General features: G+C 37.9%; 60 protein-coding genes (1 of these 60 running past the window's edge). All 60 read left to right on the top strand.

Going from position 1 to position 57,671, the window contains the following annotated elements; translation table 11 throughout:
• Positions 1 to 33 carry the 3' portion of a flagellar basal-body MS-ring/collar protein FliF gene (gene fliF, locus V7122_RS13610; RefSeq protein WP_335353191.1) on the top strand. The gene continues 1,563 nt to the left of window position 1, outside the view, so 33 of the gene's 1,596 nt are visible here — the last part of the coding sequence; its start codon lies off the left edge, out of view; it ends in the stop codon at positions 31 to 33.
• A 12-nt stretch (positions 34 to 45) separates the two neighbouring features.
• A complete protein-coding gene (fliG, locus tag V7122_RS13605) occupies positions 46 to 1,062 on the top strand; it encodes a flagellar motor switch protein FliG (RefSeq protein ID WP_335347254.1) in 1,017 nt (338 codons plus the stop codon).
• The gene (gene fliH / locus V7122_RS13600; protein WP_335347253.1) at positions 1,046 to 1,831 is read left to right on the top strand and encodes a flagellar assembly protein FliH; all 786 of its coding nucleotides are present in this window, start codon (positions 1,046 to 1,048) and stop codon (positions 1,829 to 1,831) included. The genes fliG and fliH overlap by 17 nt, the downstream gene beginning before the upstream one ends.
• Entirely contained in the window at positions 1,828 to 3,147 is a 1,320-nt protein-coding gene (gene fliI / locus V7122_RS13595; RefSeq protein ID WP_335347252.1) for a flagellar protein export ATPase FliI, read from the top strand. Before fliH ends, fliI begins: the two co-directional genes overlap by 4 nt.
• Positions 3,148 to 3,152: 5 nt before the next feature.
• On the top strand, positions 3,153 to 3,596 hold the full coding sequence (fliJ, locus tag V7122_RS13590) for a flagellar export protein FliJ (protein ID WP_335347251.1): 444 nt from the start codon (positions 3,153 to 3,155) through the stop codon (positions 3,594 to 3,596).
• 8 nt (positions 3,597 to 3,604) lie between these two features.
• Positions 3,605 to 4,210 carry a MotE family protein gene (locus V7122_RS13585; protein WP_335353190.1) on the top strand — a complete coding sequence of 202 codons (606 nt, stop codon included), beginning with the start codon at positions 3,605 to 3,607 and terminating at the stop codon, positions 4,208 to 4,210.
• A gap of 32 nt (positions 4,211 to 4,242) precedes the next feature.
• Positions 4,243 to 5,481: a flagellar hook-length control protein FliK gene (locus V7122_RS13580; protein ID WP_335353189.1), complete on the top strand. Its 1,239-nt coding sequence runs from the start codon at positions 4,243 to 4,245 to the stop codon at positions 5,479 to 5,481.
• An 11-nt stretch (positions 5,482 to 5,492) separates the two neighbouring features.
• On the top strand, positions 5,493 to 6,128 hold the full coding sequence (gene flgD / locus V7122_RS13575) for a flagellar hook assembly protein FlgD (RefSeq protein ID WP_335347248.1): 636 nt from the start codon (positions 5,493 to 5,495) through the stop codon (positions 6,126 to 6,128).
• 15 nt (positions 6,129 to 6,143) lie between these two features.
• Positions 6,144 to 6,533, top strand: coding sequence for a TIGR02530 family flagellar biosynthesis protein (locus V7122_RS13570; protein WP_335347247.1), 390 nt, complete (start codon positions 6,144 to 6,146; stop codon positions 6,531 to 6,533).
• 78 nt (positions 6,534 to 6,611) lie between these two features.
• On the top strand, positions 6,612 to 7,835 hold the full coding sequence (locus V7122_RS13565) for a flagellar hook protein FlgE (RefSeq protein WP_335347246.1): 1,224 nt from the start codon (positions 6,612 to 6,614) through the stop codon (positions 7,833 to 7,835).
• Positions 7,836 to 7,889: 54 nt separating this feature from the next.
• Entirely contained in the window at positions 7,890 to 8,111 is a 222-nt protein-coding gene (locus V7122_RS13560) for a flagellar FlbD family protein (RefSeq protein ID WP_335347259.1), read from the top strand.
• Positions 8,101 to 8,529 (top strand): flagellar basal body-associated protein FliL, encoded by a 429-nt coding sequence (gene fliL / locus V7122_RS13555; protein ID WP_335347245.1) that lies wholly within the window; start codon positions 8,101 to 8,103, stop codon positions 8,527 to 8,529. Before V7122_RS13560 ends, fliL begins: the two co-directional genes overlap by 11 nt.
• A gap of 46 nt (positions 8,530 to 8,575) precedes the next feature.
• Positions 8,576 to 9,574 (top strand): flagellar motor switch protein FliM, encoded by a 999-nt coding sequence (gene fliM / locus V7122_RS13550; RefSeq protein WP_335353187.1) that lies wholly within the window; start codon positions 8,576 to 8,578, stop codon positions 9,572 to 9,574.
• Positions 9,564 to 10,889, top strand: coding sequence for a flagellar motor switch phosphatase FliY (fliY, locus tag V7122_RS13545; protein WP_335353186.1), 1,326 nt, complete (start codon positions 9,564 to 9,566; stop codon positions 10,887 to 10,889). Before fliM ends, fliY begins: the two co-directional genes overlap by 11 nt.
• Before the next feature lie 18 nt (positions 10,890 to 10,907).
• Entirely contained in the window at positions 10,908 to 11,270 is a 363-nt protein-coding gene (locus tag V7122_RS13540; RefSeq protein ID WP_315668554.1) for a response regulator, read from the top strand.
• A gap of 29 nt (positions 11,271 to 11,299) precedes the next feature.
• A complete protein-coding gene (locus V7122_RS13535; RefSeq protein ID WP_335353185.1) occupies positions 11,300 to 11,959 on the top strand; it encodes a flagellar biosynthetic protein FliO in 660 nt (219 codons plus the stop codon).
• A complete protein-coding gene (fliP, locus tag V7122_RS13530; protein WP_335353184.1) occupies positions 11,956 to 12,621 on the top strand; it encodes a flagellar type III secretion system pore protein FliP in 666 nt (221 codons plus the stop codon). The genes V7122_RS13535 and fliP overlap by 4 nt, the downstream gene beginning before the upstream one ends.
• A 17-nt stretch (positions 12,622 to 12,638) precedes the next feature.
• Entirely contained in the window at positions 12,639 to 12,908 is a 270-nt protein-coding gene (gene fliQ, locus V7122_RS13525; RefSeq protein WP_335347241.1) for a flagellar biosynthesis protein FliQ, read from the top strand.
• A gap of 4 nt (positions 12,909 to 12,912) precedes the next feature.
• Positions 12,913 to 13,689 carry a flagellar biosynthetic protein FliR gene (gene fliR / locus V7122_RS13520; RefSeq protein WP_335353183.1) on the top strand — a complete coding sequence of 259 codons (777 nt, stop codon included), beginning with the start codon at positions 12,913 to 12,915 and terminating at the stop codon, positions 13,687 to 13,689.
• A gap of 3 nt (positions 13,690 to 13,692) precedes the next feature.
• The gene (flhB, locus tag V7122_RS13515; protein WP_335347239.1) at positions 13,693 to 14,778 is read left to right on the top strand and encodes a flagellar biosynthesis protein FlhB; all 1,086 of its coding nucleotides are present in this window, start codon (positions 13,693 to 13,695) and stop codon (positions 14,776 to 14,778) included.
• A gap of 95 nt (positions 14,779 to 14,873) precedes the next feature.
• Positions 14,874 to 16,910: a flagellar biosynthesis protein FlhA gene (gene flhA / locus V7122_RS13510; protein ID WP_335527181.1), complete on the top strand. Its 2,037-nt coding sequence runs from the start codon at positions 14,874 to 14,876 to the stop codon at positions 16,908 to 16,910.
• The gene (flhF, locus tag V7122_RS13505; RefSeq protein WP_335353180.1) at positions 16,907 to 18,070 is read left to right on the top strand and encodes a flagellar biosynthesis protein FlhF; all 1,164 of its coding nucleotides are present in this window, start codon (positions 16,907 to 16,909) and stop codon (positions 18,068 to 18,070) included. Before flhA ends, flhF begins: the two co-directional genes overlap by 4 nt.
• 1 nt (position 18,071) lies before the next feature.
• Positions 18,072 to 18,938, top strand: coding sequence for a MinD/ParA family protein (locus V7122_RS13500; protein WP_335347237.1), 867 nt, complete (start codon positions 18,072 to 18,074; stop codon positions 18,936 to 18,938).
• A gap of 9 nt (positions 18,939 to 18,947) precedes the next feature.
• A complete protein-coding gene (locus V7122_RS13495; RefSeq protein WP_335527179.1) occupies positions 18,948 to 20,030 on the top strand; it encodes a protein-glutamate methylesterase/protein-glutamine glutaminase in 1,083 nt (360 codons plus the stop codon).
• A gap of 19 nt (positions 20,031 to 20,049) precedes the next feature.
• Positions 20,050 to 22,107 carry a chemotaxis protein CheA gene (locus V7122_RS13490; RefSeq protein WP_335527177.1) on the top strand — a complete coding sequence of 686 codons (2,058 nt, stop codon included), beginning with the start codon at positions 20,050 to 20,052 and terminating at the stop codon, positions 22,105 to 22,107.
• Positions 22,108 to 22,160: 53 nt separating this feature from the next.
• A complete protein-coding gene (locus V7122_RS13485; protein WP_335346243.1) occupies positions 22,161 to 22,631 on the top strand; it encodes a chemotaxis protein CheW in 471 nt (156 codons plus the stop codon).
• 4 nt (positions 22,632 to 22,635) lie between these two features.
• Complete coding sequence (locus V7122_RS13480) at positions 22,636 to 23,262, top strand: chemotaxis protein CheC (RefSeq protein ID WP_335527174.1); 627 nt, start codon at positions 22,636 to 22,638, stop codon at positions 23,260 to 23,262.
• 4 nt (positions 23,263 to 23,266) lie between these two features.
• Positions 23,267 to 23,764, top strand: coding sequence for a chemotaxis protein CheD (locus V7122_RS13475; protein WP_335346241.1), 498 nt, complete (start codon positions 23,267 to 23,269; stop codon positions 23,762 to 23,764).
• A gap of 119 nt (positions 23,765 to 23,883) precedes the next feature.
• Positions 23,884 to 24,645: a FliA/WhiG family RNA polymerase sigma factor gene (locus V7122_RS13470; RefSeq protein ID WP_335346240.1), complete on the top strand. Its 762-nt coding sequence runs from the start codon at positions 23,884 to 23,886 to the stop codon at positions 24,643 to 24,645.
• 29 nt (positions 24,646 to 24,674) lie between these two features.
• Positions 24,675 to 26,024, top strand: coding sequence for a DUF342 domain-containing protein (locus V7122_RS13465; protein WP_335527172.1), 1,350 nt, complete (start codon positions 24,675 to 24,677; stop codon positions 26,022 to 26,024).
• Positions 26,025 to 26,061: 37 nt separating this feature from the next.
• On the top strand, positions 26,062 to 26,373 hold the full coding sequence (locus V7122_RS13460) for a hypothetical protein (protein WP_335353177.1): 312 nt from the start codon (positions 26,062 to 26,064) through the stop codon (positions 26,371 to 26,373).
• A 9-nt stretch (positions 26,374 to 26,382) separates the two neighbouring features.
• Complete coding sequence (locus V7122_RS13455) at positions 26,383 to 26,991, top strand: hypothetical protein (RefSeq protein WP_335353176.1); 609 nt, start codon at positions 26,383 to 26,385, stop codon at positions 26,989 to 26,991.
• A gap of 153 nt (positions 26,992 to 27,144) precedes the next feature.
• Complete coding sequence (gene rpsB, locus V7122_RS13450; protein WP_335353175.1) at positions 27,145 to 27,846, top strand: 30S ribosomal protein S2; 702 nt, start codon at positions 27,145 to 27,147, stop codon at positions 27,844 to 27,846.
• A gap of 188 nt (positions 27,847 to 28,034) precedes the next feature.
• Positions 28,035 to 28,916, top strand: a complete 882-nt coding sequence (gene tsf, locus V7122_RS13445) for a translation elongation factor Ts (RefSeq protein WP_335353174.1) — start codon at positions 28,035 to 28,037, stop codon at positions 28,914 to 28,916.
• Positions 28,917 to 29,023: 107 nt separating this feature from the next.
• A complete protein-coding gene (gene pyrH, locus V7122_RS13440; protein ID WP_335346555.1) occupies positions 29,024 to 29,749 on the top strand; it encodes a UMP kinase in 726 nt (241 codons plus the stop codon).
• Positions 29,749 to 30,306: a ribosome recycling factor gene (gene frr / locus V7122_RS13435; protein ID WP_335346556.1), complete on the top strand. Its 558-nt coding sequence runs from the start codon at positions 29,749 to 29,751 to the stop codon at positions 30,304 to 30,306. The genes pyrH and frr overlap by 1 nt, the downstream gene beginning before the upstream one ends.
• A gap of 254 nt (positions 30,307 to 30,560) precedes the next feature.
• Positions 30,561 to 31,337 (top strand): isoprenyl transferase, encoded by a 777-nt coding sequence (locus V7122_RS13430; protein ID WP_335346557.1) that lies wholly within the window; start codon positions 30,561 to 30,563, stop codon positions 31,335 to 31,337.
• A gap of 19 nt (positions 31,338 to 31,356) precedes the next feature.
• Positions 31,357 to 32,145, top strand: a complete 789-nt coding sequence (locus V7122_RS13425) for a phosphatidate cytidylyltransferase (RefSeq protein ID WP_335527168.1) — start codon at positions 31,357 to 31,359, stop codon at positions 32,143 to 32,145.
• 31 nt (positions 32,146 to 32,176) lie between these two features.
• A complete protein-coding gene (locus V7122_RS13420; RefSeq protein WP_335353173.1) occupies positions 32,177 to 33,322 on the top strand; it encodes a 1-deoxy-D-xylulose-5-phosphate reductoisomerase in 1,146 nt (381 codons plus the stop codon).
• Between the two features lie 60 nt (positions 33,323 to 33,382).
• Complete coding sequence (gene rseP / locus V7122_RS13415; protein WP_335353172.1) at positions 33,383 to 34,645, top strand: RIP metalloprotease RseP; 1,263 nt, start codon at positions 33,383 to 33,385, stop codon at positions 34,643 to 34,645.
• Positions 34,646 to 34,856: 211 nt separating this feature from the next.
• Complete coding sequence (locus tag V7122_RS13410; RefSeq protein WP_335527165.1) at positions 34,857 to 39,176, top strand: PolC-type DNA polymerase III; 4,320 nt, start codon at positions 34,857 to 34,859, stop codon at positions 39,174 to 39,176.
• Positions 39,177 to 39,413: 237 nt separating this feature from the next.
• Complete coding sequence (rimP, locus tag V7122_RS13405; RefSeq protein WP_335353198.1) at positions 39,414 to 39,887, top strand: ribosome maturation factor RimP; 474 nt, start codon at positions 39,414 to 39,416, stop codon at positions 39,885 to 39,887.
• 46 nt (positions 39,888 to 39,933) lie between these two features.
• Positions 39,934 to 41,064: a transcription termination factor NusA gene (gene nusA, locus V7122_RS13400; protein WP_335353170.1), complete on the top strand. Its 1,131-nt coding sequence runs from the start codon at positions 39,934 to 39,936 to the stop codon at positions 41,062 to 41,064.
• A 15-nt stretch (positions 41,065 to 41,079) separates the two neighbouring features.
• Positions 41,080 to 41,364 carry an RNase P modulator RnpM gene (gene rnpM / locus V7122_RS13395; RefSeq protein ID WP_335348356.1) on the top strand — a complete coding sequence of 95 codons (285 nt, stop codon included), beginning with the start codon at positions 41,080 to 41,082 and terminating at the stop codon, positions 41,362 to 41,364.
• Positions 41,361 to 41,663: a YlxQ family RNA-binding protein gene (locus tag V7122_RS13390; RefSeq protein WP_315668583.1), complete on the top strand. Its 303-nt coding sequence runs from the start codon at positions 41,361 to 41,363 to the stop codon at positions 41,661 to 41,663. The genes rnpM and V7122_RS13390 overlap by 4 nt, the downstream gene beginning before the upstream one ends.
• Before the next feature lie 19 nt (positions 41,664 to 41,682).
• Positions 41,683 to 43,899, top strand: coding sequence for a translation initiation factor IF-2 (gene infB, locus V7122_RS13385; RefSeq protein WP_335527162.1), 2,217 nt, complete (start codon positions 41,683 to 41,685; stop codon positions 43,897 to 43,899).
• A complete protein-coding gene (locus tag V7122_RS13380; RefSeq protein WP_335348355.1) occupies positions 43,896 to 44,177 on the top strand; it encodes a DUF503 domain-containing protein in 282 nt (93 codons plus the stop codon). Before infB ends, V7122_RS13380 begins: the two co-directional genes overlap by 4 nt.
• Positions 44,178 to 44,381: 204 nt before the next feature.
• On the top strand, positions 44,382 to 44,747 hold the full coding sequence (rbfA, locus tag V7122_RS13375) for a 30S ribosome-binding factor RbfA (protein WP_150932364.1): 366 nt from the start codon (positions 44,382 to 44,384) through the stop codon (positions 44,745 to 44,747).
• A gap of 68 nt (positions 44,748 to 44,815) precedes the next feature.
• Entirely contained in the window at positions 44,816 to 45,736 is a 921-nt protein-coding gene (truB, locus tag V7122_RS13370; RefSeq protein WP_335527160.1) for a tRNA pseudouridine(55) synthase TruB, read from the top strand.
• Positions 45,737 to 45,773: 37 nt separating this feature from the next.
• Positions 45,774 to 46,721 carry a bifunctional riboflavin kinase/FAD synthetase gene (gene ribF / locus V7122_RS13365; RefSeq protein ID WP_335527158.1) on the top strand — a complete coding sequence of 316 codons (948 nt, stop codon included), beginning with the start codon at positions 45,774 to 45,776 and terminating at the stop codon, positions 46,719 to 46,721.
• 122 nt (positions 46,722 to 46,843) lie between these two features.
• Positions 46,844 to 47,113 (top strand): 30S ribosomal protein S15, encoded by a 270-nt coding sequence (gene rpsO, locus V7122_RS13360; RefSeq protein ID WP_066288899.1) that lies wholly within the window; start codon positions 46,844 to 46,846, stop codon positions 47,111 to 47,113.
• Positions 47,114 to 47,331: 218 nt separating this feature from the next.
• The gene (gene pnp / locus V7122_RS13355) at positions 47,332 to 49,452 is read left to right on the top strand and encodes a polyribonucleotide nucleotidyltransferase (protein ID WP_335353162.1); all 2,121 of its coding nucleotides are present in this window, start codon (positions 47,332 to 47,334) and stop codon (positions 49,450 to 49,452) included.
• A gap of 168 nt (positions 49,453 to 49,620) precedes the next feature.
• Positions 49,621 to 50,610, top strand: a complete 990-nt coding sequence (locus V7122_RS13350; protein ID WP_335527157.1) for a polysaccharide deacetylase family protein — start codon at positions 49,621 to 49,623, stop codon at positions 50,608 to 50,610.
• A 39-nt stretch (positions 50,611 to 50,649) separates the two neighbouring features.
• Positions 50,650 to 51,885, top strand: coding sequence for a M16 family metallopeptidase (locus tag V7122_RS13345; protein ID WP_335527155.1), 1,236 nt, complete (start codon positions 50,650 to 50,652; stop codon positions 51,883 to 51,885).
• Positions 51,886 to 52,000: 115 nt separating this feature from the next.
• Entirely contained in the window at positions 52,001 to 52,255 is a 255-nt protein-coding gene (locus V7122_RS13340; protein WP_335346587.1) for a YlmC/YmxH family sporulation protein, read from the top strand.
• A 254-nt stretch (positions 52,256 to 52,509) separates the two neighbouring features.
• Positions 52,510 to 53,409 (top strand): dipicolinic acid synthetase subunit A, encoded by a 900-nt coding sequence (gene dpaA / locus V7122_RS13335; protein ID WP_335346588.1) that lies wholly within the window; start codon positions 52,510 to 52,512, stop codon positions 53,407 to 53,409.
• A gap of 1 nt (position 53,410) precedes the next feature.
• Positions 53,411 to 54,010, top strand: a complete 600-nt coding sequence (gene dpaB, locus V7122_RS13330) for a dipicolinate synthase subunit B (protein WP_335527154.1) — start codon at positions 53,411 to 53,413, stop codon at positions 54,008 to 54,010.
• A gap of 142 nt (positions 54,011 to 54,152) precedes the next feature.
• Positions 54,153 to 55,202, top strand: a complete 1,050-nt coding sequence (gene asd, locus V7122_RS13325) for an aspartate-semialdehyde dehydrogenase (protein WP_335527152.1) — start codon at positions 54,153 to 54,155, stop codon at positions 55,200 to 55,202.
• Between the two features lie 150 nt (positions 55,203 to 55,352).
• Complete coding sequence (dapG, locus tag V7122_RS13320) at positions 55,353 to 56,615, top strand: aspartate kinase (protein ID WP_335527150.1); 1,263 nt, start codon at positions 55,353 to 55,355, stop codon at positions 56,613 to 56,615.
• 2 nt (positions 56,616 to 56,617) lie between these two features.
• Entirely contained in the window at positions 56,618 to 57,484 is an 867-nt protein-coding gene (gene dapA, locus V7122_RS13315) for a 4-hydroxy-tetrahydrodipicolinate synthase (RefSeq protein WP_335353158.1), read from the top strand.
• Positions 57,485 to 57,671 lie beyond the last annotated feature (187 nt).

Here is a 57,671-nt window from a genome sequence, read left to right as displayed (position 1 = left end):
AAGCTTCTGCGTACTTGGATTGCTGAAGATTAGGGGGTATGGGTAATGGCAAAGAAAGATCAAAAAGAGCTATCGGGTAAGCAAAAAGCGGCCATACTTCTAATATCACTTGGACCTGATGTTGCATCATCTGTATATAAGCATTTAAGTGAAGAAGAAATAGAAAAATTAACCTTAGAAATCTCTGGTGTCAAAAAAGTTGATTCACTGGCAAAAGAAGAAGTCGTAGAGGAATTTCACAATATCGCGTTAGCTCAGGATTATATCTCCCAAGGCGGTATTGGGTATGCAAAAACGGTTTTAGAAAAAGCACTTGGGAATGAGCAGGCAGCTGTTATCATTAATAGGCTAACGTCTTCCTTGCAGGTGAGACCTTTCGACTTTGCAAGGAAAGCAGACCCGGCTCAAATCCTTAACTTTATCCAAAATGAGCATCCGCAAACGATAGCATTAATATTATCGTATTTGGATGCCGCTCAGGCAGGGCAAATCCTATCGGAGCTTCCGCAGGAAATGCAAGCAGATATTGCTAAAAGAATTGCCGTCATGGATAGCACAGCGCCAGAAATTATTAATGAAGTGGAACAAATACTCGAAAGAAAACTTTCAGCAACTGTTACACAGGACTATACACAAACTGGCGGAATTGAAGCAGTCGTTGACGTCTTAAATGGGGTTGACCGTTCTACTGAGCGGACAATTTTGGATGCTTTAGAAATTCAGGATCCAGAGCTTGCGGAAGAAATTAAGAAAAGAATGTTTGTATTCGAGGATATTGTTACCCTCGATAACCGCGCAATACAGCGAGTTATCCGCGATTGTGAAAGTGAAGATCTTATGCTTTCACTTAAAGTTTCAAGCGATGAAGTTAAGGAAATTATTTTCAAAAATATGTCTAAGCGTATGGTTGAAACGTTTAAAGACGAGATGGAATATATGGGGCCAGTTAGACTTCGAGATGTAGAAGAGGCCCAATCACGGATTGTTGCCATTATCCGCCGCCTAGAGGAAGCTGGAGAAATCGTCGTTGCCCGCGGTGGAGGAGATGATATCATTGTCTAGGTTAATCAAAGGAGTGCCGCCTTTAGTTAATCCTGTCCAAAACGACAAAAAAGTCATCGCAATCAAGGTTTTTAAACCGGAAGTTCTAGAAGATGAATTCGTTTCAGCTACAATAAATATGGAAGAACAAGTGCAATCACTGATTGAAGAGGCGCATAGGAAAGCTGAAGAAATATTAAACAGCTCAAGACATGAAGCGGAATTGATTCGTCAGCAGCTAGATGAAAATATTCAAGCCTTTGAGCAAGAAAAAGAAAGAATGGCTGGAGAAGCACATCAAACCGGATTCGAAGCAGGATTAACAGAAGGCCGAGAAAAAGGATATGTAGAATACCATGAAGTCATTCAATCAGCACATGATATCGTAGAATCGTCCAAAAAAGACTACCGAAGCCATGTTGAATCTTCAGAAAGAGAAATACTTGAGATTGGGATCAAAGTAGCCCAAAAGATATTAGGGAAAACGATCGAAGAGAATGAGGAAGAATTTTTACTTATTGTCAGACGGGCGCTAAAAGAAGCAAGGGACAATCAAGAGGTTCAATTGCATGTTCATCCAAGACACTATGATTTTCTTCTTTCAAATAAGGAAGAACTAAAAATGATTTTTCCAAAAGAAATAGATTTATTTATTTATCCAGATGATGAATTAGCAGTATCAAGCTGCATCATTGAATCGGTAAATGGGAGAATTGATGCCAGTATTGATAGTCAGCTAGAAGAAATAAAACGAAAGCTTATTGAAATGCTAGAGGGTGAGCAGGAATGAAGCTTTTGGATGTCATTGAGCAAATTGATCAGCTAGACTCCTTTAAACGCTATGGAAGAGTAAAGAGAGTAGTAGGTTTAATGATTGAGTCCCAGGGACCACCTGAAAGCTCGATTGGCGATGTTTGCTATATTCATGTAGGCAATAATCGAAAAAGAACCATTCAGGCGGAAGTAGTCGGTTTTAAAAACGAAGAAGTTATTTTGATGCCATATACAACTATTAATGATATTTCACCTGGCAGCCTGGTAGAAGCGACATCAAGGCCATTGGAAATAAAAGTTGGGGCTCAGCTGATCGGCTCAGTCATTGACTCGATGGGGCAGCCTCTTGATGGAACCCCATTGCCGAAAGGACTTTCTTCTGCGCCAACTGAGCAGGCTCCGCCCAATCCGCTCCAAAGACCGCCTATTTCTTCTGCTATGGAAGTCGGAGTTCGGATGATCGATAGTTTATTAACTGTTGGAATCGGACAGCGGGTTGGGATTTTTGCAGGAAGTGGTGTAGGGAAGAGTACTCTGCTAGGCATGGTTGCCAGGAATACAACTGCAGATTTAAACGTAATTGCCTTAATTGGAGAGCGTGGCAGGGAAGTGCGTGAATTTATTGAGCGTGACCTTGGTCCAGAAGGCTTAAGCCGTTCTATTGTCGTTGTCGCAACGTCTGATCAACCAGCATTAATGAGAATTAAGGGGGCCTATACAGCAACAGCCATTGCCGAATATTTTCGCGATAAGGGTCTAAATGTCATGATGATGATGGATTCGGTCACAAGGGTGGCGATGGCGCAAAGGGAAGTTGGACTTGCAATAGGTGAGCCCCCGACAACAAAAGGATATACCCCTTCTGTTTTTGCTATTTTGCCAAAGCTTCTCGAAAGAACTGGTACAAATGAAAAAGGATCCATTACAGCATTTTATACTGTTTTAGTAGATGGTGATGATATGAATGAACCCATTGCTGATACAGTCCGCGGGATATTGGATGGTCACTTTGTTCTTGATCGCGCTCTTGCTAATAAAGGTCAATATCCGGCGGTTAATGTGCTGAAAAGCGTCAGCAGGGTAATGAATAATATCGTTCCACCAGAACATATACGAGCAGCTGAGAAATTACGAGAGGCATTGAGTACTTATATGAATGCCGAAGATTTAATTAATATCGGAGCATATAAAAAAGGGTCATCCAGCGAAATTGATGAAGCTATAAGGCTCTATCCTAATATTATTTCCTTCTTAAAGCAGGGAACGCATGAAAAAATAACTTTTCAAGAAAGTGTTTACCAATTAAATAGCCTTTTAGGGAAAGGAGATTAATTTTCATGCAATACCAATTCAAATTTGAAAAAATCCTTACGATTAAAGAAAGAGAGAAGGATGAAGCACTAAACGTTTATAACCAATCAGTCAAAAGATTTGAAACAGCCGCTGAAAAATTGTATGAACTCCTTAAGAAAAAAGAGGATTTAGAAGACTATCAATCTTCAAGGCTAGTTAACGGGTTGCCAGTACAAGAAATTAGGCATCATCAGCACTTTATTCATCAATTGGAAAGAACGATCAAGCATTATCAGCAAATTGTTATGAATGCACGAAATCACATGAATTTTCAGCAGGAAAGGCTGCTGGAGAAAAATGTAGAAGTAAAAAAATATGAGAAAATTAAAGAAAAAGACATGACGAATTTTGCTGAAGATGTAAGGCTGCAAGAGGGAAGGCAAATGGATGATATCTCGATTCAGCATTATATGTATCGGGGAAATTAGGTGGTAAAGTGGACAAAGTACTAGAAGAAAAAAAGCAATCAAAATTTCAAGGCTTCATATTTGTGGTCTTAATTCCTTTATTATTTGCTATTACAGTAGCTCTTATTGTGATGACTATTCTTGGGATTAATGTTTTCGAACTATCAAAGGAATACGGTCAGAAGATTCCGTTTATATCTTCTGCCTTAAATGAAGAAGGTTCCCAAAGCATCGAAGACATAGAGTCAAAAATGATTGAACTTGAAGCGGAAATTAAAGACCGGGAAGCGAAGATTTCTAAGCTTGAAACGGAGATAGAGAATAAAGACGAGGAAATTTCACAAGTGCAATTAGAAAAGGAACGTCTGGAAGAAGAAATTCTTGAACTAACAGCGATGAAAGATGAAAACAAACGTGCATTTAAGGATATTATCAAAACCTATGAAACGATTTCAGCAAAGAAAGCTGCTCCGATACTTTCACAAATGGGTGAGGAAGAAGCTTTACAAATCCTTTCAAGCATTAAAGCTGATACACTAGCAGCTATTATGGAAAAAATGAATCCGGAAGATGCAGCTAGGTATACGGAGCTGTTAACAGCCAACGCTGAAAATCAATTGGAAAACTCTCCGTAATGTAAAAGAGTTAAATGAAAGGGGGTGAAAAAATGGAAATGAGCGGATTAGGAGCAATTAATACGATTGTATCCAACAACGGAAATTCTAGTTCAATCAGCAAAAATCCAACTGGATTTGGGGCTTTGGTTGCAGGATTGATGGGGAATTCAACAAACCCTGTACAAGATAAGGATACTTCAAACAATTTACCTAGTGATGAGGTTGAAAGTTTACTTCAATTTCTGCAGACAGCAGATGTTTTTGCACTGGAAAATGGGGCTGAGCTAATTGATGGATCAAATCTTAGTTCTACGGAAGTCATCAAAATAATAGAAAATGAATTAAATTTATCCACTGATGAACTTTACGAACTGCTAAGTAAATTTTTCAATGATATTAGTTCATCTGCAAAGAGTGAAAAGCCAAGTGATGAGGATGTTTCCCAAATAGATATGGTCCTTGCAATGATCCAATCAATTATTTCTATTCAAAAGCAAGATATGAAAATAGAACCGAATAAAGACTTTGGACAAGCAATGAAAGCAATCAAACTTTTTGAGCTGTTATCTGCACATGAGGATTCTTTAGGTAATCAATTAAAGTTAAAAGAATTTATGAAGAATATCTCTGAAAAGCTAGAAACGGCATTAAATAGTACAAATTCCTCTGATAGAGGTGAATTTGTAAGGAAAACATTTCAAACTCTTGTAAATGAGTTGAATGGAAAAGTTGTATCGGGCACTGATAAAGCGGGAGAACAAATCGCAAAAGCATTGAATAAATCTGAGCCTGTTAATCATCAAGGATTCATTCAATTTCAGCAATTATCCAAACCTGAGCAGTTAACTATGCTATCAAGTTCTGGCAGACCTGTTTCAGCCGAGCAGCTGATTGAGCAATTCGAATCCATTCTATCTAAAAGCCAATTATTGAAAAGCGGCGGGACTCAAAGACTATTCCTTAAGTTAAATCCAGAAAATCTCGGATCACTTAGAATAGAGTTAATTCAGAAGGATTCAACAATCATAGCCCGGATTCTTACATCGACCGCAAATGCAAAAGATATGATGGAGTCGCATTTGAACGGGTTAAGACAAGCCTTCCAATCGCAAAATATTCAAGTGGAGAGAATTGAGATCTCTCAAGCTTTTACTTCTCAGGAACGCAGTTTTAATCGTGAAGGGCAACATCAAGGTCAGGAAAGACAGCAGCAAGAAGAGCGTCAAGAAAAACAATCAGGAGATTTTAACCACTCATTCGAAGAAGCACTTCTTAATACAGAAGCGTAGGTGTGATAAACATGACTAATACGATTGATTCGTCTTTAATGCTATCAAGCTATCAAAAAGAACAGAGAAAAACGGGCTCGGATATTTTAGGAAAAGATGACTTTCTAAAAATATTAATGGTCCAGCTCCAAAACCAGGATCCAATGAATCCGATGCAGGATAAAGATTTTATTGCCCAAATGGCCACTTTTTCAACATTAGAGCAGATAACGAATATGGGAAAGTCAATGGATAAATTTGTGAAGGTCCAGGAGCAGAGTCAATTAATTGCCTATAACCAATTTGTCGGCAAGGACATTACATGGCATAAAGTTTCTGAAGCAAAAGAACAGGGTGGAACTCCTGTAATTGAGGAAGGAAAAGGGAGAGTAGCATCCGTTCAGTTTAAGGATAATAATGTCCTATTTATCCTTGATGACGGAACGAAACTAGAACCGGGCAATATTTCGCAAATCAACGAAACATCAAAAGAAAATTCGATGGTTCAAGCGAGCATGATGATTGGAAAATCGGTTACATACTTAGCAGAAAAAGCAGAAAAAACAGGATTAGTAAAATCAGTTTCCTTTAAAGATGGGAAAACACTGTTTCAATTAGATGATGAAAAGACTACAATCACTGCTTCGCAAATAACAAAAATAGAATAATGAGAAGGTGATTGAATGGATAAAATGATGTTTCATCCGATTCAATCGAAAGCCGTTATAAGCCCGAAGGCCAAACCATTTAAGCCGGAATTGCAAAGCTCTCAAAAATTTGCCGCCCATCTACAAACGGCTCTTCAGCCCCAAGGTAAATTAGTAGTGAGTAAACACGCACAGGATCGCATGCACCAGAGAGGAATTCAGATTAATGAATCTCACTGGAAGCAAATTGCAGACAAAGTTCTCGAAGCTAGAAAAAAGGGTGTAAATGAATCACTCGTATTGCTTAAAGATGCGGCGCTCATTGTCAGCGCAAAAAACAATACAGTGATCACGGCAATGGATCGGGACGAAGCCCGAACACAAATATTTACGAATATTAATGGAACTATTATTTTAGATCAATAAATATTGGCTGGACCTGTTAAAGGAAGCCAAAGCTGCGGACTGACAGAAGCAGCTATATACGAAAGGAGCAATCATTTAATGCTACGTTCAATGTATTCAGGGATAAGTGGACTTAGAAACTTTCAAACAAAGCTTGATGTAATTGGCAACAACATCGCAAACGTAAATACTGCAGGATTTAAAAAGGGTCGTGTTACTTTTAAAGATGCAATGAGCCAAACTATTGCCGGAGCCAGTGCTTCAACTGAAAACCGTGGTGGTAAAAACTCGATGCAGGTTGGATTAGGGTCATCCTTGTCAACTATTGATACTATTCATACTGGATCCAGCTTGCAAACAACAAATCGACCACAAGATTTAGCAATTGAAGGCGATGGATACTTTGTAGTAAAACAAGGAAATGCAGAATTTTATACTCGTGCTGGGAATTTTTATCTTGATGATAATGGGACTCTAGTTAATGGTGATGGTTATAAAGTTCAAGCTTACCAAGTCAATGATGGAAAAGTGTCAAATACTTATGGGAATGTGACAATTAACGTGAATGCGTTATTACCTGCCACAACGACAAGTAAAATTGACATCGCAGGAAATTTAGATCCAAATACACTTAAGGATGAGGTTTTTACTCAACAAGTAAAGGTAGTAGATACAAAGGGAAAAGAACATACCATTGATGTAAAGTATAAAAAAGATACTGATCCTGACTCAGATCCAACTGTACCTCAAACTTGGAATGTATATTTTGGTAAGGATACAACGGGAACAGAAGATTTAGTAATAACATTCCCACTTGATCCTACCACACCCCCAACAATAACAGGTGATATTACCTTGTCTGATGGGACTACTATTTCAGGTACAGACTTAACACTATCTGTAGAGGAACTTACAAGTACAGCTGGTTCAGGCATATCTGTTATGGCAGCTCCAAATGGCTTTACAGCTGGAAAACTTGAAAGCTTCAGCATTGGTGCAATGGGAGAAATAAATGGTGTGTATTCAAATGGACAAATATCCACTCTTGGCCGCCTAGCCATTGCTAAATTTAGCAATACATCAGGCTTAAATAAAACTGGCGGGAACTTATTCCAAGAAACAATTAGCTCTGGACCAGCAAATGTCGGTGCAGCTGGTGAAGGCCGTGGCACAATCGCATCCGGAGCCCTAGAAATGTCAAACGTCGACCTTTCCGAAGAGTTCACAGAAATGATCACAGCCCAACGTGGTTTCCAAGCAAACACAAGAATTATCACAACTTCAGACGAGATTTTACAAGAGTTAGTTAACCTAAAACGATAGGTAAGGGAGGGACAGGGTCTTGAGGCTTAACGTCCTAAGGCCCTGAACATAACATTGATTAAAGTTAGTCGCCTAAATGGAAAACCATTTACACTAAATGCAGTGTTTATTGAAACGATAGAGTCTTTTCCCGATACAACAATTACGTTAACGAATGGCCGAAAGTATGTTGTGAAAGAATCGGAGGATACTGTATCGAAGCTTGTAAAGGAATTCTATCAATCTGTCAGCCTTTTGGGGCAGCAGCAAATGGGAGAAAGAGAGAATGAAGAATAATAAGCTGGTCATGATCATGTTAATATTGCTTGTGGCTATTGCCTTAGTTGGAGCTGTCGCGATTATTATTGTTAAACAGCTTAATGATAATTCTGGCCCGAAAGAACCGTCAATTGATGAAGTATTAGAGGCATCTGTTGACGTTCCGCAAATTACAACTAATTTAGCAAGCAATGATTTTATCCGTATTTCATTTAAAATTCAAACAGATAGTAAAAAAGCAAAAGAGGAACTAGAAAAAAGAGATTTTCAAGTAAAGGACATCATTATCCAAGAATTATCTGAAATGGCAGCTGAAGATATTCAGGGTAAAGAGGGTCAGAAAAAGCTAAAAGAGGATTTAAAGGGAAAAATCAATACGATTTTGCAAAAAGGTGAAGTTGAACAGGTATATATTACTGAAAATCTCCTCCAATAGAACAACAATATTAAAATTTATAGTCAAAGGCTGGAGGTGAGGTTTCATGTCAGGTGAAGTTTTATCACAGAGTGAAATAGATGCGCTCCTTTCTGCATTATCAACAGGTGAAATGGATGCAGACGAGCTTAAAAAAGAGCAGACTGAGAAAAAAGTTAAGGTCTATGACTTTAAAAGGGCGCTGCGCTTTTCAAAGGATCAAATTAGAAGTTTAACTAGAATCCATGAAAATTTTGCACGGCTGTTAACTACTTTCTTCTCTGCACAATTAAGAACTTATGTCCAAATTACTGTCGCATCAGCCGATCAGATTCCATATGAAGAGTTTATTAGGTCCATCCCGAAAATGACGATATTAAATGTTTTTGAGGTGCCCCCTTTAGATGGAAGAATCCTGATGGAAGTCAATCCCAATATTGCTTACGCATTAATGGACAGAATGATGGGCGGCAAAGGCTCGAGTATAAATAAGGTTGATAATTTAACAGAAATTGAAACAAAAATTATGTCTACCACTTTTGAACGAGCATTTGAGAATTATATGGAAGCCTGGAGCACGATTGAAGAAATTGATCCTCAGCTAATGGATTTCGAGGTCAATCCTCAATTTCTGCAAATGGTGTCGCCGAATGAAACAGTTGTAGTGATCTCGTTAAATACGACAATTGGTGAAACGAGCGGAATGATGAATATTTGTATTCCACATGTCGTCCTTGAGCCAATTATCCCTAAGCTATCTGTACACTATTGGATGCAAACAGATAAAAAGGAGAGAGCTCCTGAAGAGTTAAACAGGCTTGAAAATCATATCCAACGTGCGGAAGTATCCGTTGTCGGAGAACTTGGCCATTCGGAAATCAGCATTCAGGATTTTCTTATGTTAGATATCGGTGATGTTATCGAGCTAAATAAACCAATTGATCAGCCTTTACTGATTAAAGTAGGGGATATACCTAAATTTCTCGGACAGCCAGGAAAAGTAAACAAAAAACTTGCAATTCAAGTATTAGACATTGTGAAAGGGGGAGGCGACGATGATGAGTGATGATATGCTTTCACAAGATGAAATAGATGCGCTATTACGCGGGGTAGATGACGATGATGAGTCTGATTTATTTGATGATACTTTAAATGTAGAAGACTACCTATCTCCAATGGAGCAGGATGCTTTGGGAGAAATTGGGAACATTTCGTTTGGAAGCTCAGCAACAGCATTGTCAACCTTACTAAACCAAAAAGTAGAAATTACGACACCATCAGTAACGACCATACCGCCTAAAAAATTACATGATGAATTTCCGCATCCTTATGTTGCGATCCAGGTTAGTTATACGGAAGGATTTTCGGGAAGTAATTTATTAGTCATTAAACAAACAGATGCTGCGATTATTGCAGATTTAATGTTGGGTGGAAATGGACAAAACCCAGCCGATCTTTTGGGGGAAATTCAGCTAAGTGCTGTGCAGGAAGCGATGAACCAAATGATGGGTTCTGCGGCAACTTCAATGTCTACCATTTTTAGCAAAAGAGTAGATATTTCACCTCCTACCATTGATATTTTAGATATTCCCCAGGGAGAGGGTACAAATCGCATTCCTGGAGAAGATATATTGGTTAAAATCTCCTTCCGTTTGAAAATTGGGGACTTAATTGATTCTAATATTATGCAGCTTTTGCCACTGCAATTTGCTAAAAGTTTAGTCAACGAATTGTTAAATCCGGGAGGAGAACCGGAGAATATTTCAGGTACAATGAAAGAAGTTGAGGATTCCGTCCCAATGTACCAAGATTCCGAGGTTACACTGGATAAACAGCCTGTAGACACATTCGCTCAGGAAAATAGTTTTTCTCAAAACCCGTATTCAGAAAGAGAAATGGTTCCGCCAAATGGGGGATGGCAGCAAGCTCCTCAAGGGCAGCATGTACAACAGGTACATCAAGCTTATCAGGCACAGCCAGCATACTATCCGCCACCACAAGCAGCGAGCCATCAAAATGGTCCGCAGCATTTTGGTTCTGCGTTACCTGGCGGAGTACAGCCAACTGTTCAGCCTGCAGTTTTTTCAAGCTTTGAACCATATTCACTTCAAGAATCTGAATCGAAAAATTTAAACATGCTACTTGATATTCCACTGCAAGTAACCGTTGAACTAGGAAGAACAAAACGATCAGTGAAAGAAATCCTAGAGTTATCTGCTGGATCGATCATTGAATTAGATAAACTTGCAGGGGAACCCGTTGATATTCTAGTCAATAATCGCTTAATTGCTCAAGGAGAGGTAGTTGTGATTGACGAGAACTTCGGAGTACGTGTAACAGACATCATTAGTCAAAGTGACCGAATAAAAAAACTTAAATAAGCACGGGGGTTAACAGTAATGGCGCACAAAATTTTAATTGTAGATGATGCAGCTTTCATGAGAATGATGATTAAGGATATTCTTTCAAAAAATGGGTATGAAGTAGTCGGAGAAGCAGCAGATGGTGCTCAGGCAGTTGAAAAGTATAAAGAGTCTCAGCCAGATTTAGTAACAATGGATATTACAATGCCCGAAATGGATGGAATTACTGCTCTTAAAGAAATTAAAAAAATTAATCCGAATGCTAAGGTTATTATGTGTTCCGCGATGGGACAGCAGGCAATGGTTATTGATGCCATTCAGGCAGGGGCAAAGGATTTTATCGTAAAACCATTCCAGGCTGACCGTGTGATCGAGGCTATTTCCAAAACTTTAGGCTAATGAATATTTCATTTAGAGGGTGCAGTATATTGCTATATTTCAAGCGGACAATTTTTACGCTGTTTTTAATGAGCTTTGCTCTGCTAGGGATTCATGCACCAGCCTACGCAGAGCAAGTAAATAGTGTAAAAGATTGTATAGAACATCCAGATACATGCGATCAAGATCAGCTTCCTCAAAAACAGGATACAGCCAAGAATGAACAACCCGTTAAGGTTGGATTAAATCTTTTTGATTTTGTCAAAATGATTTTTGCCACTGTCTTTGTTGTAGGACTATTATATTTCATGCTTAAAATTATTAATAAGAAAAGTAAAATGTATAAAAGCTCCCAGCTTGTTGAGAATTTAGGCGGAACGGCATTAGGCACAAACCGTTCAGTACAATTAATAAAGGTTGGAAAGAGGATCTTAATTGTTGGTGTAGGAGAAAATATACAGCTTTTGAAAGAAATCGAAGATCAAGAGGAGTATAATCAGCTTCTGACCGATTATAACGAAAAGATGGAACAGCTTGTACAACCAAGCGATATTGTGACAAGGGTACTTCAAAGAAGAAAAAGTGTACATCAAGATGAGAAACAAGGGAACCAATTTCAAAGCATACTCAAACAACAATTGGAAGATATCACAAAAGGAAGAAAGCAATTATATAAAGAAATGGAGAAGAAAGGGTCAGACGAGCGATGAATGAATTTATGGAGTTTTTTAACAATAGTTCGCCTGCCAATGTTTCAACATCTGTGAAGCTTATATTAATGCTTACAGTTTTATCATTGGCACCCAGCATTCTCATTTTAATGACTTGCTTTACAAGAATCATAATTGTTCTCTCCTTTGTCAGAACGGCGCTTGCCACTCAGCAAATGCCTCCTAATCAAGTACTAATCGGATTAGCTTTATTTCTTTCATTTTTTATCATGGCACCTACCTTTCAGCAAGTAAATGAAGAAGCACTTACACCATTATTTAATGAAGAAATTAATTTAGAACAAGCATACGAAAAAGCATCGATCCCATTTAAGGAATTTATGAGTGCCCATACGAGACAAAAGGATTTAGCCTTGTTCCTTGAATATTCGAAAGCAGAGCCACCTAAATCAATTGAGGAAATTCCATTAACAGCTCTTGTCCCGGCTTTTGCCATTAGTGAAATAAAAACAGCTTTCCAAATTGGATTTATGATTTTTATTCCATTTCTTGTAATTGACATGGTGGTTGCGAGTGTTCTTATGTCGATGGGAATGATGATGCTGCCTCCAGTGATGATTTCATTGCCATTTAAAATATTATTATTTGTTCTTGTGGATGGATGGTATCTCGTTGTTAAATCTCTTTTACAAAGCTTTTAAGCAGGTGAAAATAATAAATGACTCCTGAATCCGTAATAACAATTGCAGAACAAGGAATTATGACGGTTTTATTCATAAGTGGTCCATTGCTGGTGCTCGCGCTAGTTGTAGGGTTAATCGTCAGTATCTTTCAAGCAACAACACAAATACAAGAACAGACACTAGCTTTTATTCCAAAAATTGTTGCCGTATTAGCAGGACTCGTTTTCTTCGGTCCGTGGATGCTCAGCCATATGCTTTCATATGCTGGAGAAATATTTTCGAATTTAACTAGATTTGTAGGATGATCATATGGTGAATTTCTTACCGGCGTTCCCGGCCTTTTTACTTATTTTCGTAAGGGTAACATCTTTTTTTCTGATGATGCCCCTTTTTTCATATCGCTCTATACCAACAGTTGCAAAAATTGGCTTAGGCTTTTTCATGTCATTGGTTATGGTGTTTACCATAGATACACCTACGTTAGAAATAGACAATCATTATTTTTTATTAATTATCAAAGAAGCGCTTGTAGGGCTTTTAATTGGATTTATAGCGTATTTAATTTTATCGGCCATACAAATTGCCGGCGGTTTTATTGACTTTCAGATGGGATTTGCCATTGCAAACGTCATCGATCCGCAAACAGGTGCACAAAGCCCGCTTATGGGTCAATATTTATACACGATTGGACTCTTTTTCTTACTCACTGTCAATGGCCATCATCTATTATTAGATGGGGTATTTTATAGCTATCAGTTTATCCCTTTAGAACAGCCATGGATTTCATTTGGGAATGAAAACATGGCGGAATATGTAGTAAAAGCATTTAATTCTATGTTTATTATTGCCTTTCAAATGTCAATCCCAGTAGTAGGCAGTTTGTTTTTAGTAGATATTGCTTTGGGAATTGTTGCGCGGACAGTTCCCCAACTCAATGTATTTGTCGTGGGACTTCCATTGAAGATAGGTGTAAGCTTTATTGTTCTTTTAACAGTAATGAGCATTATGCTGCTCGTAGTTTCCCAATTATTCGAAATGATGTTAAGCACGATGCGCGGCCTAATGGATATTATTGGGGGAACCTAACAGATGAAACGATTAATTGCCTTAGACCTGCAATACTTTGCAGGAGAAAAAACGGAAAAAGCAACACCGAAGAAAAGGCAGGATTCAAGGAAAAAGGGACAAGTAGCAAAGAGCCAGGATGTTAACACGGCCGTTGTCCTATTAGGTGTTTTTACATTCCTTCTATTTGCAGGGTCTTATTTAAAGGATATTGTTTTTTATATTATGACACATACTTTTAATCAGTTAATGCTAATGGAATTGACTGAAGCAAATATACAAATCCTATTTTTAGCCATCCTGAAGGAACTTGTGTTCTTATTAGGCCCGATCATGCTTGTTGCCATGCTTTCGGGAATTATCGCCAATTATGCCCAGGTAGGATTTTTATTTTCTACAGAAGCTATTCAGCCGAAACTAGAAAAGCTGGATCCAATTAAAGGTTTTAAACGGATTTTTTCAGTAAGAGCCATCGTTGAACTTTTAAAATCAATCTTAAAAATTGGCTTTGTAGGGATTATTACCTTTATGGTTTTATGGAACAGAATTGATGAAATCCTGATCCTATCACAAAAAACAGTAGGGGCCGCACTGGCAACGATTGGCAGCTTAACGGTGCAAATGGGTTTGTATGCCTCAGGTGCCCTGCTATTTCTATCAATATTAGATTTCTTATATCAGAAATATGATTTTGAAAAAAACATCCGAATGTCGAAGCAAGATATTAAAGACGAGTATAAAAATATTGAAGGGGATCCCCTTATCAAATCAAAAATAAAACAGAAACAACGGGAAATGGCAATGAGAAGAATGATGCAGGAGGTTCCGAATGCGGATGTCGTCATAACTAATCCAACTCATTTCGCCGTTGCTTTAAAATATGATGAGGCAAAACTCGATGCACCCTATGTTGTCGCAAAAGGGGTCGACTTTGTTGCTCAAAAGATAAAAATGATTGCTAAAGAAAAGGATATTATAACTGTTGAAAATCGGCCTCTAGCGAGAGCTTTATATAGTCAGGCAGAAATTGGAGATGCGATTCCTGAAGAATTTTTCAAAGCAGTCGCGGAAATTCTTGCCCATGTATATAGAATGAAAAAGAAAATTTAATGATCTCTATACATATATAGAGTGCTTTAGAAAAACATTGGAAACCAATAGTAAATCAGCTTTAGCCAGGTTTTTCTTTTTAGGAGAGGAATTTTATGTCAGGAAGAGAATTATCCGTATTAGTAGCCGTCATTTTAATTGTAGCTATGCTTATTATCCCTTTTCCAACGTGGCTTCTAAGTATACTAATCTTAATTAATATTACATTGGCACTCATAGTCTTACTGACGACAATGAATATGAGTGAGCCGCTTCAATTTTCGATATTTCCATCATTATTGTTATTATTGACACTTTTCCGATTAGGATTAAATGTATCTACAACACGTTCGATCCTTTCAACAGGTGATGCAGGCGGAGTTGTCCATACTTTTGGTACGTTCGTTGTCGGTGGGAATCTTGTTGTCGGACTAGTTGTATTTTTAATTTTGGTCATTATTCAATTTATCGTTATTACAAAAGGAGCTGAGCGTGTTTCTGAGGTCGCTGCAAGATTTACCCTTGATGCGATGCCAGGGAAACAGATGAGTATTGATGCCGATTTAAATGCTGGTATGATTTCAGAGCAGGAAGCCCGTGCACGCCGTGAAAAGGTAAGTAGAGAAGCGGATTTTTATGGTTCAATGGATGGTGCAAGTAAATTCGTTAAAGGGGATGCAATTGCAGGAATCATTATCGTCTTAATCAACCTGATTTTTGGGATTGTGATCGGTGTAATGCAGCTAGGACTGTCGGTAGCTGATTCTGCCTCAAAATTTTCACTATTAACGGTAGGGGATGGCCTGGTTAGCCAAATTCCTGCACTTCTTATTTCGACTGCAACAGGTATTGTTGTTACAAGAGCAGCTTCGGATGGAAATCTTGGTAAAGATATTACAACTCAATTATTTGCATTTCCAAAAATGCTATATGTTACTGCGGGAACGATATTTTTATTAGGGCTGTTTACTCCAATTAGTGATTTGCTAACGATTCCAATTGCGGCGCTTCTTTGTTTTGGGGGATATATGATAAACCGTACACCTGAGCAAGGAAAGGAACAGCTGCTGGAAATCGATGAAGAACAAGAAGCCGGTGAAATGAAAAGTCCGGAAAGCGTTGTTAGTTTATTAAACGTGGATCCAATTGAATTTGAATTTGGATATGGGCTTATTCCGTTAGCCGATGCCAACCAAGGCGGAGATCTCCTTGATCGGATCGTTATGATAAGAAGGCAGCTAGCGATTGAATTAGGTTTAGTTATTCCAGTAGTACGAATACGAGATAATATTCAGCTGCAGCCCAATGAATATAGACTAAAAATCAAGGGAAATGAAATGGCTAGGGGCGAGCTGCTGCTTGATCATTATTTAGCGATGAGCCCTGGTATTGATGATGATTCAATTGAAGGCATTGATACGATTGAACCTTCCTTTGGACTGCCAGCTAAATGGATTACAGAGGATATGAAGGAACAGGCAGAAATATTTGGTTATACAGTAGTGGATCCGCCTTCTGTCGTTTCAACTCATATTACAGAAGTGATAAAGGGAAATGCGCATGAACTAATCGGACGACAAGAAACGAAACAATTGATAGATCACCTTAATGAGAGCTATCCAATTCTTGTTGAGGAAGTTACACCAAACCCACTATCAGTTGGAGAAGTGCAGAAAGTACTGGCAAAGCTGTTAAAAGAAAATGTATCCATTCGAAACTTGCCAATCATCTTCGAGACACTAGCTGATTTTGGAAAAGTAACTAGCGACACTGAATTACTTACAGAATATGTACGGCAAGCATTAGCAAGGCAAATCACAAATCAATTTTCTCAAGGATCTGAATCACTGAAAGTGGTAACACTTTCCGGGAAAGTGGAGAAACTAATTGCTGAAGGGATCCAACAAACGGAACATGGCAATTATTTATCGATGGATCCGACTGTTTCCCAATCCGTCTTAGAATCAATCGCTTCACAGGTAGAGCAATTGTCTTTAATGGAACAAACACCGATTGTATTATGTTCACCTGCAGTAAGAATGTATGTACGTCAATTAACCGAAAGATATTTCCCGCAAATTCCAATTCTTTCGTACAACGAACTTGAAGCAAATGTAGAAGTACAGAGTGTAGGGGTGGTGAATTTAGATTGAAGGTAAAAAAATTTATTGCTCCTTCCATGTCTGAAGCCATGAAGCATATCCGAGCAGAGCTTGGGAGTGATGCAGTTATTTTAAATTCGAGAGAGGTTCATTCTGGCGGTTTTCTAGGGCTTTTCAAAAAACGTAATATCGAAGTAATTGCAGCTACTGATCAACTGGGAGGTTCCCAACCGAAATCAATCACAAAAACAAAGTCTTCGGCCACTCCGGATTCGAATCGGAATTTTCAGATAGAGAACGTAATGAAAAATAATATTAATAGTGAAAATAAAAAGCCTTCTGATGACATAATGAAAGAAATCAATGAATTAAAGTCACAGCTAAAGGCAATGTCTGTTTCGAATTCGGAATTAGGACCTGTCTACCCTGAACACTTAAAGCTGATGCAGAAATTATTAAAGGAACAGGACATTCATGAATCCATTCAGAACAAAATACTAACGTTACTTCTTGAAAAATGGTATGTAAATGGGGCAAATGCATCGATTAATGAGGTATATTCCTGGCTAGAAAGGTACATGGCTGACCAGCTTACTGAAATACCATTTGGAGGAATTTCCTTTAAGAAAAAGTATATTAATGTAGTCGGACCTACAGGTGTCGGAAAAACAACCACTCTGGCCAAGATTGCAGCTGAATGTGTGATAAATCATAAAAAGACAGTTGCCTTTATCACTACAGATACGTATCGTATTGCAGCGATTGACCAATTAAAAACATATGCAAAAATTTTAAATGTGCCAATGGAAGTTTGCTATACAATTGATGATTTTAAAAAGGCAGCAAATCAGTTCAATGATTATGATCTTGTTCTAATTGATACAGCAGGCAGAAATTTTAGAAACAAGCAGTATGTAGAAGATTTAAAACAGGTAATTGATTTTGATCATGACATGGAAACCTACCTAGTTCTCTCCCTTACTTCAAAACAAAGGGATATGGAAGATATATATAAACAGTTCTCTATTATAGAAATTGATAAATTTATTTTTACAAAAGCGGATGAAACCTCTAGCTACGGAGCGATGTATAATTTGATCACAAAATACAACAAGGGTGTTGCCTATATGACAAATGGTCAAAATGTTCCAGACGATATGATTGAAGTAAAACCAAGTACAATAGCAAAAACCATTATTGGGGTCGAATAAAATGAAAGACCAGGCAGAAGAATTACGATTACGATTAAGAGCAAACAAATTAAGGAAAAATCCTAGAACGTTAGCGGTTGTAAGCGGTAAGGGAGGAGTAGGTAAATCTAACTTTTCTCTCAACTTTGCAATATCCTTAACGAAGAAGGGATTCGCCGTACTACTTTTCGATATGGATTTAGGCATGGGTAATCTCGATATATTGATGGGAACGTCATCAGAGTATTCAATCGTTGATTATTTTGAAGGGCGAGTTTCATTAAAGCAAGCGATAATGCATGGTCCTGAGGGGCTAAAATATATTGCAGGTGGTTCTGGACTTTCCCACATCGTACATTTAGATGAAAACAGGGTAGAACATTTTACACAAGAGCTCACTGTTTTATTTGGTGAATATGACTATGTCATTTTTGATATGGGTGCTGGTATTACAAATGAATCAATTAAATTTATCCTTTCAGCTCAAGAGATTGTGTGTATCACAACCTCAGAACCTACAGCGATTACAGATGCCTATTCGATGCTGAAACACATTCATTTAGTTGATTCTTCAATCCCCTACTATATTGTCATTAATCGAGTCGAGAGTGAAAAGGAAGGGCAAATTACCTATAACCGTATTTCTAAAGTATTGCAGAATTTTCTTGGGAGGGAATCCTTCTATCTTGGAATGCTCCCGGATGACCGAGCGATCCAGCAAGCTGTTAGAAGGCAAACCCCTTTTATTCTAAATAATGAAAAGTCTCCAGCTTCAAAGTCAATTATTGAAATTGCTGAACGGTATAAAGACAGGCATTTTCAAGACAAACAGTCAGTAAATGGCTTTCCATTTATAACAAAACTAAAGCGATTTCTCTTCGAAAGGTAGGCGTCCTCATTGAGAAAAATTAATGTACTAGTTGTAGATGATTCGGCCTTTATGAGGAAGCTAATTTCTGATTTTCTTAAAGCAGACCCCCGAATAGAAGTAATTGGAACGGCGAGAAATGGTGAAGATGGACTAAAAAAGGTAAGAGAATTGAATCCAGATGTTGTCACACTGGATGTTGAAATGCCCTTATTAAATGGACTGGATGCTCTTAAACAAATTATGATTGAACATCCAGTTCCAGTTATTATGCTTTCTAGTACGACAAAAGAAGGTGCAGAAAACACGTTAACAGCTATACAAAATGGCGCTTTTGATTTTATTGCTAAGCCTTCAGGTGCGATATCTCTCGATTTACATAAAATTAAAGAAGAATTAGTTCAAAAAGTCATCTTAGCAAGCAAAGTAAGCAGGAAACATTTGATAAATTTAGCATCTAATAGAAATTTATCTATAAAACATGAAGAAAGATATAGTAAAATAGAACTAAGTGAAACTAGTAATAATATTAGGAATCCCTATACAAAAAAAATAATTTGTATTGGAACATCTACAGGTGGCCCGAGAGCTCTGCAAAAGGTCTTAACCAGAATTCCGTCTACTATTGATGCTGGCATCCTCATCGTTCAGCACATGCCCGCTGGATTTACGAAATCATTAGCAAACAGATTGGATTCACTTTGTGGAATATCTGTAAAAGAAGCAATCGATGGTGAAATTGTTCAAAAGGGAACTGCCTATATAGCTCCGGGCGGTTTTCATCTAAAAGTAAAGCAATCGGGCAATAATTTGCTTACATGCTTGGAAAAATCAGATTTAAGAAATGGCCACAGACCTGCAGTGGATGTCCTCTTTGAATCAGTAAGCGAAATTAAGGATTACAAGAAGGTAGCTGTCATCATGACTGGAATGGGGTCAGATGGATCACATGGACTTATTACTCTTAAAAATTCCGGTAAAGTAACTGCCATCGCTGAATCACAAGAAACATCAATCGTTTTTGGAATGCCAAAAGCTGCTATTGCTACAAGATTAATAGATGAAATTCAAGATGTGGATAAAATTGCAGATTCAATTTTGAAATATGTTTAAAGCGGAGGGCTGAGGGCTCATGGATATGAACCAATATTTAGAAGTCTTTATTGAGGAAAGTAAAGAGCATTTGCAGGCTTGTAATGAACAGCTGTTAGAGCTTGAAAAGAACCCAGAGAATATTTCGATTGTTAATGAAATTTTCCGCTCGGCACATACGTTAAAGGGAATGTCAGCAACGATGGGATATGAAGACTTAGCAAAATTAACCCATCAAATGGAAAATGTTCTTGACGCCATTCGAAATCATAAGCTTACATTTAATCCTGAGATACTTGATGTCATTTTCCTTGCTGTTGATGACCTTGAAGCAATGGTCCAATCAATTGCAGAAGGCGGAGACGGAAAAAGAGACGTAGCAGAAGTAGTAGAAAAATTATTAATGATAGAAAAGGGAGAAAGCGTAACCCAAATAGCAAAATCCGAGGTGGCAGCTGCTGTTGCAGAGCATAAACCAACAGTTAAAAGTGTTTATGATGAGTTTGAACTGACTGTTATGCAGCAATCAAAGGAACAGGGCTTTGAAACTTTTGAAGTAACGGTTTCATTGAGAGAAGATTGTTTACTGAAAGCAGCAAGAGTGTTTATGGTTTTTGAAATTCTTGAAAAAATCGGTGAAGTGATTAAGGCAAATCCATCGGTTGAGCAATTAGAGGAAGAACAATTTGATCAAGAATTTACAGTCACAATCGTATCTAAAGAAGTTAAAGAAGATATTCATAAGAAAGTGATGAAGGTTTCAGAGGTAGAAAGAGTTGATGTTCATATTTTATCATTGGAAGCCATTCGTCAATCTGAGTTAGATGCACCTGAATTAATTAAGAGCAACGAGCCAATTTTCGAAGAAAAGGAAACGGCAGAAAATAGTGTTGCAAAGCAGCAGGAAGAAAAGAAGGTCGGAGCATCTTCTTCATCAGCTAAAAACTCTAGTAGTAAAACAATCCGGGTAAATATTGAAAGACTTGATATTTTAATGAATTTATTTGAAGAATTAGTTATTGACCGGGGGCGTCTTGAACAAATTTCCCGTGATTTAAATAATCAGGAGCTGCATGAAACGGTTGAGCATATGACTAGAATTTCAGGTGATTTACAAAATATTATTTTAAACATGCGCATGGTTCCTGTGGAAACAGTATTTAATCGATTCCCGCGGATGGTTCGTCAATTAGCCCGTGACTTGGACAAGAAAATCAATCTTGAGATAATCGGGGCTGAAACGGAATTAGACAGAACAGTTATTGATGAAATTGGCGATCCGCTCGTCCATTTAATTAGAAACGCCCTTGACCATGGGGTTGAAACACCTGAAATTAGAAAAGCTAACGGAAAGAACGAAGAAGGCACAGTTATTCTTAAAGCTTATCATAGTGGAAATCATGTCTTTATTGAAATAGAAGATGATGGTGCTGGAATTAATCGGGATAAGGTGCTTGCAAAAGCGATTAAAAATGGAATCGTCACCGGGCAGGCAGCTGTAACGATGACTGACAAGCAAGTGTTTGAGCTTATACTTGCTTCTGGCTTCTCAACTGCCGAGAAGATTTCTGACGTTTCAGGCCGAGGAGTAGGTCTAGACGTTGTAAAAAGCACAATTGAATCATTAGGCGGTACCATATCAATCGATTCAACCCTAGGCAAAGGCTCGATCTTCTCGATCCAATTGCCGCTTACTTTATCGATTATTTCGGTCATGCTTACTGAAATACAAAAAGAAAAATTTGCTATCCCTTTATCTTCAATTATTGAAACAGCCATTGTGAAAAAATCTGATATTCTAAATGCCCATAATCAAAGAGTCATCGATTTTAGAGGCAAGGTTGTGCCGCTTCTTTTCCTAAAAGAAATCTTCGAGGTACCGGTTTTTGAAGAAGAGGATGAATTTTACTCTGTTGTCATTGTTAGAAAAGGGGACAAGATGGCTGGACTTGTTGTTGATTCTTTTATTGGCCAGCAGGAAGTTGTTTTAAAGTCTCTCGGTAACTATTTAACAAATGTATTTGCTATCTCTGGGGCTACTATCCTTGGTGATGGTCAGGTAGCATTAATTGTAGATTGCAACTCGTTAATTAAGTAAACCGTTTTCTTCGTACCATAAATTTTCGATTGTCTAGTAAGGAGTGGGTCAGGATGGCTGAGACAATAGCTTCTGATATTAAATTAATCGTTTTTCAGCTTATGAATAAGGAGTATGCAATCCCAGTAAATCAAGTTCGGTCCATTGAGAAAATTGAGCATATTACGAGAGTGCCAGGAACAGAAAAGTTTATTAAAGGGGTCATTAACCTTCGTGGAGTCATAACGCCAATCATTGATCTTCGCAGCAGATTTGGGCTTGATGAAGTAGGCTATTCAGACAGTACCCGAGTCATCATTGCAGGTCTTAATGATTTAGAGGTCGGTTTCATCGTTGATTTAGCTAATGATGTTATCGACATTCCAGTTCACTCTATTGAACCGCCACCCGAAGTTGTAGGTGTGCTTGAGGCTGATTATATTAATGGTGTTGCTAAGATCGGAAATCGTTTATTAATACTAATTGACCTTGAAAAGATCTTAAATACAGAAGAACGTTTAAGTTTACTAGGAAATGAAGGATGAACAAATGAATTTTCTTGAAAAAATTTCATCCATGCACCTCGATATATTGAAAGAGATTGGAAATATTGGGGCTGGACATGCTGCTACTGCGCTATCTAAGTTATTAAATAAAAAAATCGACATGAAAGTGCCAGACGTCAGAATCGTTTCATTTGATGAAATGATGAATATGATGGGCGGAGCAGATAATGTTGTTGCAGGGGTGTTCCTCAGAATTGAAGGTGATGCCCCTGGCAGCATGTTTTTTGTCTTGCCGGTTGAACAGGCTTCTAGATTTATTCGGGAAATGATCGGGGATGAAAGCTTTAGCTTTGATTCTCAGCCTTATAATGAATTGGGATTATCTGCTTATCAGGAGCTTGGAAACATCTTATCCGGATCGTATTTATCCTCTCTTTCTGATTTCACGAATTTATCATTATGTCCTTCTGTACCAGCATTAAGCATCGATATGGCTGGTGCAATAATAAGCTATGGACTGATCGAATTATCACAAGTCAGCGATTTCGCCATTGTTATTGATACAGCACTTAATGATGATGGGGCAGATAAAGAAACAGTAAAGGGTCATTTTTTCTTACTGCCGGATCCAGAATCCTTCGATACAATTTTTAAATCTTTGGGAGTTTAACAAAATGATTGAATGTAAAGAAGTTATTAAAGTGGGAATTGCAGATTTGAATATTGTTAAAACCCCTAATACGATACGCACCTCTGGATTAGGTTCTTGTGTTGGAGTGGTGGTATATGATCAGCAGCGGGAAATTGCAGGACTTTCACATATTATGCTTCCTGATTCGACCCTTGCAAAGGCTGGCAATATTAATATTGCCAAATATGCAGATACAGCTGTGAAAGAATTAGTGTCGAAACTTATTCAAAATGGTGCAAGAGCGTATTCTTTAAAGGCAAAAATTGCAGGCGGGGCTCAAATGTTTCATTTTTCTTCAGGCAGTGATGTTATGCGGATTGGTCCTAGAAATGTAGAAGCTGTAAAGGCAGAGCTATCATCACTTAAAATTTCTATTGTTTCTGAAGATGTCGGCGGAAATAGCGGAAGAACGATAGAATTCAATCCGCAGACATGCATTTTGCATATTCGGACAGTAAATAAGGGTGTACAGGAAATTTAGTCAGCTTCTTTCAAAGCGAGATGGCTGTTTTTCCTTTTTTACTATATTCGGTAATGGATTGTTTTTGACTAGAGTATTTATGATCATTCAAGGAATAGGAACGTTTGAGGAGGATGACCATGGCGCATCAAACGACAGAGGACCAACGATATTGGCATAATTGGGTCAGCTCACGTGATAATCAAGCAGGGGATTACCTTGTAAAAAAATATATGCCGCTAGTGAGTTATCATGTCCAGCGGATTTCCGTAAATCTTCCTAGAAATGTTTCACGAGATGATTTACGAAGTTTGGGGATGATGGGATTATATGATGCCTTGGAAAAATTCGACCCAAATCGGGATCTAAAGTTTGATACATATGCATCCTTCCGAATTAGAGGTGCTATTTTAGACGGTTTAAGAAAAGAGGATTGGCTCCCGCGGAATACGAGGGAAAAGGCAAAAAAAATTGAAGCTGCAATTGAAAAACTCGAGCAGCGTCTGATGAGAAATGCTAGTATTGAGGAAATCTCCTCTGAACTAAATATGAGTGAAGAAGAAGTGCAATCTGTAATAAATGAACATTTTTTTGCAAACATTCTTTCAATGGATGAAAAGTTAAATGATCAAGATGATAAAGAGGGCAACTCTTATATTATTAAAGATGATCGTGCGGAAATTCCTGAAGTGAAAATAGTGAAAGATGAAATGATTCGTGAGCTGATTGAAATGATTTCTTTACTCAATGAAAAAGAACAGCTTGTGATTAGTTTGTTTTATAAAGAAGAATTGACTTTAACAGAAATTGGTCAAGTGATGGGTCTATCGACTTCAAGAATTTCACAGATTCATTCTAAGGCAATTTTTAAACTAAGAAATGCATTAATAAAAGTTATTTAGGATTGCCACTTATGAAGGAGGAAGCTTAAATGGAAGAGCATTATCGAATAATTATAACGAAGGATCGTTTAACAGCAAAAATTGATTTAGTTTCGAATGTAGAAAATGACTTTTCCATTAAAAAGAGTGATATTGAACAATTTCTTTCTAAAGAAAAGATATCATTCGGAATCATTGAGGATGTGATGAATCAGATTTGTGAAAACCCACAATCCTTAAGTTATCCATCCATTATTGCTGAAGGCATCCCGCCTAAAAATGGGGTGGATGCCTACCTTCTAAATGAAGTTCAACATGACAAAAAAGAGGTAAGAGAAAAATTCAACTTCCGAAAAGTTCTTCAAATCCCATCTGTTTCAAGTGGCCAGCCTCTTGCTTCAGTTGTCCCGCCCACTCCAGGTACAGAAGGAATGGATGTATTTGGAAAAAGGATACCCGCTAAAAATGGAAAACCCCTTAAAATAAGACCAGGAAAAAATGTAATATTAAATAATTCAAGATTTTATTCAACTTCTGATGGTCAATTAAGCCTTACAGACAAAATGATCACCGTGAATCCTGTATTTGAAGTCAATGGTGATTTGGATTTAAAAACAGGAAATGTAGATTTTATTGGCAATGTCGTAATTAGAGGAAATGTACCTAGCGGATACGAAATAAGAGCAGGCGGAGATGTTAGAATATTTGGGTTAGTAGAGGCTGCAAATATTCACGCTGAAGGAAATATCATTATTTCTGGAGGAGTTACGGGAGGAAATAAAGGGATGATCTCTAGCGTAGGCAATGTTCAGGCAACTTACTTAAATCAGGCAAATGTGCATGCTGGTCACGATGTTATCATAGAGTCATCCATTTTACACAGTAAAATTCGAGCAGGCTCCTCCATTTTAGGCAAAAATACATTCGTAATTGGCGGAATTCTTACAGCTAATAACGAAATACATGTAAAAGAAGTTGGAAACCACTTGTTTACAAAAACGGAACTACAAGCTTATTTAGATACGTCTTTAACTGAAAGAGAGAAAGAGTTACATTTAGAAAGAGCGAAACTACATGGTAATCTTGAGAAATTATCAAATATTGAGCAGAAGCTTGCAAAGCTAACCGGGAATTTATCACAGGAACAAAAAGTCGTTATTCTCAAGCAAAGATCTACAAAACAAAATATTGTTGAGCAGATCACAAAAGTAGATGAAGAGCTAAGGCAATTGGAGGAAGCAATAAACGATAGACAAGACTCTTCCATTTATATTTATGAGACTGTATATCCAAATACTACTTTGCGTTTTGGGAAGTATGCTATGCAATTGCAGCACAAACAATCATCGGCTCGTTTTCTACTTCAAGGCGGGGAAATCATGTCTGAGCCTATTCTATAGACAGTAAAAATGACTTATTAGAGATGGGTGTGGAACTATGAGTTTGAAGTCGATTGAAATGCAAGTTGCTTTACCAAGGACAATAGAAGCGGGGAAAATCCAAGAGCAATTGCAGCAGCGAGGCCAAAACATCAATGATTTTGCCACAGAGCGAACCCATAAAGAAGAAAAACAGCAAAGAGAAACTGTCATAAAACATGAACAAAAAGCGAATGTCAAACTAATGCAAGATGAGAGCAATGGCAATAATGGGGAAAATAAAGAAAATCACCAAAAAAAGAAAAGCAGCAAGCCTGTTGAAAAAGAGAAACACCCATATAAAGGAAAAAATATTGATTACAGTGGATAGAGGGATTATATGACCACTTTTTTATTATTAATTAGCTTGTTTTTAAATGTTCTTGCCCTTTTTTCAATTATCATTTTATTTCTGCGTCAAAACCGGTTTTTACAAGTAGAGAAAAAACAGGAGAAAATGATTCAAGAAATGGAAGAAGTGATTTCTGCTTATTTAGTTCAGATGAAGGAAGAAAACGATGATTTTATTAAACGAATTGGTCATATTGAACGGAATGCTCAATCATCCAATAATGCAGAAAGTCGTAAGACGATTAATAAAGATCAAGATGAGCCCGGGCTTGAAAGGAACATAAGCCTTCATAGCCGAAAGGGAAAAGTCAATGCTTATAGTGCTGCAAAGGCTTATAAACAAAATGCTGTCGTTCCAAGTATTCATCCAAATAATAGTTCCAACCGGACGGTACGTGACGAGATAGAATTGCCGCCGCTAGAAATCGACCCTATTCTTGCAGAAGTAAATGAAAAAGAGAATTCACAGGAACAATCATTATTAAATGATATTCTTCTATTAAAAAATCAAGGATATAATGAGATAGAAATTGCTCAAAAGCTAAATAAAGGTAAGACTGAAATTAATCTTTTATTAAAATTTAATCAAAACAATTAAGGAATAACTTGATACTTCATTATTTTTATGCTATATTAACAAATGGTGTTAATACACACGCTTATAGATTTAGTCGGACGGTGCTGAAACCCTTTCAGTTCCCGATTGAAAATGAAATAAGCGGAGGAAAACAAACCATTAGGAGGAAAAACAATGTCAGTCATTTCAATGAAACAATTGCTTGAAGCTGGTGTACACTTCGGTCACCAAACACGCCGTTGGAACCCTAAGATGAAGAAATATATCTTCACTGAGCGTAACGGTATCTATATCATCGACCTTCAAAAAACTGTTAAGAAGGTAGAAGAAGCTTACAATTTCGTTAAAGAACTTGCTGGAAACGGCGGTACAATGCTATTCGTTGGTACGAAAAAACAAGCTCAAGACTCTGTTAAAGAAGAAGCAATCCGCTCTGGTATGTACTATGTTAACCAACGCTGGTTAGGTGGTACTTTAACAAACTTCGAAACAATCCAAAAACGTATTCAACGTTTAAAAGATATTGAAAGAATGTCTGAAGATGGAACTTTTGAAGTGCTTCCTAAGAAAGAAGTAGTTCAATTAAAAAAAGAGCAAGAGCGATTAGAAAAATTCTTAGGCGGAATCAAGGATATGAAGACTCTTCCAGATGCTTTATTTATCATTGACCCACGCAAAGAGCGCATTGCTGTTGCAGAAGCACATAAATTAAATATCCCTATCGTAGGTATTGTTGATACAAACTGTGATCCAGATGAAATTGATGTTGTTATCCCTGCAAACGATGATGCTATCCGTGCTGTTAAATTATTAACTGCAAAGATGGCTGATGCGATCCTTGAAGCAAAACAAGGCGAAGAAGTTACTACTGCTTAATATAAGCGATCCTGGTTTATGAAATCAAATCTTATTTATGTTTGAGGGATTAGGCCAAGAATCAAGGCTAACAATAATAAAGGTGATAAGGGAGCACCCTTTATCACCTTTTTTTAAAGAGTTATTGTTTGTAAGTGAAAATATAGGTAAAAATATTAATACATAAAGATTTAAGGAGGATTTTCATAATGGCTATTACTGCACAAATGGTTAAGGAACTTCGTGAAAAAACAGGCGCAGGTATGATGGATTGTAAAAAGGCTCTTCAAGAAACTGATGGTGATATGGAAAAAGCAATTGATTTCCTTCGTGAAAAAGGAATTGCAAAAGCAGCTAAAAAAGGTGACCGTATTGCAGCAGAAGGTCTTACATCTATCAAGGTTGAGGGAAATGATGCTGTTATTCTTGAAGTAAACTCTGAAACAGACTTCGTTGCAAAAAATGAAGGCTTCCAAGTTCTTGTTAAAGAATTAGCTGATCATCTTTTAGCGAAAAAGCCTGCTTCAGTTGAAGAAGCTCTTGCACAAACTATGGATAATGGTGCAACAGTTGAAACTCATATTAATTCTGCTATCGCAAAAATTGGTGAAAAGCTTACACTTCGCCGTTTTGCTGTTAATACAAAAACAGACAGTGATGCATTTGGCGCATACTTGCATATGGGTGGACGCATTGGTGTATTAACTGTAGTTGAAGGTACAACAGATGAAGATGCTGCTAAAGATGTATCTATGCACATTGCAGCATTAAACCCTAAATATGTGTCACGTGACGAAGTTTCAGCAGAAGAAGTAGAGCGTGAGCGCCAAGTATTAACACAGCAAGCTTTAAATGAAGGAAAACCTGAAAATATCGTTGCAAAAATGGTAGAAGGCCGTATAAGCAAATATTTCGAAGATGTTTGTGTAAACGACCAAGCATTTGTTAAAAACCCTGACCAAAAAGTTGGTAAGTTTGTAGAATCAAAAGGCGGAAAAATCCGTGAGTTCGTTCGCTACGAAGTTGGAGAAGGCATCGAAAAGCGTGAAGACAATTTCGCAGAAGAAGTAATGAGCCAGGTTAAAAAATAATAAACTTACTATAATACATCAAGATATGCTTAAATAGGGAACACACTGTGTTCCCTATTTTTCAAAGTGCGTTTACGCATTTCGATTTTTTACATATGGAGGTCTTTATGAGTAACCCAAAATACAAACGCGTCGTTTTAAAATTGAGTGGAGAAGCTTTAGCAGGAGAGCAAGGCTTTGGAATTAACCCTGCCGTCATTAAGTCAGTTGCAGCACAAGTAAGAGATTTAGCTCAATTAGGAGTTGAGGTTGCAGTTGTTGTTGGCGGTGGAAATATATGGCGTGGGAAGATTGGGGAAGAAATGGGAATGGACAGAGCAAATGCCGACTATATGGGCATGCTTGCAACTGTTATGAACTCTTTAGCACTTCAGGATAGCCTTGAGCAGCTAGGAGTTGAGACAAGGGTTCAAACCTCAATTGAGATGAGACAAGTAGCGGAGCCATATATTCGCAGAAGAGCAATTCGCCACCTAGAGAAAAAGCGAGTTGTTATTTTTGCAGCTGGTACAGGCAACCCTTATTTCTCAACAGATACAACTGCCGCTTTACGTGCAGCGGAAATAGAAGCGGAAGTTATCTTAATGGCGAAAAACAATGTTGACGGTGTATACTCTGCTGACCCGCGTATTGATTCGAATGCCAAAAAATATGAAGAATTATCATATTTAGACGTCTTAAAAGAAGGGTTGGCTGTAATGGATTCAACAGCATCTTCTTTATGCATGGACAATGATATTCCATTAATTGTTTTCTCCATTATGGAACAAGGGAATATTAATCGTGCCGTTATGGGTGAAACAATCGGAACAATTGTGAGGGGGAAAAAATAATGGCAAAACAAGTAATTGCGAATGCAAAGGAAAAAATGACAAAAGCAATTCAAGCATATACTCGTGAATTAGCAGCGATCCGTGCAGGGAGAGCCAATGCTTCCTTACTTGATAGGATTACTGTTGATTATTACGGGGCGCCAACGCCAATTAATCAATTAGCAGGCGTTTCTGTTCCTGAAGCACGACTTCTAGTCATTCAGCCTTATGATAAATCAATTCTTGGTGATATTGAAAAAGCCATCCTGAAATCAGATATCGGTTTAAACCCATCAAATGATGGAAATATTATTCGACTATCTATTCCGCAGCTTACAGAGGAGCGCCGAAAAGAGTTGGTTAAACAGGTGAAAAAGGAATCAGAAGAAGCAAAAATTGCTATTCGTAATATTCGTCGTGATGGAAATGATGAATTAAAGAAGCTAGAGAAAAATGGGGAAATCACAGAAGATGATTTACGTGGTTACTCTGACGATATCCAAAAGCTAACAGATGAGCAAATTAGTAAGATCGATTCTATTACAAAGGATAAAGAAAAAGAAGTACTTGAAGTGTAATGGCATAACTACCCTCTATCATTAGGGGGTTTTTTCAATCTTTTAGGTACAAATTACCGTGACAAAAAAATAAATACATATTAAGCATATTCTTAATTTAGTTATCTATACATACCCTTTTATAGAGATAACTTTCATGATTTTTGGTATGATAAAACAATAAAGAAAATGAACTCTATCTTGTCCTTACCAGATGTAATGATCGGCAAGTTTTCTTTTCGGAGGTAAGAAAACCTATCTAAAGGAGCATTTTTATGTTAAATAAAATGAAACAATGGAGAAATCAGAATAGCTCAACAGGACTCCGAGAGAGAATCTTGAAAATTCAAGAGCTTCAGATTCCTTCACATGTAGCGATTATAATGGATGGCAATGGCAGATGGGCAAAGAAAAGAGCGCTTCCTCGTGTAGCGGGACATCATGAAGGAATGAAAGTAGTTCGAAAAACAACTAAATTAGCCAATGAGCTTGGGATAAAAACATTAACACTGTATGCTTTCTCAACTGAAAATTGGAAGAGACCTAAAATGGAAGTTGATTTTTTAATGAAGCTCCCAGAAGAGTTTTTAGGGACATTTCTTCCTGAGCTAGTAGAAGAAAATGTACGAGTGCAAATGATGGGCTATAAAGAAATGCTGCCTACACATACAAGAAATGCGATTGAGAAGGCAATGGAAGATACGAAGGATAATACTGGGCTCATTTTGAATTTTGCTCTTAATTATGGAAGCAGGGCAGAAATTATTGAGGGAATCAAACTTGTCTTAAAAGATTGCAATAGTGGTATAATAAATGAAAGTGAATTAAATGAGGAAATTTTTTCAAACTATTTAATGACAAAAGACTTGAATGACCCTGATTTATTAATCCGAACAAGTGGGGAAATCCGCTTAAGCAATTTTATGCTTTGGCAGCTTGCATACACTGAGTTTTGGTTTACTGATGTTCTATGGCCGGATTTTGGTGAAGAGCATCTTCTTGAAGCGATTGAGGTATTTCAGAACCGTCAGAGGCGGTTTGGCGGAGTTTAATAAAGGTGTGACGACATAGATGAAGCAACGAATCATTTCAGCGATTATATTTGGTGCAATTTTTTTGCCGTTAACGATTTTTGGTGGATTTCCATTCATTATTCTAGCCTATTTATTGGCATCCATTGCACTATATGAAGTATTAAAAATGCGCAAAATTAAGCTCTTTTCTATACCAGGGCTACTTTCTTTATTACTATTATGGGTAATGCTATTACCTAAACAGTTCCAGAATACATTTGAACCACTAAGCTATTCGAAAATTGAATTTGTCCTCCTCGCGGTTTTACTTTTTTTAACGTATACAGTAACAACAAAAAATCAATTTAATTTTGATGATGTTGCTTTTTCAATTCTTGCTGTACTTTATATTGGAATTGGTTTCTATTTCTTTATTGAAACACGTGAATCTGGACTAGTATATATTTTCTATTCCTTATTTATCATATGGGCAACCGACTCTGGAGCCTATTTTATTGGCCGTGCTATTGGGAAAAACAAGCTATGGCCTGAAATTAGCCCCAATAAGACAATTGAAGGTTCAATTGGTGGTGTCGTTTGTGCACTAATAGTGGCAGCGCTCTTTATTCTTTTCTCAGATATTAATGCCTCTTTTCTGCAGCTATCCATCATTACGATAGTCCTGTCTATTTTTGGACAAATTGGTGATTTAGTTGAATCCGCTTTGAAGCGCCATTATGATGTAAAGGATTCTGGTAATATCATGCCGGGGCATGGCGGAATATTAGATCGTTTTGATAGCTTATTATTCGTTTGGCCATTATTGCATTTTATCTATTTAATGTAGTTAGTTCTTTATGCAACAGGAGTTGAGTTTGTTGAAGAATATTAGTTTAATGGGAGCTACTGGTTCAATTGGCACCCAAACGTTAGATATAATCAAGGAGCATCCTGATGAATTTAATCTAGTTGCCATGGCGGTTGGCAGAAATCTTGACTTGACTAGGAAAATCATTCATGAATTTCATCCAGAGCTTGTTTCTGTGTCAGATAGATCATCAGCTCAAATACTAGAAGCGGAATTTCCAAATATCACTTTTACATATGGCAATGACGGGTTATCAGAAGTAGCCGTTTATCATAAAGCAGAAATCCTTGTTAATGCAGTCACTGGCAGTATTGGGTTAACTCCAACTTTGCAAGCTATTAGAGAAAAAAAGACGATTGCCATTGCGAATAAGGAAACGTTAGTAACTGCTGGACACCTTGTCATGGAAGAAGTGAAAAAGAATCAAGTCTCATTATTGCCAGTAGATAGTGAGCATTCTGCTATATTCCAGGCTTTACAAGGTGAAAAGCAGAAAAATATTGATAAGCTGATTTTAACTGCCTCTGGCGGATCTTTTAGGGACCTTACGAGACAAGAGCTAGAAAATGTGACAGTTCATGAAGCTCTCAACCATCCTAATTGGTCCATGGGTGCAAAAATTACAATCGATTCTGCAACGATGATGAATAAAGGGCTAGAGGTCATTGAGGCACATTGGCTTTTTTCAATCAACTATAATGATATTGACGTTTTATTGCATAAAGAAAGCATCATTCACTCTATGATTGAATTTCATGACAGCAGCATTATTGCACAATTAGGAACACCAGATATGAGAGTTCCCATTCAGTATGCACTGACTTATCCAGACAGGCTGCCTCTTCCATCAGCAAAACGGCTGAACTTAGCGGAAATAGGAAAGCTCCATTTTCAGAAAATGGACATGGATCGCTTCCGTTGCTTAAGATATGCGTATGAAGCTGGTAAGGCGGGCGGAACGATGCCTGCTGTCTTAAACGCTGCAAACGAAGTGGCAGTTGCAGCCTTTTTAGAAGGAAAAGCAACCTTCCTGCAAATAGAAGATTTAATTGAAAAGGCTTTGAGTATTCACAAAAACATCGTAAATCCAAGTCTTACTGATATTCAGGAAGTTGATTTGGAAACGAGAAAATATGTAGACTCACTTTTAAGCTAAATAGCTTTTTAACTCAAAAAGATAATACTATGTTATCTTTTTAAAAAAGGTGGTTATATTTTGAGTACAGTTATAGCCTTTATTATCATTTTTGGGGCACTAGTATTTTTTCATGAATTAGGGCATTTTGTATTTGCGAAAAGAGCAGGAATCCTTTGCCGTGAATTCGCTATTGGCTTTGGACCAAAGGTTTTCTCTCATAAAAAAGGAGAAACAACCTATACGATCAGGCTATTACCTATTGGGGGCTTTGTCCGCATGGCTGGAGAAGATCCCGAGATGATCGAAATAAAGCCAGGATTCAGGATTGGTTTATTATTTAATGAATCAGAACAAGTTAATAAAATTATTTTGAATCAAAAGGAAAAGTACCCAAATGCTAGGGTCATTGAGGTAGAGCATGCAGATATAGAGCATTCTCTAGTCATTAAAGGATATGTTGAAGGGGAAGAGGAAGAAAAGCTACAATCATTTACTATAAGCCCAAGTGCAGTATTAGTAGAGGATGGGGTAGAAACTCTTATTGCTCCTTACGATAGACAATTTGCTTCAAAGACGCTAGGCCAAAGAACTATGGCTATTTTTGCCGGACCGATGATGAACTTTATTCTTGCCTTTGTCGTATTTGTACTTATCGGTCTCCTGCAGGGAATTCCTACAAACGAGCCTGAGCTAGGGAAATTAACTCCTGATGGAGCTGCGGTATCGGCTGGATTAAAAGAAGGGGATATCATTCATAGTATTAACGGAGCAGAAATATCAAGCTGGTCAGATGTTGTTGAGATTATCCGCAAAAATCCGAACAAAGAGCTGCAATTCTCACTTGATCGAAACGGACAAGAAATCAACTTGCCTGTTACTCCGAAGGTTCAAGAAGTAGAAGGAGAAAAAATCGGTATTATCGGCGTTTATAGCCCAATGGGAAAATCGCCTGTTAAAGCCATAACGAATGGGGCTATAGAAACGTATAATTGGACAAAAGAAATCTTTGTCATGCTAGGCAAATTAATTACTGGACAATTTTCTATTGATGCATTATCAGGTCCAGTTGGCATATATGTCTCTACCGACACAGTAGCTAAATCGGGGATATTTTATTTAATGAAATGGGCTGGTATACTGAGCATTAACCTAGGAATCATGAATTTACTTCCAATCCCTGCATTAGATGGCGGAAGATTGATGTTCTTCGCGGTTGAAGCAGTAAGAGGAAAACCAATTGACCGTCATAAAGAAGGAATGGTTCATTTTATCGGGTTTGCATTATTAATGCTATTAATGCTAGTTGTTACTTGGAACGACATTCAAAGATTTTTCTTATAAAATATAGCCATTTTAGGGTCATATTCTTTTTGAGTGAAAAAGAGGACGATAATCCACCGCTTTTTTCACCCAATAGAATTGACCCTTTTTTTTATAAGGTTGAAGGTAAATAAAGATCGTTTAAAAGGCAGTCACATGATAGAAGGTTCATGTTATAATAGACATCGTCTGTATATGTGAAATTGAAAATTAATAGATGGGAGAGAGATCAATGGAAGCCCTAGGCAATAAAGAGAGATTCCAACTCTTGCTCCAGCAGCTGCAATTAACCGAGGATTCAATAGTGCAGCATTTTCAGCATGCTCAAATAAAAAAAGTGGTAATTGGGAAGAGAGAAAAGAAGTGGCATTTTTATTTTGAATTTGAGCAAATTTTACCATTTAATATCTTTAGCCTTTTTTCCACTAAGTTGGCAAAGGTATTTTCTCATATTGCAAATACATCATTTACCATTGAAGTTAAGAATAATCATATTGATGAACAATTGGTGCAGGGGTACTGGAAATATTGTATGGAGGAAATGGAAGGCATGGCTCCTCCATTAATTAAGTTATTAAATGAACAGATTCCTTCTGTGCATGGGAACAAGTTAATAATAAGTGTAAGAAACGATACGGAAGGATTATCTATTAAAAGGAAATACTCTGAGATAATATCGGGTGTTTATGAAACACTTGGCTTTCCGAAATTAACGATCGAAACTGAAATTTCCTCCGAAGCCGCAAATGAAGAATATAAGAAATTTATAGAGGCTAAACAGAGAGAGGACCAAGAACGCGGCATTCAGGCAATGTTAGAAATGCAGAAGAAAGAAGCTGAAGAGGGAGCTAATAATGCTTCCACAGTTCAAGGCCCACTGACAATTGGATTAACGATTAAAGATGATGCCGATTTCAGAAAGCTTATTGATATTGTCGATGAAGAACGCCGTGTTGCCATAGAGGGGTATGTGTTTTCTGCAGAAACAAGGGAACTCCGTAGCGGCAGAACACTATTAACCTTTAAAATTACGGATTACACAAGCTCCATAATAGTCAAAATGTTTTCACGGGACAAGGAAGATGCTGCGTTGTATCAGCATGTTCAAAAGGGTATGTGGCTAAAAGTGAGAGGCAGTATTCAAACTGATACCTTTGTTCGTGATCTTGTTATGATTGGAAATGATATTAACGAAATTAAACCGATCCAAAGACAGGATACAGCACCCGAAAATGAAAAACGAGTAGAATTGCATCTTCATACCCCGATGAGTCAAATGGATGCTGTAACATCTGTCAGCACCCTTATTAGCCAGGCGAAGAAATGGGGCCATAAGGCAATAGCTGTAACGGATCATGCAGTCGTACAGTCTTTCCCCGAGGCTTTTGGTGCAGGTAAGAAAAATGATATAAAAATATTATATGGTGTAGAAGTTAACTTAGTGGACGATGGGGTTCCTATTGCTTATAACAGTGCAAAAAGAAGGCTGACTGAAGATACGTATGTAGTATTTGACGTTGAAACGACTGGTTTATCTGCTGTTTATGATACGATTATTGAGCTTGCAGCAGTTAAGATTCATAACGGGGAAATTATCGATCGCTTTGAGTCCTTTGCGAATCCGCATCACCCACTTTCTGCTACGACCATTAATTTAACTGGAATCACGGATGACCTTGTTGAAAATGCACCTGAAGTTGATGAAGTGCTTCAAAGATTTTACGAGTGGTCGGGCGATGCGATTTTAGTAGCTCATAATGCATCTTTTGACATGGGGTTCTTAAATGTAGGTTATAAGAAAATTGGTTTAGGCAAAGCAGCAAACCCAGTTATTGACACACTTGAATTGGCCCGTTTCTTATATCCAGAAATGAAAAATCATCGCTTAAATACGCTGGCGAAGAAATTTGATGTTGAGTTAACACAGCATCATAGAGCGATTTATGATGCTGAAGCAACTGGTTATCTATTATTAAAGATGTTAAAGGATGCTGCAGAAAAAGAAATTGAATTTCATGATCAGTTCAATGATCATATGGGTGAGGGAAATGCTTACCAGCGTGCCAGACCTTATCATTGTACAGTGATGGCACAAACTGAAGCTGGTTTAAAGAATCTATTTAAGCTGGTTTCTATTTCTCATATGAACTATTTCTATCGTGTTCCTCGGATTCCAAGATCAGTGTTGCAGAAATACCGGGAAGGGCTTCTTGTTGGCTCCGGATGTGATAAAGGTGAAGTTTTCCAAGGAATGATGCAGAAGTCTCCTGAAGAAGTTGAAGATATTGCGGCATTCTACGATTATATTGAAGTTCATCCGAAAGCCGTTTATGCACATTTAATTGAACTAGAGCTAATAAGGAATGAAAAGGCTCTAGAAGAGATCATTGGGAATATTGTTCAATTAGGTGATAAACTAGGTCTTCCTGTTGTCGGAACAGGAAATGTCCATTATTTAAATCCTATTGATAAAATTTACCGTAAGATCCTGATCAGCTCTCAAGGGGGAGCAAATCCATTAAATCGTCATAAGCTTCCAGATGTACATTTTAGAACAACGAATGAAATGCTTGATGCCTTTTCTTTTCTAGGGCGTGAAAAGGCAAAGGAAATTGTCGTAGATAATACAAATAAAATGGCCGATATGATAGATGTTATTAAACCAATTAAGGATGATCTGTATACGCCTAAAATTGAAGGCGCAGATGATGAAATGCGGAATATGAGCTATGAAATGGCAAGAAGAATCTATGGAGATAATTTGCCTGAAATAGTAGAAGCTCGTCTTGAAAAAGAATTAAAAAGTATAATTGGGCATGGATTCGCTGTTATTTATTTGATCTCTCATAAATTAGTAAAAAAATCATTAGATGATGGTTATTTAGTTGGTTCACGTGGATCTGTTGGTTCATCCTTTGTTGCAACGATGACAGAGATAACAGAAGTTAATCCGCTTCCTCCACATTATGTCTGTCCAGAGTGCAAGCAATCTGAATTCTTTAATGATGGTTCAGTAGGTTCAGGCTATGACCTGCCAGATAAGGATTGTCCAAACTGCGGTGCTTCCTATATAAAGGATGGACAAGATATCCCGTTTGAAACCTTCCTTGGTTTCAAAGGAGACAAGGTTCCGGATATTGACTTAAACTTCTCAGGTGAGTATCAGCCGCGTGCCCATAACTACACGAAGGTACTGTTCGGAGAAGACTATGTATACCGGGCGGGTACGATTGGAACAGTTGCCGATAAGACAGCATTCGGATATGTAAAAGCCTATCAGCAGGATCATAACCTCCAATTAAGAGGTGCAGAGGTTGAACGCCTTGCCTCTGGATGCACCGGTGTAAAAAGAACAACAGGTCAGCATCCAGGAGGAATTATCGTTGTTCCTGATTATATGGATATTTATGATTTTTCACCGATCCAATTTCCGGCTGATGATAAAAATTCTGAATGGAAGACAACTCATTTCGATTTCCATTCGATCCATGATAATTTGCTTAAACTTGATATTCTTGGGCACGATGATCCTACAGTTATTCGTATGCTTCAAGATTTAAGCGGGATTGACCCTAAAACCATTCCTACCGATGACCCAGAAGTAATGAAAATCTTTAGCGGTACAGAATCGCTTGGTGTAACAGAAGAACAAATTATGTGTAAAACAGGTACACTTGGCATTCCAGAGTTTGGAACAAGATTTGTTCGTCAAATGCTTGAAGATACAAAACCGACAACCTTTTCCGAGCTCGTCCAGATATCTGGACTTTCACATGGTACCGATGTTTGGCTAGGGAACGCTCAGGAACTCATTCATAATAAAACTTGTACACTAAGTGAAGTAATTGGCTGTCGTGATGATATTATGGTGTATTTAATTTATCAAGGACTCGAACCAGCATTTGCCTTTAAAATCATGGAGTCCGTTCGTAAAGGTAAAGGGTTAACAGATGAAATGGAAGAGGAAATGAGGAAGAATCAAGTACCTGAATGGTATATTGACTCTTGTAAAAAGATAAAATATATGTTCCCTAAAGCCCATGCTTCTGCTTATGTTTTAATGGCCGTAAGGATTGCTTATTTTAAAGTTCATCATCCTCTTTTGTATTATGCAGCATACTTTACGGTTCGTGCTGAAGATTTTGATGTAGATGCCATGGTTAAAGGATCGCAATCCATCCGTGCTTTAATTGAAGAAATAAATGCTAAAGGCCTTGATGCCTCCACAAAGGAAAAGAACCTATTAACGGTGATGGAGTTGGCTCTTGAAATGTCTGAACGTGGCTTTAGCTTCCAAAAGGTTGATTTATACCGCTCAAGTGCTAACGAATTTATTATCGATGGAAACACATTAATACCTCCATTTAATTCGATACCTGGATTGGGGACAAATGCAGCCCTTAATATTGTAAAAGCTAGGGAAGTGGGGGAGTTTCTGTCTAAAGAAGACCTTCAGCAGCGGGGGAAATTATCCAAAACAATCATTGAGTATTTGGACAACCATGGATGTCTGGAATCACTTCCAGAACAAAATCAGCTTTCACTATTTTAATGCTCAGCCTATTAAAATTTTATGTTAAAAAGGGGTCAATCCCTTGACATGGTAGCTATTCCATTTGCATTAAAAATTTGGTTATGGTATAGTTTTTATGGAAATACTATTAATAACTCTCGTTAAAGAAGAGTGGGGCAACCCACTCTTTCGTGTTGTATACGTTATTTTTAGTTAACACATTTATCCATTTGAATCGAATTTCACTTGAAGCAATGAATCGTGTAAAGGAGGGATATTATGAGCAAGGTGACTGATACGGTTGGACAATTAGTCACACCCATTTTAGATGAGCTTAATTTAGAATTAGTTGAAATTGAATACGTTAAGGAAGGAAGAGATTGGTTCCTCCGCGTATTTATTGATAAGGAAAATGGTGTCGATATTGAGGAATGCGGGTTAGTCAGTGAAAAATTAAGTGAAAAGCTTGATGAGATCGATCCTATTCCCTATAACTATTTCTTAGAGGTTTCATCACCTGGAGCTGAGCGCCCTCTTAAAAATGAAAAGGACTTTCAAAAAGCAGTTGGCAAAAATGTTTTTATTAAAACATATGAGCCAATTGATGGTGATAAAACGTTCGAAGGAATTTTGACTCATTTTGATGGTCACATAGTAACAGTCGAAATCAAAATTAAAACAAGAAAGAAAAGTATTGATATTCCGTATGAAAAAGTAGCGAATGCACGCTTAGCTGTTGTTTTTTCATAAAGTCAATTAGCGCTTGCGCTTTTCTATTAAAGGGGGAAGAAGTCTCATGAGCAGCGAATTGTTGGATGCTCTCACATTACTTGAAAAAGAAAAAGGCATTTCACGTGATGTCATTATTGATGCAATTGAAGCAGCGCTAGTATCTGCATATCGCAGAAACTTCAATCAAGCACAAAATGTTCGGATTGATTTAAATCTTGGAAACGGAACGATGAGAGTTTTTGCTCGAAAAGAAGTAGTTGAAGAGGTTTTTGACCCAAGACTAGAAATTTCCGTTGAAGATGCACAAAGAATGAATCCTAATTATCAAGTGGAAGATATTGTGGAGCTAGAGGTTACTCCTAAGGACTTCGGCCGAATTGCGGCGCAAACAGCAAAGCAGGTTGTTACGCAGCGTGTTCGTGAAGCGGAAAGAGGAATTATTTACTCTGAATTTATTGACCGTGAAGAAGATATTATGACAGGGATTGTGCAGCGTCAGGATTCCAAATTTATTTATGTCAGTCTTGGAAAGATCGAAGCGATTCTTCCAACAAATGAGCAAATGCCGAACGAGCAGTATAAACCTCATGACAGAATAAAGGTTTTCATAACAAAGGTTGAAAAGACTACAAAAGGACCACAAATTTTTGTTTCCAGAACTCATCCAGGTCTTTTGAAAAGATTGTTTGAAATAGAAGTTCCAGAAATTTACGATGGAACAGTTGAAATTAAGTCTGTAGCCAGGGAAGCGGGAGACCGTTCGAAAATTTCCGTTCATTCTGATAACGAGGAAGTCGATCCTGTTGGTTCTTGTGTAGGACCAAAAGGCACCCGTGTTCAAGCGGTCGTGAATGAGTTAAAAGGTGAAAAGATTGATATTGTAAAGTGGTCAGCTGATCCGATTGTTTTCGTTGCTAATGCGTTAAGTCCATCTAAAGTACTTGATGTCATCGTAAATGAAAATGATAAAGCTACAACCGTTATAGTTCCAGACTATCAGCTGTCACTCGCAATTGGAAAACGCGGGCAAAACGCGAGACTGGCTGCAAAGCTGACAGGATGGAAAATTGATATTAAATCTGAGTCTGAAGCACGAGAAACAGGCATGTACCCAAGAGAAGAAACACTTTTGACATATGATAGCACTGAGCTTGAAGACGATGAAAATTTTGATTTTCAGGAAGATATGGATTAATAGGGGTGAATGAATGTGAACAACCGTAAAAAAGTTCCTCTGCGTAAATGTGTCGCAACCGGTGAAATGAGACCGAAAAAAGAACTCGTTCGCATCGTTCGCTCTAAAGAAGGGGAAGTATCAGTTGATCCGACTGGAAAAAAATCCGGTCGCGGCGCCTACCTTTCTAAAGAAGAAGAGGCAGTAAAACTTGCAAAAAAGAAAAATGTTTTAGCAAGCCATTTAGATGTTTCAATAGATGATTCTATATATGAAGAGCTATTAGAGCTCATAGAGAAGGAGAAACGACTATCCAAATGAATGCAAATCAATGGATGTCATTGCTTGGCTTAGCGAATCGGGCACGGAAAATTACTTCGGGTGAAGAGCTTACTATCAAAGAAATAAGAAACGGTAAAGCGAAGCTCATATTGCTATCTGCGGACGCTTCTGTTAACACGACAAAAAAAGTAACTGACAAATGTAAATCCTATCAAATTCCATATAGGCTTGTCGAAAACCGGGAAATCCTTGGTCAGGCTATTGGAAAAGATGCTCGGGTTGTTGTGGCAGTGCTTGATGATGGATTTGCAAAAAAACTGAAGTCGTTGCTCGATTAATTCCAGCGGGGGTGAAAGTATGAGTAAAATGCGCGTTTACGAATATGCAAAAAAGCAAAACGTATCAAGTAAAGACGTGATTACAAAATTAAAAGACATGAATATCGAGGTCTCAAACCATATGACAACAATTGAAGCTTCTGCCGTACAAAAATTGGACGGAATATACGGTAAGAAGGAAGACAAACAGCCAGAAAAGCAAAATCAGCAAAAGACAAATCCAGTTCAGACTAAACCAAAAGCTCCGGCTGCTAATCGTAATGAGCAGTCGGAAGTAAACAAAGGTAAAAATAAACCTATGCAAAAACAAACTGAAGTTAGAAAGCCAAACAGCGAGAATAATCAAAAAGACAATAAGCCTTTTAACAAGAACAAGAATAAAAATAATAACAATAACAATCAAAATAGAAATAAAAACAATAATAAAGGGAAAAGCAACCATCAAGTACAAGTCCCTCCTGCTCCTAAAAAAGTAAAGGAACTTCCAGCAAAAATTACTTTTAGTGATTCATTAACTGTTGCTGAGCTTGCAAAAAAGCTTCATCGTGAACCTTCAGAAATCATTAAAAAATTATTTATGCTTGGTGTTATGGCTACAATTAATCAAGCACTAGATAAAGATGCTATTGAATTAATTGCTACTGATTACGGAGTCGAAGTCGAAGAAGAAGTTCATATCGATGTGACTGATTTAGAGGTTTATTTCACAGATGAAGAAGATGCAGAGCTTGTAGAGCGTCCGGCTGTTGTTACGATTATGGGGCACGTTGACCACGGTAAAACAACGACTTTGGATTCTATTAGAAATACAAAAGTTACAGCGGGAGAAGCCGGTGGAATTACTCAGCATATCGGAGCTTATCAAGTTGAAGAAAATGGCAAAAAGATTACGTTTTTAGATACTCCAGGACATGCTGCTTTTACAACAATGCGTGCCCGTGGAGCAAAAATTACCGATATTACCATTCTTGTTGTTGCAGCTGATGATGGTGTTATGCCTCAAACCATTGAAGCAATCAACCATGCGAAAGCCGCAGAAGTACCAATAATTGTAGCTGTTAATAAAATGGATAAGGAATCTGCCAATCCAGACCGCGTTATGCAGGAGTTAACTGAATATGGCTTAGTACCAGAGGCTTGGGGTGGGGATACTATATTTGTTCCTATTTCTGCCCTAAAAGGAGAAGGAATTGACAATCTTCTTGAAATGATCCTTCTTGTAAGCGAAGTAGAAGAATTTAAGGCTACTGCTAATCGCAGTGCTGTAGGAACTGTAATCGAGGCTCAATTAGATAAAGGCCGCGGATCAGTCGCAACTCTGCTCGTTCAAAACGGTACTCTAAAAGTAGGCGATCCGATCGTTGTTGGAAATACTTTTGGCCGTGTCCGTGCAATGGTCAATGATCTTGGCCGCCGTGTTAAACATGCTGGACCATCAACACCAGTAGAAATTACAGGTCTGAATGATGTACCTCAAGCTGGGGATCGCTTTGCTGTACTTGCTGATGAGAAGACAGCTCGCCAAATTGGAGAGTCTCGTGCTCAGCAAGCCCTTCAAGCACAGCGAAGTGAAAAGACAAAAATTAGCTTGGATAACTTGTTTGAACATATGAAACAAGGCGAAATGAAGGAATTAAATGTTGTTGTTAAGGCAGATGTTCAAGGTACTGCAGAAGCACTTACAACAGCCTTGCAAAAGATTGATGTTGAAGGTGTAAATGTTCGTATACTTCACACTGGAGCAGGAGCTATTAATGAATCAGATATTACTCTTGCTGCAGCATTTAATGCATTTGTTGTCGGATTTAATGTACGCCCTGATAATAACGCTAAGCGTGCTGCGGAAGCTGAAGGTGTAGATATTCGCCTGCATCGAGTTATTTACAAAGTAATTGAAGAAATCGAATTGGCTATGAAAGGGATGCTTGATCCAGAATTTGAAGAAAAAATTATTGGCCAGGCAGAAGTTCGCCAAACTTTTAAAGTATCAAAGGTTGGAACAATTGCAGGTTCCTATGTAACCGATGGAAAAATTACTCGAGATAGTGGAGTACGTTTAATCCGTGATGGCATTGTTATTTTTGAAGGGGAAGTAGATGCACTTAAGCGCTTCAAAGATGATGCTAAAGAGGTTAGCCAAGGATATGAATGTGGGATTACGATTAGAAACTTTAACGATGTTAAAGAAGGCGATGTCATTGAAGCCTTCGTTATGCAGGAAATTGAGCGAAAATGATCATTGGGCTAGCAGCTTGTGAATGTATCATTTATGATTCACATTCATTAAAAGAAAAACGAGCTGTATTGCAAAGAATTCTTACCCGTTTGAAACAAAAATATAATGTATCTGTCTCAGAGGTCGATTATCAAGATGTATGGCAGCGGACAAAAATAGCCATTGTTGCCGTATCATCCTCTCGAGTTTCAACGGAGCAAGAATTACAAAATGCCCTTAAATTAATTGATTCGTTTCCTGAAATTGAACGAACAATTACTGATGTCGAGTGGATTTAACTTTATTCAGTATTTATTTTCCACTTCTATTGGTGGGCGATGAATGCAGATTGGGAAACTATTCAGAAGGGGTTCAATACTTTCTGAATAAAGTTAAGCCTCCGGCGGATGCCTCAGATTTTTTTAAGGAATTTATCGGGCACTGCCCGATAAAAATCTGGGCGCAAATCCGCCAAGGAGGATTTGATTAGAGGTGAATAAATTATGAGCCTTCGAGCAAATAAAGTTGGAGAACAAATGAAGAAGGAGCTTGGCGAAATTATCGGCCGTAAAATTAAAGATCCGCGTGTCGGCTTTGTTACGGTAACCGATGTCCAAGTAACCGGAGATCTTCAGCAAGCAACCGTATTTATTTCTGTTCTTGGCGATGAGGAACAAAGGGAAAATACGCTTAAAGGCCTTGCAAAAGCAAAAGGATTTATCCGTTCGGAGATTGGGCAGCGTATCCGCTTGCGTAAAACTCCAGAAATTTTCTTTGAATTTGATGAATCAATTGATTATGGTAATCGGATTGAAACATTACTCCATCAAATTCATGATGAGGATCGTTCCAAGGAAAAAGAAGATTAATGATAGAAATGGATGTGGATAGACATTTGTCTATCCATTTTTTTCGAATTTAGAAAGGAGGATCACTTTTGGAAGGAATATTGCCGCTATTTAAGCCTAAGGGGATCACCTCACATGATTGTGTATTTAAGCTGCGTAAAATTTTAAAAATGAAAAGAATCGGTCATACCGGAACTCTAGACCCTGATGTGACGGGAGTACTCCCTATTTGCTTAGGGAGAGCGACAAAAGTGGCTGAATATATTACAGATGCCGGAAAAGCATATGAAGGGGAAGTAACGATTGGGTATTCCACCACAACTGAGGATGCCTCAGGAGAAACCGTTGAAGTTAGGAAAGTAACAAATTCATTTTCAAGAAAAGAAATTTTATCTGTTTTGGAAAGCTTAACTGGTGAAATAACGCAAACCCCTCCGATGTATTCTGCTGTGAAGGTAAATGGAAAACGGCTTTATGAATACGCAAGACAAGGGATTTCAATTGAAAGGCCAACTAGAAGGGTAAAAATCTACTCAATCGAACTTCTAGATGACCGCGATATTTTCAGTGGGGAAGTAATTCAATTCCGCTTCCGGGTATCTTGTGGAAAGGGAACTTATATACGGACGTTAGCTGTTATGATTGGAGAAAAACTTGGTTATCCTGCTCATATGTCTGAGCTAGTTAGAATTCAATCTGCCGCATTCTCCTTACAAGACTGCTTAACATTAGAAGAATTAGAATCCTTCGTTCAAGAAGGCACCCTTTTACCGAAAATAAAACCGCTTGAATCTGGGCTTTCTCATTTGCCCAAATATACGATAAATGATACAGTAGCAAAGAAAGTAAAAAATGGAGCAGTTTTACCCATACCAAGTCATTTATCTGAAGCAAAAGGTCCAATTGTTGTTGAAACTGAAAATGGCATTGCTTTGGCCATTTACGAGCATCATCAGCAAAAGCAAGGGTTAATGAAGCCTGTAAAGGTCATTCGAAATGATATGCTGTGAGAACTTTGGGCTTTGAATTTGAAAAAAGGTGAACCGCATGGAAATAATTTCAATTAATCATCCGCAATTTGTTAAGAGGGAACTTCCGCCATTATCCATAGCCTTAGGCTATTTTGACGGCGTTCATCTTGGACATCAGAAGGTTATCAAGAAAGCAAAGACTATCGCGGAGGAGAGCGGCTTCAAAAGTGCGGTCATGACCTTTGATCCTCATCCCTCTGTTGTATTAGGAAAAAGTGTTAAACATGTAGAATATATTACTCCACTGAGAGAAAAAATCGAGTTGATGGCTAAATTAGGGATTGATTATTTATTTATTGTCAACTTTTCAAGGGAATTTGCGAGTCTATTACCCCAAGAATTTGTAGATCAATATTTAATAGATCTAAATGTAAAACATGTGATCGCGGGCTTTGATTATACATATGGCAGTATGGGTAAAGGAACGATGGAAACATTGCCATTTCATTCAAGAGAAAAGTTCGCCTTTACAGTCGTTCCAAAATTAGCATCTAATAATGAGAAAATTAGCTCAACCTTAATTCGTTCAATGATTCGTGAAGGCAGAATGGAAGATATTTCACCTATACTAGGCAGGTATTATTCTACTAATGGCATCGTTATTCATGGAGATAAAAGAGGAAGAACAATTGGATTCCCTACGGCGAATATTGAATTGAAAGACGATTATATTCTTCCCCCTACCGGAGTTTATTGCGTCCGAATTAACACCAATGGAAAATGGCATGAAGGAGTATGCAATGTCGGCTATAAGCCAACTTTTAATAAAGAAATGTCGAAAAAGCCATCTATAGAGGTTCATATTTTTGATTATAATCAAGAAATATACGGACAAGAAGTAAAAGTTGAGTGGCACTTGCATTTACGAAAAGAACAAAAATTCAATGGCATAGAAGAACTTGTTGCTCAAATCGAAAAGGACAAAAGGGCGGCGCTTACTTACTTTGAAAAAAACAATGTTTAGCCTTGCATTTTGTCATAAAAAGTTGTATTCTTATTAACGTATCAAAAGAACCTTTGCTTGGCAAGTCGAGTCACCGACGCTTGCTCGGTAACAGGGGATTTACTATTTAGGAGGTGAAACGGATGGCAATCACTAAAGAACGTAAAAATGAACTAATCAATGAGTATAAAACTCATGAGAATGATACTGGATCTCCAGAGGTTCAAATCGCTGTCCTTACTGAGGAAATTAACAAACTGAACGATCATTTACGTACTCATAAGAAAGACCACCACTCACGTCGCGGTCTTTTGAAAATGGTAGGTAAACGTCGTAACCTGTTAACTTACCTGCGTAACAAAGATGTTCAACGTTACCGTGAGTTAATTAACAAATTAGGTTTACGTCGATAATAAGAAAAGCGGGAGTTTTCCCGCTTTTTTATTAGCTTAAAAAGAACACATGTTTACATACATAAAAGAGTCATTTTAACTTGTAATAAATTTGTACATACTATACATACACAGATTTTATACTTTAGTAGCATTTTTGTTCGATAATGTTTAGGTTTAGGTTTCCAATTCAATTCGCTAAACCTCCATTGTGAAAAGGTAGAGAGGGGTTACAAAATATGGGACAAGATAAACATATTTATTCTATAGATTGGGCTGGCCGCAAATTAACTGTTGAAATTGGACAGTTAGCCAAACAAGCAAATGGCGCAGTGTTAGTTCGCTATGGAGACACAGCTGTATTAAGTACGGCAACGGCATCAAAGGAGCCGAAAAATTTAGATTTCTTTCCATTGACAGTCAATTATGAAGAAAGATTATATGCTGTTGGGAAAATACCTGGAGGATTTATTAAAAGAGAAGGCCGTCCAAGTGAAAAAGCTATTTTGGCCAGCCGCTTAATTGATAGACCAATTCGCCCATTATTTGCTGATGGTTTTCGTAATGAAGTACAAGTAGTCAGTATGGTAATGAGTGTTGATCAAGATTGTTCTTCAGAAATGGCGGCCATGTTTGGTTCTTCATTAGCACTAAGTGTATCAGATATTCCTTTTGGAGGACCAATTGCTGGAGTAAGTGTTGGTCGTATTAATGGTGAGTTCATTATTAATCCTACAGTTGATCAGGCTGATAAAAGTGATATCCATTTAGTTGTCGCTGGTACAAAGGATGCTATTAATATGGTTGAAGCAGGTGCTCTTGAAGTCCCTGAAGAAATCATGCTAGAAGCGATTATGTTTGGACATGAAGAAATAAAGCGATTAATTGCGTTTCAGGAAGAAATTGTAGCTGAAATCGGTAAAGAAAAACTTGAAATAGTTTTATTTGAACTTGATCAAGAATTAGAAGCTAAGGTACGTTCGATTTGCGAGCAAGACATGATCGCTGCTATTCAAGTTCAAGAAAAGCATGCACGTGAGGATGCTATTAAAGCTGTTAAAAATGCGGTACTTGCAAAATTTGAAGAAGAAGAGACAACGGAAGAAGACCTTAAACAAGTAAAACAAATTCTTGATAAAATTGTAAAAGGCGAAGTACGAAGACTTATTACAGAAGATAAGGTCCGTCCAGATGGGCGTGGCTTGGATATCATTCGACCATTGTCCTCGGAAATTGGTATTTTTGCTAGAACACATGGTTCCGGACTATTTACTCGTGGCCAAACTCAAGCTTTAAGCGTTTGTACATTAGGTGCACTAGGTGATGTCCAAATTCTTGATGGCCTCGGAATCGAGGAAGAAAAGCGTTTTATGCACCATTACAACTTTCCTAATTTCAGCGTTGGAGAAACGGGTCCGATGAGAGGGCCAGGCCGTCGTGAGATTGGGCACGGTGCACTAGGAGAGCGTGCATTAGAGCCTGTTATTCCATCAGAAAAAGATTTTCCGTATACAGTCCGTTTAGTTTCTGAAGTTTTGGAATCTAATGGATCTACATCACAGGCAAGTATTTGCGCAAGTACCCTTGCTATGATGGACGCTGGTGTTCCAATTAAGGCTCCTGTTGCGGGGATCGCAATGGGTCTTATCAAGTCTGGAGAGCATTACTCTATATTAACGGATATCCAAGGTATGGAAGACCATTTAGGAGATATGGACTTTAAGGTTGCTGGTACAGCTAAAGGGGTAACAGCATTACAAATGGATATTAAAATTGAAGGTCTTTCCCGTGAAATATTAGAAGAGGCCCTTCAGCAGGCGAAAATAGGCCGCATGCAAATTCTAGACTCTATGCTAAGTACAATTGCCCAGCCAAGAAATGAGCTATCTAAATACGCTCCTAAGATCTTGACGATGCACATTAACCCAGATAAGATTCGTGACGTTATTGGACCGAGCGGAAAGCAAATCAATAAGATTATTGAAGAAACTGGTGTAAAAATTGATATCGAGCAAGATGGTACAGTATTTATTTCTTCAACTAATGAAGAAATGAACCAAAAAGCGAAGAAAATTATTGAGGACATTGTCCGTGAAGTTGAAGTTGGACAAATGTATCTTGGTAAAGTAAAGCGAATTGAAAAATTCGGAGCATTTGTTGAAATATTTAACGGAAAAGATGGGCTTGTACACATTTCAGAGCTTGCTGAAGAGCGTGTTGGCAAAGTTGAGGATGTCGTATCAATTGGGGACGAATTATTAGTAAAAGTAACCGAAATTGATAAACAAGGCCGTGTTAATTTATCACGTAAAGCAGTCCTCCGTGAGCAGCGCGAGCAGAAAGAACAAGCACAAAAATAATTAGTTTCAAAGCGTGATTTATTATTAATGAAAGAGTCAGGATGGGATGGCCCCCCTGACTCTTTCCATATACATACCTTTTGTTAAAAATTAACCTTTCGTTAGAAAATGCAGCTCGTTCTACCTTGTCCTCTTAAAACATATGGTTTATGGAAGGAGGCAAGGAGAATGAAAAAGGTGATTCATTTATGCATTATTTTTATTGTTGCATATCTTTTTGTTAATAATCCGTTATCGAACCAATACGTTTTGGGGCTAAAAGCTGATTCTATTTCTGTATCAAAACAAAAGGATCCTTTATATAACGAAATTACTGCAAGAGCAACAGACTATTATATTCCCCCGCAGGATGCGAAGATTGATCGAGTTTGGAAGGCGATTCCCGGATTAAATGGATTACAAGTTGATATAGGTGCTTCCTATAAAAAAATGAAAGCAGATGGCGAATTTAAGGATGAAAAGCTTGTTTTCAAACAAATTCTGCCTAAAGTTCAATTAAAGGATTTGCCGCCGTCTCCAACATATAAAGGGCATCCAGAGAAACAGATGGTTAGTTTTATCATAAATGTGGCATGGGGAAATGAGTATTTAACGGATATGCTAGCAACGCTAAAGGAGCATAACGTTTCGGTAAGTTTTTTCTTAGAAGGAAAATGGGCCCAAAATAATCCTGAATTGGCAAAAATGATAGAAGAAGCAGGACATGAAATTGGCAACCATTCATATTCTCAACCTAATATGGCAAAAATACCAAAGAGTAAAATTAGGGAAGAAATTCAAAAAACGAATGAAGTCATTATGGCAATCACAGATAAGCCTGTACAATGGTTTAGTCCGCCAAGCGGAAGCTTTCGTGAAGACACAATACAAATTGCCTTACAGGAAAGCTTAAGAACGGTCTTATGGTCGGTTGATACAGTTGATTTGAAAAAGCCATCCAAAGAGGAACTGCTAAATCGTGTAATGGGTAAGGTTCATAATGGGGCGATCATCTTAATGCACCCTACAAGCCCAACAGAAAGGTCGCTAGATCAGTTAATTATTCAGCTGAAGAAGCAGGACTTTCAAATTGGAACCGTTTCCGAGCTTTTGAGTTCTGATCGAACGGCTGATAATCTTATTTTTGGAAAAGTTAATAGTAAGGAAAATAACAACTAAAATTAATGCATCTCTGTTAAAGGAACAGGAGGAACTTATTTGATTAAAAAGTACACATGCCAAAATGGTGTAAGAATCGTATTAGAAAATATTCCACACGTTCGTTCCGTTGCCATCGGTGTTTGGATTGGAACTGGATCTAGAGATGAAAACCTAGAGAATAACGGGATTTCTCATTTTCTAGAGCATATGTTTTTTAAGGGGACAAAAACAAGATCCGCACGTGAGATCGCTGAATCATTTGACAGTATTGGCGGGCAGGTGAATGCTTTTACTTCAAAAGAATATACGTGCTACTATGCAAAGGTTCTCGATACTCATGCAGATTTTGCACTTGAGGTTTTAGCTGATATGTTCTTTAACTCTACATTTGTGGAAGAAGAGCTGAATAAAGAGAAAAATGTTGTATATGAAGAAATAAAGATGTATGAGGATACGCCTGATGATATCGTTCATGACTTGCTTAGTAAAGCCATTTATGAAAATCATCCACTTGGCTATCCGATATTAGGGACAGAGGAAACGCTTGCCACCTTTAACGGTGATACATTAAGAGAATATGTCCACAACATGTATACTCCTGAAGAAGTGGTCATTTCTATTGCCGGCAATATTTCTGATTCTTTTATTCGGGAAGTTGAAAAATATTTCGGATCCTATGAAGGCGGAAAGCATGAAAAAGTGAAGCAGGGCCTTGAATTCCATTCAAATAAGGTTGTTCGGAAAAAAGATACAGAGCAGGCACATTTATGTATTGGTTTTGAAGGACTGCAGGTAGGTCATCCAGAAATGTACAATTTAATTGTTCTCAATAATATACTTGGCGGCAGCATGAGCAGCAGGTTATTCCAGGATGTTAGGGAACAAAAAGGACTTGCTTATTCAGTCTTTTCTTATCACTCAGCCTACCAAGACGCAGGGATTGTTACACTCTATGGTGGAACTGGTGCTAAGCAATTGGATGTCTTATTTGAAACGATGCAAGAAACATTAAGCAAGCTTAAACAAGACGGAATTACCGAAAAGGAACTAAATAATAGCAAGGAACAGTTAAAAGGAAGTCTGATGCTCAGCTTAGAGAGCACCAATAGCCGAATGAGCCGAAATGGGAAAAATGAACTTTTACTGAAGCGTCATCGATCATTAGATGAAATCCTTGAACAAATTGATGCTGTTTCTAAACAAGGTGTGGATGAAATGGCAAATTCCATATTCACTGATAAATACGCCATTGCCTTGATTAGTCCTAATGGCGAGTTGCCAAAAAGTCTATAACTACTCATAACAGTCTGTTTAATTAGCAGACTGTTTTTTTGTTTATGGAAGCAAATTGATTTGTAGTCTAAATCATTATGAATATCGATAAATTGTATAGAGAGGGGGGAAGGGCATGAGACTTAGTGAGCTGAGCGGAAAAGAAATCGTTGACGTAAAAAAGGCAGAAAGATTAGGGGTTCTTGGGCAAACAGATCTTGAAATAAACGAAAAAAGTGGACAAATCCAGGCATTAGTCATTCCATCTTTGAAATGGTTTGGACTCAAAAGGCAAGGAGATGAGATTCGTGTACCTTGGAGCCACATTAAAAAGATTGGAACCGATATGATTATTTTAGATATGCCGAATGAGGAAGAAGCAAACGAATAGAAAATTTTTAAGGGATTATTTAGATTGGCAGAAGCCAGTCTATTTTTTTTTGAAAAAATTCTTTTCAAAAATAAAAGTTAGGCTAAAACCCAGAGCCCACATACTTTTTCTCTCATTCGAAACCTTCCCAAACTCATATTTCAAGCCTTATCTTTACATGGAAAACTCACCGATTTAGCCTTTCGTACATAGGATGTTGAAGTAGTGAATTAACACAATACCTGTAACACTCTTTAGAAGAAGGTGAGGGTTTCATGCTAACAGACATACAAATTGCTGTTATTGGCGGAGATGCTAGGCAGCTGGAAATAATACGCAGACTAACCGAGCTGGATGCCAAGCTTTCATTAATTGGATTCGAACAATTAGATCATGCCTTTACTGGGGCTGTTAAAGAAAAAATGGATGAAGTCGATTTTTCAAATAAAGATGCTGTTATATTGCCTGTTCCTGGAACTGGCTTAGATGGTCAAATTGAAACAATATTTTCAAATGAAAAGGTGTATTTACGGAAAGAGATGCTATTGGAAACACCATCCCATTGTACGATCTATTCAGGGATAAGCAACTCATATTTAGACAGTGTAACTAAACAGGCAAATAGACGACTCGTTAATTTATTTGAACGAGATGATGTAGCTATCTATAACTCAATTCCCACAGTAGAGGGAACGATCATGATGGCCATACAGCATACAGATATTACTATTCATGGGTCAAAAATTACCGTTCTCGGCCTCGGAAGAGTTGGGATGAGTGTTGCAAGAGTCTTTGATTCTCTTGGAGCCAAGGTAAAAGTGGGTGCTAGAAAAAGTGAACATATTGCAAGGATTACGGAAATGGGTTTAGTTCCTTTTCATTTAAAGGATTTAGAAAATGAAGTAAAGGATGCAGATATTTGCATCAACACGATTCCACATTTAGTAGTTACAGCTTCTGTTATTGCAAAAATGCCGGTTCACACTCTCATTATTGATCTTGCTTCTAAACCAGGAGGGACAGACTTTAGGTACGCAGAAAAAAGGGGAGTAAAGGCATTGCTCGCACCTGGACTTCCTGGAATCGTTGCACCTAAAACAGCCGGAAAAATACTAGCGAAGGTTCTTTCCCAATTAATAAAAGAAGACAGTATTAACCGAAAGGGGAAAATTTAATATGAGTTTAAAAGGAAAACGTATCGGTTTTGGTCTGACAGGATCTCATTGCACATACGATGCGGTGTTCCCGGAAATAGAGAAGCTCGTCAACGCTGGGGCTGAAGTTTTGCCTGTTGTTACCTTTACAGTAAAAAGCACTGAAACAAGGTTTGGCAAAGGGGAAGATTGGGTACAGAGAATTGAAGAATTAACAGGAAATAAAGTGATAGACTCCATTGTGAAGGCAGAGCCGTTAGGTCCAAAAATCCCTTTAGATTGTATGGTGATTGCCCCCTTAACAGGCAATTCAATGAGTAAATTTGCAAACGCCATGACAGATTCACCTGTTTTAATGGCTGCAAAGGCAACGCTTAGGAATCAGAAGCCTGTTGTATTAGGAATATCCACAAACGATGCACTTGGCTTAAATGGCGTGAATTTAATGAGATTAATGGCAACGAAAAATATTTATTTCATCCCATTTGGCCAGGATGATCCAGTGAAAAAACCAAATTCAATGGTTGCCAGAATGACAGCTTTATCAGAAACGATTGAAGCAGCTATTAACGGTGAACAATTCCAGCCCGTACTTGTTGAAAGATATAAGGACGAGAATTAGAGTGTTTCCCCAATTTATCTAGCAAAAAGTTTATTACTTTAAAGAATGAATATGTTAAAATGTATGTTATTATAAGAAAATTCATTAAGTTTCTGTAATAATCTTTTTTGTTAGTAAGTATTTTTGAGAGGGGAAAAAACAAATGGAACAGAAAAAAGGTTTTCATGTAGCAGTTTTAGGAGCAACAGGAGCAGTAGGTCAGCAAATGCTTGACACACTTGAGAAAAAGAATTTTCCAATCGAAAAGTTAACATTGCTATCATCTGCACGTTCAGCGGGAAAAAAGGTGATTTTTAAAGGCGAGGAGCTAACAGTCCAGGAAGCAACACCGGATAGCTTTGCAGGAGTTGATATTGCACTATTCAGTGCAGGCGGTAGTGTTTCTAAAGAAATGGCGGCTCATGCGGTTTCCCATGGCGCAGTTGTTGTTGATAATACAAGTGCTTTCCGTATGGATGAAGATGTTCCGCTTGTAGTGCCAGAAGTCAATGAACACGACCTTCACAATCATAAGGGACTTATTGCAAATCCAAACTGTTCTACGATTCAAATGGTTGTAGCTTTAGAACCAATCCGTAAAAAATACGGTTTAAATAAAGTTATCGTTTCAACATACCAGGCTGTTTCGGGATCAGGTGCAGCTGCAGTTGAAGAGCTTCATGAACAAACAAAAGCAATCATAAATGGCGAATCCTTTGAGCCTGCCATTCTTCCTGTAAAAGGTGATAAGAAGCATTATCAAATTGCCTTTAACGCGATTCCGCAAATTGATAAGTTTACAGAGAACGGCTTTACATTTGAAGAAATGAAAATGATAAATGAAACAAAAAAGATTATGCATCTTCCTGAACTTCAAGTTGCAGCGACATGTGTGCGTTTACCAGTTGCAACCGGTCACTCAGAATCAGTCTACTTCGAGGTGAATGAAGAAGAGGTTAGCTCACAAGATATTAAAGGGCTTCTTCAAGATGCCCAAGGTGTTATTTTACAAGATGATCCGGACAATCAAATCTATCCAATGCCTGCAGATTGTGTAGGCAAGAGCGATGTGTTTGTCGGACGTATTCGCAAGGACTTAGATCAACCAAAGGGTTTCCATATGTGGGTTGTGTCTGACAATCTATTAAAGGGAGCTGCGTGGAACTCAGTTCAAATTGCAGAAAGCTTAATAAAACTTGGTTTAGTAAAATAACAAAGTTCACGTTTTATTTCTTTAAAAAGATTTGAGCGTAAAAAATAAAGGAGCTAGAGATTTTCTAGCTCCAAATATGATCGTTCCTCTTTATCTGCAAACCTATGGCATAATCTAAAAACCAATGAAGAGTTTTATAGAGGTGTAACAATGAAAATAATTGTGCAAAAATTTGGAGGCACGTCAGTTCGCAATGATAAAAGCCGGGCACATGCATTTAAGCACATCAAGAAAGCCCGACACGAGGGTTATAAAGTAGTTATTGTCGTATCGGCAATGGGACGATTGGGTGACCCATATGCGACTGATACATTACTCTCTCTCGTAGAGACAAATAAATCCCTGATAAATAAAAGGGAAACAGATCTATTATTATCCTGTGGTGAAATCATTTCTAGTATTGTTTTTACAAATATGCTTTTGGAACAAGGTGTTAAAGCAACTGCCTTAACCGGTGCGCAAGCAGGTTTTCGAACTAATCACGAGCACACAAATGCGAAAATTATCGATATGAAATGTGATAGACTTCTTAAAGTACTTGAAGAGCATGATGTAGTTGTAGTAGCTGGATTTCAAGGTGCTGCAAAAAATGGGGATGTCACAACGATCGGCAGAGGCGGAAGTGACACATCTGCCGCAGCTCTAGGAGCAGCTCTAAATGCGGAATGGATTGACATATTTACAGATGTTGATGGAATTATGACTGCTGATCCAACTATCGCTGAAAATGCACGTCCTCTATCTATTGTCACATACACAGAAGTATGCAATATGGCTTATCAAGGAGCAAAAGTCATACATCCTCGAGCAGTTGAAATTGCCATGCAAGCTAAAATCCCCATTCGAATTCGATCTACCTATACAGAAAATTTAGGAACCCTTGTGACAACTTTTAATAAAGAACGGCAAGGAATAGACTTCATAGAAAGAATTGTTACAGGAATTGCCCATCTCCCCAATATTACACAAATCAAAGTACAGGCTAAAAAGGATCAGTATAATTTGCAAGCTGAGGTTTTTAAGGCGATGGCTAATGAAGGAATCAGTGTTGATTTTATAAACATTTATCCTAATGGCGTCAACTATACAGTTTCAGAAGAAATGACAGAGAAAGCCATTCAGATACTGGAAGATTTACATCATACTCCACTTGTCGAGAAGCATTGTGCTAAAGTATCTGTCGTTGGAGCCGGAATGCAAGGTGTGCCGGGTGTCGCATCGAAAATTGTTACAGCATTGTCAGAGCAGGAAATAAGGATTTTACAATCTGCGGATAGCCATACTACTATATGGGTTCTTGTGAAACAGCATGATTTAGCTAAGGCAATTAACGCTTTACATGATGCTTTCCAGCTTGAAAAGGATTATACAGTTCCTGAGAATATTGACTTATGGAAGATTAAAGGAGTGTAGCAATGATTCAGTTAGGCCGGGTTTCGACAGCGATGGTTACTCCATTTAATAGAAAGGGACATATTGATTTCCCTAAGACTACTCAGCTAATTAATCATTTAATTCAAAATGGCACAGAATCTCTTATTGTAGCAGGGACAACAGGTGAATCTCCAACTTTAACGAATGAAGAAAAAATAGCGTTATTCCAGCATGTGGTTAAAGCAGTCGACAAAAGAATACCAGTTATTGCGGGAACTGGCAGCAATAACACATACGCTTCTATTGACTTAACGAAACGAGCTGAGCAAATAGGTGTAGATGGAATAATGGCTGTGGCTCCCTATTACAATAGACCAAATCAAGCCGGACTTTTTCAGCATTTCCAGGCAGTTGCCGAAAGTACGAAACTGCCAGTAATGGCATATAACATTCCAGGCAGAGCAGCTGTCAATATTGAACCTGAAACCATTATTAGCCTTTCTAACATAAACAATATTTTTGCGGTAAAGGAAGCAAGCGGTAATTTAAATGCAATGGCTCGAATCATTTCAGAAACAGCTGAGGACTTTCAACTATACAGCGGGGATGACGGATTGACAATCCCTGTATTGGCAATAGGTGGGAAGGGCATAGTCTCAGTGGCGTCCCACATTATTGGAAATGAAATGCAAGAGATGATTCAAGCGTTTCTGAATGGCAAAATAGAGAAAGCTGCAAGGCTTCATCAACATCTCCTTCCAATCATGGAAGGACTCTTTGCAGCCCCAAGCCCTGTACCAGTAAAAACAGCGCTTCAATTAAAGGGACTTGATGTCGGCACGGTAAGATTGCCGTTAGTTCCGCTAACAGAGCAGGAGAGAAGTAAATTATCAGCTTTGCTACAATAAAAACTTACTATTAAAAGCCAATCAGTTTTTTGCCGATTGGCTTTTAATTTTACTAGAAAGGCCCACTCCGCTTTTCTTCTTGTCTAGCTTCAGCGCCTACCCCCGAAGTACAGGACGTACTAGTGTCGACAATGCGACAGGACAAGGAAAGCTTCGGCAGCGATGCATCGCACGACCAAAAGTGAAG

Origin of the sequence: Bacillus sp. JJ1532, from assembly GCF_036965085.1 — a bacterium.
Classification (GTDB): Bacteria; Bacillota; Bacilli; order Bacillales; family Cytobacillaceae; genus Cytobacillus.
Note: the sequence above shows the minus strand (reverse complement) of the source record. Positions and strands in the feature narration are given on the sequence as shown.

Coding starts and splice junctions, on each gene's coding strand:
- fliG (WP_335347254.1), top strand. CDS start 46: ATGGCAAAGAAAGATCAAAAAGAGCTATCGGGTAAGCAAAAAGCGGCC.
- fliH (WP_335347253.1), top strand. CDS start 1,046: ATGATATCATTGTCTAGGTTAATCAAAGGAGTGCCGCCTTTAGTTAAT.
- fliI (WP_335347252.1), top strand. CDS start 1,828: ATGAAGCTTTTGGATGTCATTGAGCAAATTGATCAGCTAGACTCCTTT.
- fliJ (WP_335347251.1), top strand. CDS start 3,153: ATGCAATACCAATTCAAATTTGAAAAAATCCTTACGATTAAAGAAAGA.
- V7122_RS13580 (WP_335353189.1), top strand. CDS start 4,243: ATGGAAATGAGCGGATTAGGAGCAATTAATACGATTGTATCCAACAAC.
- flgD (WP_335347248.1), top strand. CDS start 5,493: ATGACTAATACGATTGATTCGTCTTTAATGCTATCAAGCTATCAAAAA.
- V7122_RS13570 (WP_335347247.1), top strand. CDS start 6,144: ATGGATAAAATGATGTTTCATCCGATTCAATCGAAAGCCGTTATAAGC.
- V7122_RS13565 (WP_335347246.1), top strand. CDS start 6,612: ATGCTACGTTCAATGTATTCAGGGATAAGTGGACTTAGAAACTTTCAA.
- fliL (WP_335347245.1), top strand. CDS start 8,101: ATGAAGAATAATAAGCTGGTCATGATCATGTTAATATTGCTTGTGGCT.
- fliM (WP_335353187.1), top strand. CDS start 8,576: ATGTCAGGTGAAGTTTTATCACAGAGTGAAATAGATGCGCTCCTTTCT.
- fliY (WP_335353186.1), top strand. CDS start 9,564: ATGATGAGTGATGATATGCTTTCACAAGATGAAATAGATGCGCTATTA.
- V7122_RS13540 (WP_315668554.1), top strand. CDS start 10,908: ATGGCGCACAAAATTTTAATTGTAGATGATGCAGCTTTCATGAGAATG.
- fliP (WP_335353184.1), top strand. CDS start 11,956: ATGAATGAATTTATGGAGTTTTTTAACAATAGTTCGCCTGCCAATGTT.
- fliQ (WP_335347241.1), top strand. CDS start 12,639: ATGACTCCTGAATCCGTAATAACAATTGCAGAACAAGGAATTATGACG.
- fliR (WP_335353183.1), top strand. CDS start 12,913: ATGGTGAATTTCTTACCGGCGTTCCCGGCCTTTTTACTTATTTTCGTA.
- flhB (WP_335347239.1), top strand. CDS start 13,693: ATGAAACGATTAATTGCCTTAGACCTGCAATACTTTGCAGGAGAAAAA.
- flhA (WP_335527181.1), top strand. CDS start 14,874: ATGTCAGGAAGAGAATTATCCGTATTAGTAGCCGTCATTTTAATTGTA.
- V7122_RS13500 (WP_335347237.1), top strand. CDS start 18,072: ATGAAAGACCAGGCAGAAGAATTACGATTACGATTAAGAGCAAACAAA.
- V7122_RS13490 (WP_335527177.1), top strand. CDS start 20,050: ATGGATATGAACCAATATTTAGAAGTCTTTATTGAGGAAAGTAAAGAG.
- V7122_RS13485 (WP_335346243.1), top strand. CDS start 22,161: ATGGCTGAGACAATAGCTTCTGATATTAAATTAATCGTTTTTCAGCTT.
- V7122_RS13480 (WP_335527174.1), top strand. CDS start 22,636: ATGAATTTTCTTGAAAAAATTTCATCCATGCACCTCGATATATTGAAA.
- V7122_RS13475 (WP_335346241.1), top strand. CDS start 23,267: ATGATTGAATGTAAAGAAGTTATTAAAGTGGGAATTGCAGATTTGAAT.
- V7122_RS13470 (WP_335346240.1), top strand. CDS start 23,884: ATGGCGCATCAAACGACAGAGGACCAACGATATTGGCATAATTGGGTC.
- V7122_RS13465 (WP_335527172.1), top strand. CDS start 24,675: ATGGAAGAGCATTATCGAATAATTATAACGAAGGATCGTTTAACAGCA.
- V7122_RS13460 (WP_335353177.1), top strand. CDS start 26,062: ATGAGTTTGAAGTCGATTGAAATGCAAGTTGCTTTACCAAGGACAATA.
- V7122_RS13455 (WP_335353176.1), top strand. CDS start 26,383: ATGACCACTTTTTTATTATTAATTAGCTTGTTTTTAAATGTTCTTGCC.
- rpsB (WP_335353175.1), top strand. CDS start 27,145: ATGTCAGTCATTTCAATGAAACAATTGCTTGAAGCTGGTGTACACTTC.
- tsf (WP_335353174.1), top strand. CDS start 28,035: ATGGCTATTACTGCACAAATGGTTAAGGAACTTCGTGAAAAAACAGGC.
- pyrH (WP_335346555.1), top strand. CDS start 29,024: ATGAGTAACCCAAAATACAAACGCGTCGTTTTAAAATTGAGTGGAGAA.
- frr (WP_335346556.1), top strand. CDS start 29,749: ATGGCAAAACAAGTAATTGCGAATGCAAAGGAAAAAATGACAAAAGCA.
- V7122_RS13430 (WP_335346557.1), top strand. CDS start 30,561: ATGTTAAATAAAATGAAACAATGGAGAAATCAGAATAGCTCAACAGGA.
- V7122_RS13425 (WP_335527168.1), top strand. CDS start 31,357: ATGAAGCAACGAATCATTTCAGCGATTATATTTGGTGCAATTTTTTTG.
- V7122_RS13410 (WP_335527165.1), top strand. CDS start 34,857: ATGGAAGCCCTAGGCAATAAAGAGAGATTCCAACTCTTGCTCCAGCAG.
- nusA (WP_335353170.1), top strand. CDS start 39,934: ATGAGCAGCGAATTGTTGGATGCTCTCACATTACTTGAAAAAGAAAAA.
- V7122_RS13390 (WP_315668583.1), top strand. CDS start 41,361: ATGAATGCAAATCAATGGATGTCATTGCTTGGCTTAGCGAATCGGGCA.
- infB (WP_335527162.1), top strand. CDS start 41,683: ATGAGTAAAATGCGCGTTTACGAATATGCAAAAAAGCAAAACGTATCA.
- V7122_RS13380 (WP_335348355.1), top strand. CDS start 43,896: ATGATCATTGGGCTAGCAGCTTGTGAATGTATCATTTATGATTCACAT.
- rbfA (WP_150932364.1), top strand. CDS start 44,382: ATGAGCCTTCGAGCAAATAAAGTTGGAGAACAAATGAAGAAGGAGCTT.
- ribF (WP_335527158.1), top strand. CDS start 45,774: ATGGAAATAATTTCAATTAATCATCCGCAATTTGTTAAGAGGGAACTT.
- rpsO (WP_066288899.1), top strand. CDS start 46,844: ATGGCAATCACTAAAGAACGTAAAAATGAACTAATCAATGAGTATAAA.
- pnp (WP_335353162.1), top strand. CDS start 47,332: ATGGGACAAGATAAACATATTTATTCTATAGATTGGGCTGGCCGCAAA.
- V7122_RS13350 (WP_335527157.1), top strand. CDS start 49,621: ATGAAAAAGGTGATTCATTTATGCATTATTTTTATTGTTGCATATCTT.
- V7122_RS13340 (WP_335346587.1), top strand. CDS start 52,001: ATGAGACTTAGTGAGCTGAGCGGAAAAGAAATCGTTGACGTAAAAAAG.
- dpaA (WP_335346588.1), top strand. CDS start 52,510: ATGCTAACAGACATACAAATTGCTGTTATTGGCGGAGATGCTAGGCAG.
- dpaB (WP_335527154.1), top strand. CDS start 53,411: ATGAGTTTAAAAGGAAAACGTATCGGTTTTGGTCTGACAGGATCTCAT.
- asd (WP_335527152.1), top strand. CDS start 54,153: ATGGAACAGAAAAAAGGTTTTCATGTAGCAGTTTTAGGAGCAACAGGA.
- dapG (WP_335527150.1), top strand. CDS start 55,353: ATGAAAATAATTGTGCAAAAATTTGGAGGCACGTCAGTTCGCAATGAT.
- dapA (WP_335353158.1), top strand. CDS start 56,618: ATGATTCAGTTAGGCCGGGTTTCGACAGCGATGGTTACTCCATTTAAT.